At 68.7% G+C, this 55452-nt stretch carries 49 protein-coding genes and 9 pseudogenes; 24 read left to right on the top strand and 34 right to left on the bottom strand.

Annotated elements, in window-relative coordinates; genetic code table 11:
• The 7 genes from AB0D04_RS24580 to AB0D04_RS24550 form a co-directional block, all read right to left on the bottom strand.
• On the bottom strand, positions 1-661 hold a 661-nt coding region (locus tag AB0D04_RS24580), incomplete at its 3' end, for a zinc-binding alcohol dehydrogenase (protein WP_362707054.1).
• Between the two features lie 17 nt (positions 662-678).
• Entirely contained in the window at positions 679-2613 is a 1935-nt protein-coding gene (asnB, locus tag AB0D04_RS24575) for an asparagine synthase (glutamine-hydrolyzing) (protein WP_362707052.1), read from the bottom strand.
• 3 nt (positions 2614-2616) lie between these two features.
• Positions 2617-4143, bottom strand: coding sequence for a Wzz/FepE/Etk N-terminal domain-containing protein (locus AB0D04_RS24570; RefSeq protein ID WP_362707050.1), 1527 nt, complete (start codon positions 4141-4143; stop codon positions 2617-2619).
• A complete protein-coding gene (locus AB0D04_RS24565; protein ID WP_362707047.1) occupies positions 4140-5537 on the bottom strand; it encodes a Wzz/FepE/Etk N-terminal domain-containing protein in 1398 nt (465 codons plus the stop codon). Before AB0D04_RS24565 ends, AB0D04_RS24570 begins: the two co-directional genes overlap by 4 nt.
• Positions 5534-6814 carry a glycosyltransferase family 4 protein gene (locus AB0D04_RS24560; RefSeq protein ID WP_362707044.1) on the bottom strand — a complete coding sequence of 427 codons (1281 nt, stop codon included), beginning with the start codon at positions 6812-6814 and terminating at the stop codon, positions 5534-5536. The genes AB0D04_RS24565 and AB0D04_RS24560 overlap by 4 nt, the downstream gene beginning before the upstream one ends.
• A complete protein-coding gene (locus AB0D04_RS24555) occupies positions 6804-8129 on the bottom strand; it encodes a nucleotide sugar dehydrogenase (protein ID WP_362707043.1) in 1326 nt (441 codons plus the stop codon). The genes AB0D04_RS24560 and AB0D04_RS24555 overlap by 11 nt, the downstream gene beginning before the upstream one ends.
• 73 nt (positions 8130-8202) lie before the next feature.
• Positions 8203-9681 carry a sugar transferase gene (locus tag AB0D04_RS24550; RefSeq protein ID WP_362707056.1) on the bottom strand — a complete coding sequence of 493 codons (1479 nt, stop codon included), beginning with the start codon at positions 9679-9681 and terminating at the stop codon, positions 8203-8205.
• Between the two features lie 815 nt (positions 9682-10496).
• On the opposite strand from AB0D04_RS24550, the pseudogene AB0D04_RS24545 reads away from it, so the two are divergent.
• Positions 10497-10697: pseudogene (locus AB0D04_RS24545) on the top strand (hypothetical protein); the annotation flags it as partial.
• A gap of 61 nt (positions 10698-10758) precedes the next feature.
• Here AB0D04_RS24545 and AB0D04_RS24540 read toward each other — a convergent pair.
• Positions 10759-10911 (bottom strand): hypothetical protein, encoded by a 153-nt coding sequence (locus AB0D04_RS24540; protein ID WP_362707040.1) that lies wholly within the window; start codon positions 10909-10911, stop codon positions 10759-10761.
• Between the two features lie 73 nt (positions 10912-10984).
• Between AB0D04_RS24540 and AB0D04_RS24535 the strand changes: the two are divergent.
• Positions 10985-11083: pseudogene (locus AB0D04_RS24535) on the top strand (IS5/IS1182 family transposase); the annotation flags it as partial.
• A 232-nt stretch (positions 11084-11315) separates the two neighbouring features.
• Here the strand turns inward: AB0D04_RS24535 and AB0D04_RS24530 are convergent.
• The 3 genes from AB0D04_RS24530 to AB0D04_RS24520 form a co-directional block, all read right to left on the bottom strand.
• A complete protein-coding gene (locus tag AB0D04_RS24530) occupies positions 11316-11837 on the bottom strand; it encodes a cupin domain-containing protein (protein WP_362707037.1) in 522 nt (173 codons plus the stop codon).
• A 533-nt stretch (positions 11838-12370) separates the two neighbouring features.
• Positions 12371-13567: a cytochrome P450 gene (locus AB0D04_RS24525; RefSeq protein WP_362707034.1), complete on the bottom strand. Its 1197-nt coding sequence runs from the start codon at positions 13565-13567 to the stop codon at positions 12371-12373.
• A complete protein-coding gene (locus tag AB0D04_RS24520; RefSeq protein WP_362707031.1) occupies positions 13564-14277 on the bottom strand; it encodes a tRNA-dependent cyclodipeptide synthase in 714 nt (237 codons plus the stop codon). The genes AB0D04_RS24525 and AB0D04_RS24520 overlap by 4 nt, the downstream gene beginning before the upstream one ends.
• A 552-nt stretch (positions 14278-14829) precedes the next feature.
• On the opposite strand from AB0D04_RS24520, the gene AB0D04_RS24515 reads away from it, so the two are divergent.
• Positions 14830-15618 (top strand): transposase, encoded by a 789-nt coding sequence (locus AB0D04_RS24515; protein WP_362707028.1) that lies wholly within the window; start codon positions 14830-14832, stop codon positions 15616-15618.
• Here AB0D04_RS24515 and AB0D04_RS24510 read toward each other — a convergent pair.
• Positions 15567-16229, bottom strand: a complete 663-nt coding sequence (locus AB0D04_RS24510) for a hypothetical protein (protein ID WP_362707025.1) — start codon at positions 16227-16229, stop codon at positions 15567-15569. The two genes, AB0D04_RS24515 and AB0D04_RS24510, sit on opposite strands and share 52 nt — an antisense overlap.
• A 176-nt stretch (positions 16230-16405) precedes the next feature.
• Here AB0D04_RS24510 and AB0D04_RS24505 point away from each other — a divergent pair, with 176 nt between their 5' ends.
• Both AB0D04_RS24505 and AB0D04_RS24500 read left to right on the top strand, forming a co-directional pair.
• Positions 16406-16906, top strand: a complete 501-nt coding sequence (locus tag AB0D04_RS24505; RefSeq protein WP_362707022.1) for a GTP-binding protein — start codon at positions 16406-16408, stop codon at positions 16904-16906.
• Between the two features lie 1525 nt (positions 16907-18431).
• Positions 18432-18563, top strand: coding sequence for a hypothetical protein (locus tag AB0D04_RS24500; protein ID WP_362707020.1), 132 nt, complete (start codon positions 18432-18434; stop codon positions 18561-18563).
• A gap of 776 nt (positions 18564-19339) precedes the next feature.
• On the opposite strand, the gene AB0D04_RS24495 is transcribed toward AB0D04_RS24500, so the two are convergent.
• On the bottom strand, positions 19340-19975 hold the full coding sequence (locus AB0D04_RS24495) for a transposase (protein WP_362707018.1): 636 nt from the start codon (positions 19973-19975) through the stop codon (positions 19340-19342).
• 17 nt (positions 19976-19992) lie between these two features.
• On the opposite strand from AB0D04_RS24495, the gene AB0D04_RS24490 reads away from it, so the two are divergent.
• Both AB0D04_RS24490 and AB0D04_RS24485 read left to right on the top strand, forming a co-directional pair.
• A complete protein-coding gene (locus tag AB0D04_RS24490) occupies positions 19993-20562 on the top strand; it encodes a group II intron maturase-specific domain-containing protein (RefSeq protein WP_362707015.1) in 570 nt (189 codons plus the stop codon).
• Between the two features lie 115 nt (positions 20563-20677).
• Positions 20678-20776: pseudogene (locus tag AB0D04_RS24485) on the top strand (AAA family ATPase); the annotation flags it as partial.
• 249 nt (positions 20777-21025) lie between these two features.
• Here AB0D04_RS24485 and AB0D04_RS24480 read toward each other — a convergent pair.
• Positions 21026-21760, bottom strand: coding sequence for a helix-turn-helix domain-containing protein (locus AB0D04_RS24480; RefSeq protein ID WP_362707012.1), 735 nt, complete (start codon positions 21758-21760; stop codon positions 21026-21028).
• A 6-nt stretch (positions 21761-21766) separates the two neighbouring features.
• Between AB0D04_RS24480 and AB0D04_RS24475 the strand changes: the two genes are divergently transcribed.
• Positions 21767-22138 (top strand): hypothetical protein, encoded by a 372-nt coding sequence (locus AB0D04_RS24475; RefSeq protein WP_362707009.1) that lies wholly within the window; start codon positions 21767-21769, stop codon positions 22136-22138.
• A gap of 70 nt (positions 22139-22208) precedes the next feature.
• The gene (locus AB0D04_RS24470) at positions 22209-23351 is read left to right on the top strand and encodes an FAD-dependent oxidoreductase (RefSeq protein WP_362707007.1); all 1143 of its coding nucleotides are present in this window, start codon (positions 22209-22211) and stop codon (positions 23349-23351) included.
• Between the two features lie 497 nt (positions 23352-23848).
• Here AB0D04_RS24470 and AB0D04_RS24465 read toward each other — a convergent pair whose 3' ends face one another.
• The 3 genes from AB0D04_RS24465 to AB0D04_RS24455 all read right to left on the bottom strand — a co-directional run bounded on the left by AB0D04_RS24465 (position 23849) and on the right by AB0D04_RS24455 (position 26874).
• Entirely contained in the window at positions 23849-25096 is a 1248-nt protein-coding gene (locus AB0D04_RS24465) for an integrase (protein ID WP_362707004.1), read from the bottom strand.
• Positions 25097-25498: 402 nt separating this feature from the next.
• Entirely contained in the window at positions 25499-25813 is a 315-nt protein-coding gene (locus tag AB0D04_RS24460; RefSeq protein WP_362707001.1) for a helix-turn-helix transcriptional regulator, read from the bottom strand.
• A complete protein-coding gene (locus tag AB0D04_RS24455; protein WP_362706998.1) occupies positions 25810-26874 on the bottom strand; it encodes a tyrosine-type recombinase/integrase in 1065 nt (354 codons plus the stop codon). Before AB0D04_RS24455 ends, AB0D04_RS24460 begins: the two co-directional genes overlap by 4 nt.
• 145 nt (positions 26875-27019) lie before the next feature.
• Here AB0D04_RS24455 and AB0D04_RS24450 point away from each other — a divergent pair.
• Positions 27020-27169, top strand: a pseudogene (locus tag AB0D04_RS24450) (ATP-binding protein); the annotation flags it as partial.
• 80 nt (positions 27170-27249) lie between these two features.
• On the opposite strand, the gene AB0D04_RS24445 reads toward AB0D04_RS24450, so the two are convergent.
• Positions 27250-27885: an HAD-IA family hydrolase gene (locus AB0D04_RS24445; RefSeq protein ID WP_362706995.1), complete on the bottom strand. Its 636-nt coding sequence runs from the start codon at positions 27883-27885 to the stop codon at positions 27250-27252.
• A gap of 322 nt (positions 27886-28207) precedes the next feature.
• Here AB0D04_RS24445 and AB0D04_RS24440 point away from each other — a divergent pair, with 322 nt between their 5' ends.
• Positions 28208-28657, top strand: coding sequence for a hypothetical protein (locus tag AB0D04_RS24440; protein ID WP_362706992.1), 450 nt, complete (start codon positions 28208-28210; stop codon positions 28655-28657).
• Positions 28658-28949: 292 nt separating this feature from the next.
• Here AB0D04_RS24440 and AB0D04_RS24435 read toward each other — a convergent pair whose 3' ends face one another.
• A complete protein-coding gene (locus tag AB0D04_RS24435; RefSeq protein ID WP_362706989.1) occupies positions 28950-29999 on the bottom strand; it encodes a bile acid:sodium symporter in 1050 nt (349 codons plus the stop codon).
• Positions 30000-30189: 190 nt separating this feature from the next.
• Between AB0D04_RS24435 and AB0D04_RS24430 the strand changes: the two genes are divergently transcribed.
• A complete protein-coding gene (locus AB0D04_RS24430) occupies positions 30190-31035 on the top strand; it encodes a hypothetical protein (protein WP_362706987.1) in 846 nt (281 codons plus the stop codon).
• Between the two features lie 62 nt (positions 31036-31097).
• Here AB0D04_RS24430 and AB0D04_RS24425 read toward each other — a convergent pair whose 3' ends face one another.
• The 5 genes from AB0D04_RS24425 to AB0D04_RS24405 are packed head-to-tail and all read right to left on the bottom strand — an operon-like array spanning position 31098 to position 35200.
• Positions 31098-32498, bottom strand: a complete 1401-nt coding sequence (locus AB0D04_RS24425) for a HAMP domain-containing sensor histidine kinase (protein ID WP_362706985.1) — start codon at positions 32496-32498, stop codon at positions 31098-31100.
• Positions 32495-33160, bottom strand: coding sequence for a response regulator transcription factor (locus AB0D04_RS24420; RefSeq protein WP_362706982.1), 666 nt, complete (start codon positions 33158-33160; stop codon positions 32495-32497). Before AB0D04_RS24420 ends, AB0D04_RS24425 begins: the two co-directional genes overlap by 4 nt.
• Positions 33161-33168: 8 nt before the next feature.
• Positions 33169-33906 (bottom strand): phosphatase PAP2 family protein, encoded by a 738-nt coding sequence (locus AB0D04_RS24415; protein ID WP_362706980.1) that lies wholly within the window; start codon positions 33904-33906, stop codon positions 33169-33171.
• Positions 33903-34508, bottom strand: coding sequence for a phosphatase PAP2 family protein (locus AB0D04_RS24410; RefSeq protein WP_362706978.1), 606 nt, complete (start codon positions 34506-34508; stop codon positions 33903-33905). Before AB0D04_RS24410 ends, AB0D04_RS24415 begins: the two co-directional genes overlap by 4 nt.
• Positions 34505-35200 carry a DedA family protein gene (locus tag AB0D04_RS24405; RefSeq protein WP_362706976.1) on the bottom strand — a complete coding sequence of 232 codons (696 nt, stop codon included), beginning with the start codon at positions 35198-35200 and terminating at the stop codon, positions 34505-34507. The genes AB0D04_RS24410 and AB0D04_RS24405 overlap by 4 nt, the downstream gene beginning before the upstream one ends.
• A gap of 98 nt (positions 35201-35298) precedes the next feature.
• On the opposite strand from AB0D04_RS24405, the gene AB0D04_RS24400 reads away from it, so the two are divergent.
• Both AB0D04_RS24400 and AB0D04_RS24395 read left to right on the top strand, forming a co-directional pair.
• On the top strand, positions 35299-35670 hold the full coding sequence (locus AB0D04_RS24400) for a BlaI/MecI/CopY family transcriptional regulator (RefSeq protein WP_362706974.1): 372 nt from the start codon (positions 35299-35301) through the stop codon (positions 35668-35670).
• Positions 35667-36599, top strand: a complete 933-nt coding sequence (locus tag AB0D04_RS24395; RefSeq protein WP_362706972.1) for a M48 family metalloprotease — start codon at positions 35667-35669, stop codon at positions 36597-36599. Before AB0D04_RS24400 ends, AB0D04_RS24395 begins: the two co-directional genes overlap by 4 nt.
• An 895-nt stretch (positions 36600-37494) precedes the next feature.
• On the opposite strand, the pseudogene AB0D04_RS24390 reads toward AB0D04_RS24395, so the two are convergent.
• Both AB0D04_RS24390 and AB0D04_RS24385 read right to left on the bottom strand, forming a co-directional pair.
• A pseudogene (locus AB0D04_RS24390) lies at positions 37495-37755 on the bottom strand (integrase core domain-containing protein); the annotation flags it as partial.
• Between the two features lie 119 nt (positions 37756-37874).
• Positions 37875-38561, bottom strand: coding sequence for a TetR/AcrR family transcriptional regulator (locus tag AB0D04_RS24385; protein ID WP_362706969.1), 687 nt, complete (start codon positions 38559-38561; stop codon positions 37875-37877).
• A 63-nt stretch (positions 38562-38624) separates the two neighbouring features.
• Here AB0D04_RS24385 and AB0D04_RS24380 point away from each other — a divergent pair.
• Positions 38625-40153 (top strand): annotated as a pseudogene (locus AB0D04_RS24380) (monooxygenase).
• 220 nt (positions 40154-40373) lie between these two features.
• Here the strand turns inward: AB0D04_RS24380 and AB0D04_RS24375 are convergent.
• The 3 genes and pseudogenes from AB0D04_RS24375 to AB0D04_RS24365 all read right to left on the bottom strand — a co-directional run.
• Positions 40374-40481: pseudogene (locus tag AB0D04_RS24375) on the bottom strand (transcriptional regulator); the annotation flags it as partial.
• Entirely contained in the window at positions 40481-40672 is a 192-nt protein-coding gene (locus AB0D04_RS24370; RefSeq protein ID WP_362706966.1) for a hypothetical protein, read from the bottom strand. The pseudogene AB0D04_RS24375 and the gene AB0D04_RS24370, both read right to left, overlap by 1 nt.
• A 390-nt stretch (positions 40673-41062) precedes the next feature.
• Positions 41063-41917, bottom strand: a complete 855-nt coding sequence (locus tag AB0D04_RS24365; protein ID WP_362706963.1) for a patatin-like phospholipase family protein — start codon at positions 41915-41917, stop codon at positions 41063-41065.
• Between the two features lie 83 nt (positions 41918-42000).
• On the opposite strand from AB0D04_RS24365, the gene AB0D04_RS24360 reads away from it, so the two are divergent.
• Together AB0D04_RS24360 and AB0D04_RS24355 are read left to right on the top strand one after the other, a co-directional pair.
• Positions 42001-42561 (top strand): TetR/AcrR family transcriptional regulator, encoded by a 561-nt coding sequence (locus AB0D04_RS24360; RefSeq protein WP_362706960.1) that lies wholly within the window; start codon positions 42001-42003, stop codon positions 42559-42561.
• Positions 42562-42639: 78 nt separating this feature from the next.
• Positions 42640-43876 (top strand): annotated as a pseudogene (locus AB0D04_RS24355) (IS701 family transposase).
• Positions 43877-44332: 456 nt separating this feature from the next.
• Here the strand turns inward: AB0D04_RS24355 and AB0D04_RS24350 are convergent.
• Positions 44333-45112 (bottom strand): alpha/beta hydrolase, encoded by a 780-nt coding sequence (locus AB0D04_RS24350; protein ID WP_362706957.1) that lies wholly within the window; start codon positions 45110-45112, stop codon positions 44333-44335.
• Positions 45113-46084: 972 nt separating this feature from the next.
• Here AB0D04_RS24350 and AB0D04_RS24345 point away from each other — a divergent pair.
• Positions 46085-47587: a UDP-N-acetylmuramoyl-L-alanyl-D-glutamate--2,6-diaminopimelate ligase gene (locus AB0D04_RS24345; RefSeq protein WP_362706955.1), complete on the top strand. Its 1503-nt coding sequence runs from the start codon at positions 46085-46087 to the stop codon at positions 47585-47587.
• On the opposite strand, the gene AB0D04_RS24340 is transcribed toward AB0D04_RS24345, so the two are convergent.
• From AB0D04_RS24340 to AB0D04_RS24330, 3 genes are all read right to left on the bottom strand, one after another.
• Entirely contained in the window at positions 47569-47736 is a 168-nt protein-coding gene (locus AB0D04_RS24340; RefSeq protein ID WP_362706952.1) for a hypothetical protein, read from the bottom strand. The genes AB0D04_RS24345 and AB0D04_RS24340 overlap by 19 nt on opposite strands.
• A gap of 357 nt (positions 47737-48093) precedes the next feature.
• Positions 48094-48924, bottom strand: a complete 831-nt coding sequence (locus AB0D04_RS24335; RefSeq protein WP_362706949.1) for an SDR family NAD(P)-dependent oxidoreductase — start codon at positions 48922-48924, stop codon at positions 48094-48096.
• A complete protein-coding gene (locus AB0D04_RS24330; RefSeq protein WP_362706947.1) occupies positions 48921-49559 on the bottom strand; it encodes a TetR/AcrR family transcriptional regulator in 639 nt (212 codons plus the stop codon). Before AB0D04_RS24330 ends, AB0D04_RS24335 begins: the two co-directional genes overlap by 4 nt.
• Before the next feature lie 50 nt (positions 49560-49609).
• On the opposite strand from AB0D04_RS24330, the gene AB0D04_RS24325 reads away from it, so the two are divergent.
• Positions 49610-50329, top strand: coding sequence for an SDR family oxidoreductase (locus AB0D04_RS24325; RefSeq protein ID WP_362706944.1), 720 nt, complete (start codon positions 49610-49612; stop codon positions 50327-50329).
• A 188-nt stretch (positions 50330-50517) separates the two neighbouring features.
• Positions 50518-51576, top strand: coding sequence for an IS630 family transposase (locus tag AB0D04_RS24320; protein ID WP_362706941.1), 1059 nt, complete (start codon positions 50518-50520; stop codon positions 51574-51576).
• A gap of 280 nt (positions 51577-51856) precedes the next feature.
• Here AB0D04_RS24320 and AB0D04_RS24315 read toward each other — a convergent pair whose 3' ends face one another.
• Complete coding sequence (locus AB0D04_RS24315) at positions 51857-53098, bottom strand: PP2C family protein-serine/threonine phosphatase (protein WP_362706938.1); 1242 nt, start codon at positions 53096-53098, stop codon at positions 51857-51859.
• 302 nt (positions 53099-53400) lie between these two features.
• On the opposite strand from AB0D04_RS24315, the gene AB0D04_RS24310 reads away from it, so the two are divergent.
• From AB0D04_RS24310 to AB0D04_RS24295, 4 genes and pseudogenes are all read left to right on the top strand, one after another.
• Positions 53401-53616, top strand: coding sequence for a hypothetical protein (locus AB0D04_RS24310; RefSeq protein ID WP_362706934.1), 216 nt, complete (start codon positions 53401-53403; stop codon positions 53614-53616).
• A gap of 69 nt (positions 53617-53685) precedes the next feature.
• Positions 53686-54045 (top strand): annotated as a pseudogene (locus AB0D04_RS24305) (transposase); the annotation flags it as partial.
• Positions 54046-54208: 163 nt separating this feature from the next.
• Entirely contained in the window at positions 54209-54742 is a 534-nt protein-coding gene (locus AB0D04_RS24300) for a hypothetical protein (RefSeq protein ID WP_362706931.1), read from the top strand.
• Positions 54743-54803: 61 nt separating this feature from the next.
• The gene (locus tag AB0D04_RS24295; protein WP_362706929.1) at positions 54804-55019 is read left to right on the top strand and encodes a DUF4158 domain-containing protein; all 216 of its coding nucleotides are present in this window, start codon (positions 54804-54806) and stop codon (positions 55017-55019) included.
• Positions 55020-55452: the final 433 nt, after the last annotated feature.

Raw genomic sequence — 55452 nt, 5'->3', positions numbered from 1 at the left:
GATCGCCGCAGGCCGCGGCACCCAGGCGCGCGGCGAGCTCGCAGCGCACCGGGTCGGGGTCGGCCCCGACGACACGGACCCCGGAGGCGGCGAGGAGCTGCACCACCAGCTGCCCGATCAGGCCGAGGCCGATGACAAGGGCCACATCGCCGAGTTGTGGTTCGCCGCGGCGGACGCCCTGCATCGCGATCGACCCGACGGTGCCGAAGGCCGCGTGCCGCGGCGCGAGGCCGTCCGGCACCGGAGCGTAGAGGTTCTTCGGCACCCAGTTCAGTTCGGCGTGCAGCGCGTGCTCGTTGCCGGCGCAGGCCACGAGGTCGCCGACCTTCACCTCGTCGATCCCGGGGCCGACCTGCTCGACCACCCCGCACAGCGAGTAGCCCAGCGGCGTGTAGGAGTCCAGCTTGCCCATCACCTTGCGGTAGGTGGCGGGCACACCGTTGGTGGCCACGCTCTGCATGACCTTGGCCACCTGGTCCGGGCGGGAGCGGGCCTTGCCCAGCATCGACATGCCGGCCTCGGACACCTTCATGAGCTCGGTCCCGGTGGATATCAGCGAGTAGGCGGTGCGGACCAGCACACCGCCCGGCTTGCACCCCGGCACCGGCACGTCGAGCACCGCCAGCTCGCCGCTCTTGTAGTTCTGCACAACCTGTTTCACCCGAAGTCCCCTTGTTTCTACGCCGTCACGTGAGCGTTCTGTTCGGACCCGGAGGTCGCGCCGCGATACCAGTACTCGAGGGTCAGCACATGCCACAGATGCTTGGAGAAGTCCCGCTGCCCGGCGGCGTCCTCGGCGACCATCCGCGCCAGCGCGTCGCGGCGCAGAAGCCCGGAGTTGACGAGCACGCCGTCGTGCACCACCTCGCGCACCAGCGGTGCCAGATCCCGGCTCATCCAGGCGCGCAGCGGGGCGCTGAACAGGCCCTTCGGCCGGTAGACGATCTCCCGGGGCAGGATCGAGGTGGCCGCTTCCTTGAGGACGGCCTTGCCCTGCCGTCCGACGATCTTGCGGTCGCCGGGTACGGCGAACGCCGCCTTGACCACCTCGACGTCCACGTACGGCACCCGCACCTCGGTCGACGCGGCCATGCTGGAGCGGTCCGTGTACGCGAGGTTCAGGCCCGGCAGGAACATCCGGGCGTCACCCAGGCACATGCGGTTGACGAAGTCGTCGAGGTCGTTGTCCTGATAGATGTCCGCGTGCTCGGTCAGCACGTCCTCGACCGCCGGGGCCAGGTCCGGATCGACCAGGGCGAGCAGCTCGTCCTGGTCGTACATGGTGTAACTGCGCCGGAACGCGGTCTCCTCCGGCAGTTCGGCGAAGGAGAGGAACCGCTTCGCGAAGCGCACCGACCGGTACCCGCGGCGGGCCGTGGCGACCGGCAGCCGGTCCACCGCCCTGGACACCCCGCGCCGCAGAGGCCGCGGGACGCGCTGGTAGCGCAGCGCGAGCAGGTTGGCCAGGTGCTTGCGGTATCCGGCGAACAGCTCGTCGGCACCCATCCCCGAGAGCATCACCTTGACCCCGGCCTCTCGGGCGGCCGAGCAGATCAGGAACGTGTTGATCGCGGCGGGGTCGCCGATCGGCTCGTCCAGGTGGTACGTCATCTGCGGCAGCAGATCGAGCACATTCGGAGCGATCTCGATCTCGTGCAGGTCGACGCCGAACCGCTCGGCCACCTGCCGGGCGTAGCGCAGGTCGTCCGGCATCGCCTCGAACCTGGCGTCCTCGGGGCGGAACCCGATCGTGTACGCGGAGATCCCGGGCTGGTGGCGGGCCGCCAGCGCGGTCAGGTAGCTGGAGTCGAGACCGCCCGAGAGGAAGGCCGCCACGGGTACGTCGGAGAGCAGGTGCTGCCGGGTCGACTCCTCGACGATGGCGGCCAAGTCCGGCTGTTCGCCGTCCCGGGCCCGCTCCCGGCCCTCGGCGGCGACGTCCTTCAGGTTCCAGTACCGGCCGCGCTCCACCCGGCCGTCGGGCCGGCACCGCAGCCAGCTCCCCGGCGGCAGCTTCTCCGCCTCGCGGAACGCACAGCGCGAGTCCGGGACCCAGTAGTACAGCAGCGAGGCCACCAGCGCCGCATGGTCCACCTGTAGCGACCCACCGGTCACGGCGGCAAGCGCCTTGAGCTCGGAGGCGAACACCAGGCCCTCGCCGCGCCGGAGCAGGAACAGCGGCTTGATGCCCAACTGGTCACGGGCGAGGACCAGTTCACCGGTGCGCTCGTCGAAGATGCCGAACGCGAACATGCCGCGCAGCCGAGGCAGACAGTCGGTGCCCCAGCGCCGCCAGGCCTCAAGGAGCACCTCGGTGTCGGAGGTACCGCGGAAACGCACCCCGGCGGCTGCCAGTTCGGCACGCAACTCGGGCGCGTTGTACAGCTCGCCGTTGTACGTCAGGACGAGGCCGCCCGAGACCATCGGCTGGGCGCCGGTCTCGGACAGGTCGATGATGCTCAGCCGGCGGTGCCCGAGGTGCACTTCGCCGTCACCGGCGGGGTGGCTGTACCGGCCCGCCCCGTCCGGACCGCGGTGGGCGAGGGTATCGGTGAGCCGGTCGGTCACGACCTTCCCGTCCGGCCATCGGTAAGTGCCTGCGATGCCACACATGTCCTACCGCGCCTCCTGGTCGATGTCCGGGACCCGTACCGCCCATGACGGCCGCTCCGTCGACAGCCGGCCCGTCACGTTCTCCCGGGCCAGCCGCTCGTTGTGGCCGCGCAGCGCAGTGTCGAGCCCGTCCCACAGGGTGCCGTCGGTCCGGTCCCGCGGATCGGGGTCGATCAGCACCACACCGATCACCGGAATGAGCAGGTCCGCGAGCTGTCGCGCCACGGTGTGCAGCCATGCGGCGCTGCCGTGCCCGGCACGCACGACGAGCACGGTCTGAGTACCGAGGCCCGGGAGGCCGGTCCACGCCGTGCCGGGCGCGACCGAGCCGACGCCGAGTCGGCGCACTTGATGCGGCACGGCCGCGGCACGCTCGACGCCGACCACGTCCGGGCCTCCTGGCTTCTGGCCGCGGTGGGCGCGCTGCAGGCCCGGCAGATCATCGATGATGACCACCGGCCCCTCCGCCGCCAGCACCCTGGCGAGGTCCAGGGCGATCACGCTCGTGCTGCGCGCACAGCCCAGTTCCAGCAGCGACACCGGTTCCGCGGAGCCACGCACGGTGCGGGCCAGGGTCGCGGTGAGCCGTTCGCGTGCCGCGCGGTTCCGTCGGCGCTGCCACAGCCTGGCCGGCCGGCGGGGCGCGCGGCGCAGCTCCGCGATGACCGAGGCGCCCAGGTTCGCCGCGATCTCCCGGCGCAGCACGGGGCGGTCCGCCACCACCGCGCCGACCGCGGCCACCGCGAGCCCGAGGACGAGCCCGAGGGCGAGCCCGATCGCGGCATTGGTGGCAGCGGCCTTGGGCAGGGAGTGCCGCACCGCGCGCGGGGCGTCCACGATCTGAGTGCCGGCGATGAGCTGGGGTGTGCCGATGCGCGCCTCCTCGGCGCGCTGGTCGAAATCGGCGATCCGCGCGGTGAGCTCGGCCCGGCGGGCGAAGAGCGACTCGATGCTCGCCGACGCCTTCGGGTCGCTCTCCGGCGATCGGTCTCCGATCGCCTTGTTGACCTTGGCGAGTTCGTTCCGCATGCGGTCACGCTGGTCGAGCAGGGCCCGGGCCTCGGCTTTCGCGGCTTCCCGCATCCGCTTCACATGGTCCGCGACGAACGCATCGGCCAGCGCCTTGGCCCGGGCCACCGCTTCCGCGTCGCTGTCACCTGTCACATCGATCTGCAGCAGGTTGTTGGTCAGGCCGGTACCCCGGTAGTCCCGCATGAAGTCCTCTGGTTTTTCCGGGGACTTGAGGAATTTCCGGGCCTTGCCGGCGATCCGGGTGGTCCCCAGCAGCTCGACGTCGGTGCGGATCAGCGTTCCGGTGTCGTTCGGCTGGTCCTCTTGATGCACGACCAGCACCTTGGTCACCGCGGTCGGCGGCGGCGGCAGCACGACCGCCACCGCCGCGCCGACCAGAAGCCCAAGGAGCGCCATGGAGCACCAGAGGCGGCGGCGCCTGCGCACCGCCACCACCAGCGCCTGCAGGTCCAGCAGCGGAGCGGCGGCCGACGACTCCGAAGTCTTGCTCGTCGTCACACTGAACCTCCCGTCGCGTGGCCGCGAACCGCGAGCGCCGGAGTGGCGTCGTCCGGAGGGTGGCCGGCAGTCCGCGTCGGACGGGCCCGGACCATGCCGGCGACGACGATGCCGACGACCTCATGCCTGCCGTCCGCACACGCCTCGGCGATGCCGGCGAGCTCCCCTGCGGTCCAGCTGCCCGCGCTGAGCACGACCAGGGCACCGGACTCGGTGTCGCGGTCCGGCACCAGTGGCCGGTCCACCGAGACTTCCACCACCCGCAGCATGGGGTATCCCCTGCTCGAAGAGCTTGGGGAAGGATCGCTCTTGGCCTCGGCCACGAGCTGCCCGGCGGCTCGGAGGGCGATCTCGTCGCCGTCCGGTACGACGACCAACAGCCCTCCAGGGCCCGGCAGTTGGTCACGGAGGCGAGCGCACACCCGCCGGTAGCGGATCCGCCTGCCGGCCTCGTCGCCGGACATCCGCGGGGTCGGTATGTCCCACCGGGTGTCAACGCCAAGGAGCCGGCGGATCCAGGCCCGCGGGCCACGGCCTTCTGGCCGGTGCGCGGGCCGTTCTCCAGGCACGTCGACGGTACCCAGCAGCGCCGAGCCCAGCGCCGCGGCGATCTCCGGTTCGGTGCGCAGTCGGCGGCTCGCCCGTGCGGCGGTGAGATGGCCGATGACCGCGAGCAGGAAGAACAGCAGCGCCCCGGCGACGATGAGTTGCCTCCTCGTCGGCGGTGCCTCGCCGGTGGGCCGGGCCGCCGGCCCCATGACGACCATGGTGGCCTTGTTGGTCGCCGGGTCGGCCTCGTCCAGCTTCTTCATGGCCTCCTGCAACGCGGTGCGCAGCTTCTCGAGCTCGGTGCGGGTCCGCACGCTCTCCACGGTCTGCCCCGGATCGGCTGCATTGGCCAGGTCGGTGATGCGGCGGTTGGCCTGCACCACCTTCTGCCGCAGTGCCTCGGGCCCCGCCGCCGCGTCGGGGTCGGTGTTGTCGCCTGCGATCCGCGCGGCGAAGGTGACGAATTGCTGGGCCACCTGGTCGGAGAGCCGCTGCGCGCGCTCCGGGGTGTCGGCCGTACCCGAGATCTTGATGATGTTCCCGTCGGCGGCCTTGGCGCTCACCCGATCCCGCAGCTCGCTGCCGCTGACGCCGGTCCGGCCGAGCGTGGCAGCCGCGCGGTCGACGACCGCCGAACTGGCCGCGATCTCCGCCTGGGTCAGCAGCTCGCGCTCCTCCCACGGCCCCGCCAGCAGTACCGATGTCGAGGTTGTGTAACTCGGCGGGAACAGCAGAGAGGCGCCGTAGCCGACGAGCGCGCCCACCACGGCGACGACGGCGAGAAGCCGCCGGCGCCGACGGAAAATCCGCCCGATCGTGACCAGGCGTATCGTGTCCTCGCTCAACGGCGCGGCCTCTTCCCTGTCCGGACCGGGGCGCCCGCCGACACCGGAGTGTGGTCACGGCAGGCAGCGGCGTAGGCGGCGAGCAGCGACGCTTGCGAGTTCCGCCAGGAAAGCTGCCCGCTGATCCGCTCCTGGCCGACCTTGCCCATCCGGGCCCGCTCCTCCGGATCGTCCAGTAACAGCGCGATGAGCCTGGCGAATGCAGCCTCGTCATTGGCGGGCGCGTAGACGGCGGCGTCACCGGCGGAGACTCTCGCCTCCCGCAGGTCGAACGAGACGATCGGCCGGCCCATCACCATGTACTCCAGGACCTTGTTCATGGTCGACACGTCGTTGAGCGGATTGCGCGGGTCGGGGGAGAGACACACGTCCGCGGTGGACAGGTAGCGCACCAGGTCGGCGTCCGGAATGCGCCCGGTGAACTGCACCTGCTCTGTAAGCCCGAGCCGCCGGGACAGCTCCACCATCGAGTCGAAGGCGTCGCCGGCGCCGACGAACACCGCATGCCAGTCGGTCCGCCCGAGCTCGTCGCGCAGCGTCGCGAGGGCCCGCAAGGCGTAGTCGACGCCGTCCTGCGGGCCCATGACGCCGAGGTAACACAGCAGATGAGGCTTGCCGCGCTTCAACTCCGGCTCGGGCGGCACCGGATGGAACCGGTCGGTGTCGGGCGCGCTGCGCACCACGAAGACGTCCGCAGGGCGTCGGCCGCCACGGCGCACCGCGACGTCCCGATAGCTCTCGTTCGTGGCGAGCACGACGTCCGCGGCCCGGTAGGTCCGCCGTTCCAGCGCGCACACGGCGCGGTAGAGCAGGTCCTTGCCGCGGTCGAACCGGGAGAGGTACAGCTCCGGTACGAGGTCGTGTTGGTCGAAGACGAACCGCGCCCCGCGCCGCTTCAGCCACAGTGCAGGCAGGAACAGCAGGTCCGGCGGGTTGCAGGCGTGCACCACGTCGACCGGGCCGACCTTCCGGGCCAGCCGGACCGTATGCCACAACGCCGTTCCGTACTCCCGCAGGTAGCCGGCGGGACCTCCGGTGGCCGCGCGCAACGGGTAGCGGTGGATCCGCACCCCGTCGATCTCCGCCTCCGGCTCTGTGTCCCGCTTCTCCCCCCGGGGACAGATGACGTGCACCTTCCAGCCCGCGTCGCGCAGCGTCGTGCACTCCTGCCACACCCGCCGGTCGAACGGCACCGACAGGTTCTCCACCAGGATCAGCGCGCGCCGCTCCGGCCGGTCGCCGCTGGCTGTGTCATCAAACGATGTGTCACCAAGCAAGGCCCACGTACCCCGGTTCGGCCCGGCGCGCCTCGGCGTCGGGAAGGTGGATGAGGTCGATCAGCACCGGTCCTTCGCCATGGGGCAGCGCCGACAGCACGGCCGGCTCCCTGGTCCCGACCAGGCACACCTCGGCGTGCTCGAGCACCTCGCCGACGGAGTCCGCAAGCAGCTGCCCGAGGTGCGGCAGCCGGGTCTCGATGTACTCGCGGTTCGCGCCGAGCAGCCGGGAGAGGTTCACGTTGGGGTCATAGATCCGCAGGTCGTAACCCTTGCCGAAGAGCCGCTCCGCCAGCTCGACGAGCGGGCTCTCGCGGAGGTCGTCGGTGCCGGGTTTGAAGGACAGCCCGAACAGGCCCACCCGACGCTTGCCGGTGCGCTCGACCAGCTCCACCGCGCGTTGCAGATGTGCGGAGTTGGAGGGCAGCACGTGGGAGAGGATGGGCACCGAGACGTCGGCCCGTCGCGCCGCGTGGACCAGGCTGCGCAAGTCCTTGGGCAGGCAGGAGCCACCGAAGGCGAAGCCGGGCCGCAGATAGGCGGGGCTGATGTTCAGCTTGCGGTCGGCCAGGAACACGTCGATCACCTGGTGCGAGTCCACCCCGAGCGCCTGGCACACCGCGCCCAGCTCGTTCGCGAAGCCGATCTTGAGGCCGTGGAACGCGTTGTCCGCATACTTGATCGCCTCGGCCGTCGGGACCGGCACCCGGAACACCTCGCCGGGCAAGCCGTCGTACAGCCCCGCCACCACGTCGCCGCTTGCCGGGTCGAGCTCGCCGATGACGGTCTTGGGCGGGTCGAAGAAGTCCCGCACGCTCGTGCCCTCGCGCAGGAACTCCGGGTTGACCGCGACCCCGAAGTCCACGCCGGCCGTGCCGCCGGCGTACTTCTCCAGGATCGGTACCAGCAGGTTCAGGCAGGTGCCCGGGAGCATGGTGCTGCGGAAGACGACGGTCTGGCGCCCACTGCGCCCACGACGATCCGCCACCGCGGCACCGATCTGCTCGGTGACCCGCTCCAAGTACGTGGTGCACAGGCTGCCGTTGGGCTCCGACGGCGTGCCCACGCAGACCAGCGACACCTCACTGCCCATGATCGCCTCGCGGACGTCGCCGGTGGCGCGTAACGCTCCGGCCCGCACGACCTCGGCGATGAGCTCGCCGATCCGCTCCTCGACCACCGGGGCCTTGCCGTCGTTGACCAGGTCGACCTTCACCTGGTTCACGTCCACCCCGATGACCTCGTGACCCAGACTGGCCAGGCACGCGGCCGACACGCAGCCCACGTAGCCGAGCCCTAAGACACTGACCCTCATGACCCGTTCCTCCCCCCAGGCAGGCCCTTTTGGCCTGCCATCCGCGTGCCGACCGGACGACGCCCCCCGCGCATCAGTAGGCCCCCTGGCCCTGAAGCACCGCACGCAGCGTCTTCCACAAAATCACTGTGTCCAGGGCGAGCGACCAGTCCTCCACGTACCGCAGGTCCAGCCGGACCGCCTCCTCCCACGGCAGGTCGCTGCGTCCGCTGATCTGCCACAGGCCGGTGAGCCCGGGCTTGACCAGCAGCCGCCGCCGGATGTCCGGGCCGTACGCAGCGGACTCCTCCGGTAACGGAGGCCGCGGACCGACGAGCGACATCGAGCCGGTGAGCACGTTGAAAAGCTGCGGGAGCTCGTCGATCGAGTACCGGCGCAGCACCGCTCCCAACCGGGTCACCCGCGGATCCCGGCGGAGCTTGAACAGCAGGCCGGCGCCCTCGTTGAGGTCGGCCAGCTCGGCACGTGCCCCGTCAGCCCCGGCGACCATGGTGCGGAACTTGAGAAGGGTGAACTCGCGGCCGGCCTTGCCGACCCTGCGCTGGCGGTAGAACGCCCCACCCCGGCTGTCCACCAGCACGAGCAGCCCGACGAGCACCATCAGCGGCGCGAACAGCACCAGCAGGACCGCCGCGCCCATCCGGTCGACGACCCCCTTGATCGCCCGGCGGCCCCCGGTGAAGGTCGGCATGCTGACCCGAAGCAGCGGGATCCCGAGCACCGCGTCGACGTGCAGCCGCGGGCCGGCCACCTCCATCAGCACGGGGGCCACGACCATCTCGGCATCGCTGCCTTCGAGGTTCCACGCCAGCCGCTGCAGCCGGTCCGGTGACCAGTGCGGGTCCGGTGTGACCGCGACGACACGGTAGCCGTCGCGGCGGACGTGGCCCGCGACGTCCGTCAGTGGGCCGACGACCGGCACGCCGTCCAGTTGGTCACCGTCGAGCCCGAGACCGTCCGGTGTGCACACCGCCTCCACCCGCCAGCCGAGGTGCGGGAACTTACGGACTCGGGCGATCAGGTCGCGCACGGTGGCCGGGCTCCCGGCAGCGAGCACCGGTCTCAGGCACCGTCCTTCCTTCCGCTGTTTATGCAGCCAGAGGCGCAGCAGATACCGCGCGGTCATGGTGAAGAGCGCGATCGCCGGGATCGCGACGAAGATCCAGAGCTTGATGTTGCGCGAGGTGAGGGCGATCCCGCCGAGCGCCAGTACGACGACCGCCGTGAACAGTGAGCGTCCGAGCCGGCGGAATTCCTCGGCGCCCTGGCCGAGCACGGCCGGAGCCCACGACCGGCTCACCGCAAGCGCTCCCAGCACCAGCAGCTCGGTGCCGAATGCGAGGAATCCCCAATTCTCGTGCCAGTTGGCCGAGTCCCGGACCCCGAAGAAGCCGCCGATCGCCGCCACCACGAAGGCGGTGGCCACGGTATCGCTGGTGATCACGGCACGGCGGTACCGCTGCTCCCAGTCGATCGCGGGCCGGCCGATTGCCCTGCTCACCGGACGCCCGCGCGCCGATAGCAACGGGCTGACCAATTCCCCCTGCTGCACAGACCCGCCCAGGTCGCCAGTGGGCTCGAGGTGTTCGCTCCACACGGTTCCTCCCCCCGGGAGGCCCCGCCCCCCGCACTGTTCCGCCCCTCGGAAGGCCCCCGCCCCCCGCGCCGCGCTGTTCCTTCCCCGGGAGGCCCCGCCCCCCCCGCGAATGACATGCCGGCTATTGCAGCGCTACTTGAACACCCCCACTCAGGCGGCAGCGGACTCGCATGTTCTGCCGGAGTCTCGAGGTGCGCGGGAACCCGTCGAATCCTCGGGTGCTCCCCACACCCAAGGCCCCCCTCGCGGGCTTCCAAGAATTGATCACGCCCAGGTCTGGCGCCGGGGACGCGACTGCTGGCTGTCCGTAGCGCCGGACCTATAGATCATCATTTGTCGCCTCGTGTCCAAGCATGTGAAGCGAAGCAGGGTCAATCTAGACCATCGGGGCCCGCATGAAGAGGGGGTGTGTGCAACTTGTGCTCAAACCATGAAGGTGGATCCATCGACCGGTGACCGCCTGCGGGTGCCGTGACGACGAATACGTGCCTTGCGACCTGTGATGACGGGAGTTCTCCGGGCTGCCGACCGAGAAGGACGACGAATCCCGCGCTCGCACCGCGTACAGATGTACGAGAGGAATGACTTCGCGTATCCGGCGCAGTCCGTGTGGAGGGGCAGGCCGGTGCCATGCCGGTGGGCGCAGGGGAGTTGGGCGAGTGCGTCGTCGAGGAACGCGATGTGGTCGCTCGCGGTGTTCGCGTCGGCGTTGCCCGGTCGAGCGGTCCTCGGGCAGCCGGCGCTACCGTCGCCTCCACCACGGCGGTGACCGGCAGGCAAACGCCGCGCTTCACCGCATCGTGATCACCCGTCTGCGGTGCGACCCGCGCACCCAGGACTCCTGCGAGCGCCGCATCAAGGAGCGTGAGGGGGTGAGTGAGACGATGACTGAGACCCTGCGGTACCGCCTTGGCTGCGCCCGCCCCCGAGCTACTTCCGGGGCGGGGACACGGACCGGCGTCGACTGCTGACGGGTGGGGTCTACTCCGCGGCAGCCTGATCCTGCCGGACGAGACGTGGTGGGACGCCATGTCACGGACGCCGGCCGAGGAGCCCTCGGCGGGCAAACGCGTCGGCCGCGGAGACGTCGAGACCGTACGGGAACTGACCCTGGCGTTCTGGTGCATGGACCAGCGGCGCGAAGGCGGACGCGGCCGGCGGGCGGGCGACGAGTACCTGACGCATGAAGCTCACGACTTCCTCCGAGGCCGGTTCGCCGACGACGAGACGCGGCGCGCCATGTTCTCGGCCTCCGCCCGAGAGCTTTCGCGCCGTGGCCACCCGGTTCGGCAAGAGTGCGTACGTCGTCCACGGCACCGTGACCGTCGCCGCCATGCGTCTCTGGTTTCGGCTGTAGCCCGCCGGACCGTGTCTACTCCCGGGTGCGCGAGCACAACACGAGGCGGTAGCCGTCCGGCTCGGCAACCGTTACTCCGTGCTCGTCCCCGTACGGGTTGTGCGCGGGAACCCGGGTTCCGCCAGCGGCTACCACGCGGTCGACCAGGACCTCGTCTACGGGTTTGAGAAGCATTCCGCGGCACCGAGGTCCCGAGAGGGCCGGGCCACTCGGATGTGCGTCTTGGCGCCGGTCACGCCGAGCGCTCGAGAGCGGCACGCCATGCAGGGCTGTCGACGTAGTGGTTGTCGAAGCGTTCCGCGGACTCGGCGATCTCCTTCGGGTCGGCCTCACCGCGCAGCACCCGGCCCAGCAGACGCAGGTAGTCGAACCGGTCCATGCCCGGGGTGAACACGAACAGGACGTCCGCCTCGGCACCGGGCGCCGCGGCGAAGGCGTGCGGGGTGTGCGGCGGCACCGCCAGGAAGTCGCCCTCGTTCAGGAGGGTGACCTCCTCGCCCACCAGCACCTGCAGGGATCCGCTGATCACGAAGAACAACTCCGTCGCCTTGGTGTGAAAATGGGCTGGTGCGCCCACCGCTCCCTTGGCGAAGGTTGACCGGTAGCTTGTGAAGCCGCTTCCGGTGCCGTGCGACTCGCCCAGCAGGGTCATCACGCTGCTCGGGTCAGCGCAGGTCTCGGCGTCGTCACGGCGGGTCAGCACGGCCTGGACAGGCGCCGCAGTCGTGGATTCGGTGGGTATGTTCTCCGTCATGATCACGATTCTATGGCCTTGAGTGACCCACTTCCTGGGTCAATTCAGTCCCGAATCTCTGGGTCAATCCCCCAACCGAACCGGTCCAAGACAGAGCCAAAGCATCAGGGCCAACTCGACGCAGTGACGCGGTGTCAGAGCCTGCGCACCAGACAAGACCCGTCGGACACGGCCTGCGCGGCGCACGGGGGTGCCGACGAGCCCGCGCTTCTTCCCAGCATTGCCCCTGTCTGGTGTGGCCGGGAAACTGAGCGACGTTCGTGACACCGTCTCGACAAGGGGGAAACCGCATCAGGCGGACCCAGCGCAGAGTCTTGGCTCGGCAGTCGCCTCGGTCTTCTTGCTGTCAGCGCCGCCGGAAGCCGAACCGGTGCAGGCGGCCGGTACTTGCAGGGTGGGGAGGGGGGACCCGGTCCGGTCGATCCGCAACTGCTGAGCCGCCCCGCGATTCCCACAGGAGTGATGGCCCCGACCTCTCTCAGGTCGGGGCCATCGCGTTTGCTGGGCGCCGGCTCACGCCGGCACTTCTGCTCCTACCAGGCGACCGGCAGGCGCTCGGGGATGCGCTTCATAAAGCGGGTGCGCCACACGAGTTGGTCGACGGGGACGGCCAGGTGCAGGCTGGGCATACGGGTGGTGAGGGCCTCGATCGCTATCTCGATGTGCTTCTTCCCGAGCGGGACGGCGGGGCAGTAGTGCCCGCCGTAGCCGAACGAGAGGTGAGCGGCCGCGTTGGGCCGGTCGATGTCGATGGTGTGCGGATCGGGGAACACGCTCTCGTCGGTGTTGGCGGCCTCGACCAGGACGAGCACGAGTTCGCCCTTCTTGATCTGTGTGTCGCCAAGCTGGATGTCTTCCATGGCCAGGCGGGGCAGCCCGTCGGCGATGGAGAGGTTCACACGCAGCAGCTCATCCACGGCGGCCGCAATCTTGCCGGGCTCTGCACACAACTGCTCCCACAGATCAGGGTTCTGAAGGAGTGTGAACACGGCCATGGTCAAAGCACCCATGGTGGAGATGACTCCGGCACCGAACATGGTGACGCCGACGGTGGCGAGCATCTCGTCAGTGAGGTGCGCATAGTCGGGGTCATCTCGGAGGGCGGCGAGTTCGGCCATGAGCCCGTCAGCGGCAGGGTCGTTGAGCCGCCCGGTCATATACGCGATGTCGCGGTCCCAGTTCAGGCGCGCCCCGGTGATGGGGCATGCCGAGTTCATGAACGCGATGTCGAGACTGGACGCCAGCAGCGGGGCGTCATCGCGGGGGATGCCGAGGATGTGGCAATGGAGGTGCTCGGCGTAGGGGCTGGCGAACTGTCCGCGCAGGTCGGCCGGCGGGCCGTAGCTGAGGATGCCGTCGACCAGTTGGGCGGCGTGGTCGGTCATCCACTCCGTCAGGCCACCGGCCTTGGGATTGATCGCCTTGAGTACGGCCTTACGCAGACCGGCGCCGGTGATGTTGCCCATGTTGTTGACCACCTCGGGCGGGATGGTCAGCGCGTACTGCCGGGGAACGCCGGGGGCGGACGTGTCCTTGAGGCTGAAACGGGGGTCTTCGAGCACCTGTCTGCACAGCTCGTAGGAGGAGACGAGCCACGCCTCATCCCCGGCGATGGTGCGCACCCGCGTGACCGGGGTGGCGCGAAGCTGCTCGATCTCCGGGGGGAGGCGGTCGCCGCGCGGGGAGAACGGGAAGTCGATCAGGGTCGGGGCGGTCGGGGCGGTCGTCACTGGTCGTTTCCTTCGGTGATGGTGCCGGCGGGGGTTATCACGGCGTGGCCCTGGTTGCGTGTGGCGCGCAGACCATGCCCGCGTGAGTACAGGAGATCGGCCATCGGCAATGCCTGGTGGTAGCAGTTGAGCGATGAGGGGACGTGCATGATTGCGGGGGTGTCGATGAACAGCGGCGCTTCGGCACAGATGTAGGCGAGGCAGACCTGACGCTGACGGTCCGTGGGCTGCTGCCCGTCGAGAACCTTGCTGGTGAGGAACTGGCCCACGAGCTGATCACAGACGTCGCGGAACGCCGGGTCGCTGGACAGCAGATTGTCGAGTCTCTTGCGGATGACCCGATAGGCGGGGATGTCCAGCAGCGCGGACATGGGGCGGCCGCGGAGCCTGGTGCCGTCCGGGTCGAGGGTGGCAACAGCAGCGGTCACCTTGGCCCGTACACCGCGCAGGTTCTTCACTGCCTTGCGCTGGGCCTCGATAGCCGGATAGCCGAGCGCCTCATACATGTCGGCGACATGCAGATCCGTATAGATGAGATCGACCTGACGGAAGTTCTCCAGTCCCCAGGCGGCGAGGCTGAGGACTCGCTGATGGGTGAAATAGGAGTTCCCCGGAGAGATGCCGATGACGGCGTGATCGCCTTCGCCGGTGATGACTTGGCAGTGCGGGGTGTACGGACGGACGTGAAAAATCTCGGTCGCTGTCGTCAAGAGACGATGTCCCTACGTGCCGCTAGTCCCTGGGAACCCCGTGTTCCCGGTGTGGCGGCGACACCGGAAACCTACCCGACTGTCGGTTCGGAAGGATCGCGAACCAGGCAGTAACTCGCAGGTCAGAGCGCCTAATTGATTCATCTGGTGTTCACAAGTGCGGCCTGGCACTCGCGAACGAGCCCGTCGCGAAGCTGTTCAGGCCGGACCCTGGGGTCGGGAAGGTGAACCGGGGGCGGCGCTGATCGGGGAGAGGTGATCGGGTCTACGGTCACGGCGCGTGAGTCTTCCACCCCGCGTGCCCAAGATTCCCCGCTTCTGCCGGCACCAGTGTCCTGAGTTAGAGGTTCGCTGGTAGTTCCACACGCGGCGATTCGCAACACAACTGCCGCTCGTAGAGGCTGATGCCAGCGGGCAGTGACATTGAATCTGCCCAAGAATCTCTGACTCGGGTCACTAGGCCGAGTCCCCTCGATCAGGTACTCGTTGAACTGGTCAGGCTCAGCAGGGGGATCTGGCTGACGACGATTGGGCCGTGCTGGACTCGTTGCTGTGAACTGCCCGAATACTGTGGCCCCTGGAAAACCGTCCACAAGCGACACTTGCTGTGGTCGGCCGACGGCGCCTGGGAGAGGCTTCTCCCACACGTTCAAGGTGCCGCCGACGTCGAGGGCGGCATCGACTGGAACGTCAACGTCGACTCCACCTCCGTGCGGGCCCACCAGCACGCCGCCGGAGCCCCCAAGAGCCCGCCACCCGTGTCACCTGGCTCTTCAAGGGGGGCATCGCGAAGATCGGTTCACCTGTGCGTGCACATCACCCTGCGGCTCCTGCTGGAGCAGGCGGTGCGTCAGGCGAGGCCCTCGGCCGCTCCCGCGGCGGACTGACCACCAAAATCCATCGTGCTTTGGAGGGCCGGTACCGCCCGCTGTCCCTGCTCGTCACGCCGGGACAGCGAGCGGACTGCACACAGTTCGACGGGGTCATGGACAGGATCGACGTTCCCCGCACCGGGCCGGGCCGACCCGCCGCACCCCGGAAAGCGTCGGCGCCGACAAGGCGTACAGCAACCGCGCTGTCCGCGCCTACCTCCGCAGGTGCGGCATCCGACACGTGAATCCCGGAGAAGAAGGACCACAAGTCGGCTTGCCTGTACCGGGGTTCACGCGGTGGGCGATCTCCGGGCTTCGACAAGGGCGCTACAAAGATCGCAACACGGTGGAAGGGGCCATGGGAAAGCTCAGGCAGTTCAGAGCCGTCGCCACCCGCTACGACAAGCGCGGGTACGTCTACCTCGGTACCGTCGCCGCTGCCGCACTCGTGATCTGGCTCCGCTCATGATGGGAGTCCGTGAGTGCAACCTTCACCATTACCAACCCGGCATGCCGCGCAAAGATTGCCAGTTTCACGGTGACGTTCCCCCGTGGCCAGCGGCGTTGCAGGGATGGGGCGGGGCCGACGGCCCGGATTTCCTTGGCGTCGTCGCGGCTGGTGAGGAGCCGTTCGAGACAGGCACGGGTGCGACGGATCTCCGACAGCTCCAGATGCAGACGGTAGCGGGCCTGGCGGGTATTGCGGGCGGCGTACAGCATGGGTAGCAGGACCAGCGCCAGGAAGGGCAGCAGCCATCGGGCCACCGTCAAGAACGCGGCGGCGACCGCGAGGGTGGACACTGTGGCTCTCACCAGGGTGGTCAAGGTCAGGACCAGCAGTACCGGCCGGCCACGGGAGGCGTGAACGGCACACTGGAGCCGGTCGTGGAAGCAGGGGTCCTCGAAGGCGATCAGGTCCGCGGCAGCAGCCGCCTCCAGGGCCCGGTTGGTCGCCAACTGGTCCACCCGCAGACCCAGGATGCGCTGCTGGGCCTGGGAGTGGATGGCCAGCACGCCGGTCAGCAGTGCGAGGGCTGCAAGTGCGCCCGCGCTTGCAACGACGGTTCCAAGCTGTGCCATGCGGTCTCAGGTCGTGACGCCTCACCGCTGTCTCCAGTGGCGCGGTCCGGCCCCGCTGGCCGACCCGTGTGGGGTGGGCCGGTAGCCTGCCCTGGCAGTTGGCGGCAGACGAAAGGGCGGGCATGTGGGGTAGGCGGCGGAACGGCGGCACGGGGCCGTTGGTGCAGGTGGCGGTCATGGGCGCCCGGGGGCACGGCAAGAGCACCCTGGTCCGGGCGTTGACCGAGGTGCTGCCCCAGGAGTTCCGGCAACCGTCGCAGCCGTTCGGACAGTTCGACACGGCACGCGGCCCGTACCAGCTGTACGACAGCCCCGGCCTGGACGCCTTCCGGTCCCGACTCGTCGATGGCGCTGGGCAGCTGGGGGGCGCGCTGCTGGTCGTCTCCGCTGAGGACGGGCCCCTGCCGGAGACTCGGGAGTATCTGGCGACTGCGCGGGCGGCGGGCGTGGCACAGATCGCGGTGTTCCTCGGTAAGCGCGATCTGGTCGACAACCCGGAGATCCCAGAGGTGATCGAGCTCGAAGTCCGCGAGCTGCTCAACGAGGTGGAGTACCCCGGGGACCACTGCCCGGTGGTGCACGGCTCCGCGTTGCGGGCGGTGCATCACGGCAGGTCCCGGAGGGGTCGCCGCGATGTGGTACGTCTGGCGGAGGTCCTGGACGGTCACTTCGGCTGACGCCAGATCGGCCGCACCCCAAGCGAAGTGCTGCCGTGTGCCGGCCCCGTACGCGGAGGGGCGGCCGAGCAGCACGACGGGCGCCCAGTGAATCTCCGACTCAGGTCACTAGGGGCGAACGATCAGACGGAAGTGTCCTGTCGCAGTTCATCTGGCGGGCAAAAGGCTGCTGACCTGCTGAGGTACCGCATCCTTTGAGAACATTGCCCCCGGCGTTCTCAACCGACATGGCTTTCACGGAAGTCTGCTGACGGTTCAACGACGGCGGTGCGGGCCCGCAGCTCGGTCCGGCCTTCCGTTGCCGGAGCCGCGCACCCCACGCGAACGAACTCGGCCGCGGGGCCTTGCGTATCGGCAGGCCCAGTTCGAATGGGAGGCCGGTCTCCAGCAGAACGGCTACGACCGATGATGAGGTCCGACCCGAGGACTGTGACGCGGAAGCGTTCGCGAGGCTCCACCTGCAGCAGTACGCCGCGCGGTGCGCGCGCATCGCGCCTGGACTCTCTGCCATGCCGGCCAGTGAGGCATGACAGCATTCGAGGGGCTTCGGGCTCCTCAACGCGGATGAGACATACGGCTGGTGATGTCGCGCGCCACTACACCGAGCCGTATCGCTTTCAGCGTCCTTCGAGCTCGGTGCACGGGCTCCACCGCAGTGGAGAAACATCACGGCATCGGAACTCCGCGCGTACACGGTGAAGTTGGAGACCGCCGTCGCCTCGGTCGATTGCCGACGCGGCATCCTGTCCGAGTTGTCCGGCATCCTGGAGGCGGCCGTTGATGACAAGCGGCTTGCCGGAATCCCTCTGCGTGCGAAGTCCGTGAGGTGGCCCAAGACACCGCGGGATCACCGAGAGGCGTGGTCGTTGGAGACGGCGCTCCGTGTCCGCGACGTGATCAGCCCACGAAACCGGATAGCCGTCGTACTCGGTCTGGGCTGCGGGCTGCGGGCTGCGGGCTGCGGGCTGCGGGCTGCGGGCTGCGTCAGGGTGAAGTGTTCGGCTTGACCCCGGACGACATCGACCATGCCAGGGGTGTGCTTCATATCCGTCGCCAAGTCCAAGCGGTTTCCGGCAAGCTGCACTGTGCCCTGCCAAAGGGGGCGAAGCCGCGTACCGTCGACATGCCCTCATCGGTGGCCGAAGAGTTGAAGCGCCATGTGGAGAGTTTCGCGCCGGTAGAGGTGGAGCTTCCGTGGGGGAAGCTCGACCTCTACCGGCGCTGGCCAAGGCCGGCATCATTCCGCCACGTCCCAAGGGGGCGAAGCAGTGGCAGTGGGAGGCGGTACCGAAGGACGGCTTCTACTCCTCGCCGACCGTCACGCTCGGTTACTATGCTCACTTCATGCCGGAGGCCGGAGGTAAAGGGCGCGCCGTCATTGACGGGCTGCTCGGAAGGGGAGGGGGATCGGCATGCCAGTCGAAACTCCCCAGATTCTCCGCAGATTGCCCCCAGGGCTGAATGCGGACGATCCTCTGAGGTGCACCTCTTGATGCCTGGCCGTCGAATCAAAGGAAGAGAACCCGTGGGACCTGAGAAAACGCTGAGGGAGGTCGTCGCGACCCGCTACGTCATGCCCTTGCGTGAGGGCGGCTCGCTCCCGGGGATCGTCGAGGCCGACGACCTCGGAACATACATCATGAAGTTGTCTACCTAGCTGCCCTGACCTGGGGTGATGTAGTCATGCGGGCCTCTGACTTGCGGAGATGGATCTTTCAGCGTCTTTCAGGCTCGTGCCGCGTTACGCAGTCGATTCTCCCCACGCGCTCCCCGGCGCTGCCCAAACTCCCCAGATTCTCCCCAGAGATGGCCCATGCAGCGGGACGGAGCGCCGTCGGAAGCCAGACCATCTGAGGCGCTGCTAGCTACGCTGCGTGACTGCCGCAGGTCAGGCAGAGGTCCACCAGCAGGTTCTTCGTCTGCTGGTGGTGCAGCGCTCATAGTGGTGCTGACCTGCTGAGACGGCGGTTGTGGCTTCCGTCGGCAGAATGTTGGTCCGCGCATGGTCCGGATCTTGGTGTCAGCCATCCGAATGCTGGAGTAGGGCTGTCGGTACCCCTCGAGAGGGCCCCCGGCGCTGAGGGATGCGGCCGCGTTCCTCGGTTGACTCGATGACGACCGCACCACTGCCCTTCGCGGTATCCGTCGCCTCGGTAGCCGAAGCGGGGAAGGTCGCCGTGCCGGACGTGAGGGTCCTTGGATAGCTCTCCGCATGGCTCTCGATCGCGAAGTGCGACTTGAAGGCGAGCCACCAGCCGGTCTCCACCCATGCCAGGTTCAGCCCGGCGTCTGCGTCCGCGCCGTAGGGCCTTGCCATGCCGGCTGAGCAGCGCACGTTGCTGCCAGCAGCCTCTGCACGGCGAGGCGATTGCGGAACCACATGGCACAGGTTGTCGATGGCGTCTTGTGCGGTCTAGCCCCAATGCTGGTGATTTAGGCCGTGTTCCGCCGTGTGATGGTGACCGTGGTTGTGGCGGGTGGTGGCCAGTTGTGGTGTTCGGTTCGTTTGAGGGGCCAGTTGGACATCTTGCGTTTGATCACGCGGGGGCAGGTGCGGTGACGTCGTCGGGGCAGCAGGCGTTGGCCGATCTCAGCCAGGGTGCGGGTCAGCGCGCGGTGAGTCTGGTGGGGGGAAAACGCCGCCTGGGCGGGGACCTGGCGGCGCACGATCCGCAGGGATCGGGTGAAGGAGATGCGGTCGGGATCGACGTCGTGGTCCAGGGCGGCCTGGTGCATCAGCTGCCGGATGGCGTGGTGGACGAGCAGGAAGCCGTAGACCTCCTGCTCCACGCCCCACGGGTACTGCGAGCGCAGGATGAGTTTCGGGCCGCGCTGGTGGGTCTTGATCTCGTCGAAGGTCGTCTCGATCTCCCACCGCTGGGCATACAGCGCGGCCAGGTCGGCGGCCGGGGCGGCGTCGGGGGCGAGGATCGTGGTGATCAGCCGGTGGACCTCCCCGCCGCTGCGGGGGCCGAGCGTGTACTCGATCACGCGGACGGGCACTGGGTGGGCGCGGCGCTTGCGATCGGCGTCGGCGACGACCGCGCTGAGGTAGGAGCCGTCCGACAAGTGCCCGCAGGTTGAAGATGACCCTCTCGGTCGAGAAGACCCACATCACCCACATCGACGACGGCTTCGTCTTCCTGGGCTTCCACATCCAGCGAAGGCCCTTCGGCGACGGCCGTCGCGTCGTGCTCACCATTCCGTCCAAGCCCGCCTTGGCGTCGGTGATGCACAAGATCAAGAAACTGACGGGGCGAAGCACGACGTCGCTCTCGTTGGAGGAGGTGCTGTGGTCGGTCAACCCGGTCCTTCGGGGCTGGGCTGCCTATTTCCGCTACGGCGCATCGAAGAGAACGTTCTCCTACCTCGGCTGGTACGCGTGGTGGAGGCTGATCCTCTGGATTCGCTACAAGCACCCCCACCTGACCTGGAAACAGTTACGCCGCCGCTACTACGGGGCGGACCGCATCACCGAGGGCGGGATCGTCCTCTACAACCCGGCGAAGATGCGGGTCCAGCGTTACACGTTTCGTGGAGCGCAGATCAGCACGCCTTACAACATCGACGAGGTCGATCCCGACGGAGCACGGTTCCGCCGGACGAATCATGACGATGTGGCCTTCGTCGGGCAGGTCAGCGAATACCTCGCCTGATCCAACGGATCACGTGGAGAGCCGGATGCTCGGCCAACGGGCACGTCCGGTTCGGCGGGCGGGGACGGGAAAACCGGCACTGGAAACAGTGCACGGCGTCTCGTCCCCGACCCAACACATGGAACTCGACCGCCGCGGCGCTGAGCTTCTCTTCCAGGTCCTGACCGAACGGGAGGAGAAGAACAGCGTCGCCATCGCCTCGAACGAGTCCTTCGGCAAAGCGCACATGTTCCGGCGAACCCGTGCCAGGTGGTGCCGAAACTTCACGGGTTCAAGCGGAGGGAGAGATGGTCGTGGTCACAGCGTCGGGTGTCGGCGTACATCTGAACGCGGCCGGTCAGATACAGCCATACGTCCCCTGCCCCGAAGGTGGTCAAGTGCAGACTGACGAGCCGCGGCCGCCGGATCTCTCAGGGAGCGGGGCGTGACGGGCCGTCAAGAGAGCACCCTACGCTTCAGCGCGTCACAGAGAGGCTGGCGTACGCCCGATGAAGTCCCGTGCGGTACGGGTGAGGTGGGCCTGGTCGGCGAAGCCTGCGGTGGCTGCGGCCAGGGCGGCAGTCGAGCCCGGCAGGTCGGCGATCGCGGTGCGGAGCCGGCCCCATCGGCGCAAGCGCGCAAGCGTAATGCCCACGTCCTGCCGGACCAGGGCGCGCAGCCGCGGGGCTGACAGACCGACCTCGACGGCGATGGAGGGGATGGGCATGTCCGGATCGCGCAACGTACACAGGTGGACAGCGTGAGCGACTCTCGGATCGAGTAGGGATGGGCGCCCAGCGAGTGTCCGCAGCTCGGCGTATGCGGCGGCCAAGTCCACGCAAGTGCCGGGGCCGTCGGAATCGGTGGTGCCGAGCGCAGCGAGCACGCGGCGCACCTCGCCTGCACCGAGCCGTATCGGCCCCGGGCAGGAGGGCAGCAACCAGGAGTCGACGAACAGGGCGATGTAGGGAGAGGTCGCCGCACAGCTGTGGGCCAGCTGGGGCGGAACGATCAGCCCGGGCGCCGCCACCATGGGCCGTCCCGGCTGGAGGAGTTCGGCGTGGCCGCCGATCGGCAGCACGGCTTTCCACGCGGGCAGCCGGTGTTGGGCGACGTGGAACGGGCGGGACTCGGCGAACATCGTCGTCTCGGGGCCGGGGGCGAAGACGATGCGGCGATCGTTTTGTTCAAGTGCCCAGGCACGAGGTGAGCGGATCATCGTGCCATGCACGCTATCGCTTCCGTTGCCTTGGCGGTGTTCCTGGTCGTCACGGGGGTCGCACATTTTCTGGCCCCCGGCTACTTCCGCATGCTGGTACCCGCATGGCTCCGCCGGGAGCGGCTCCTGGTTGCCGTCAGTGGGGTGGCGGAGGTCATGGTGGGTGCGCTGGTGCTGGCTCCGTGCGACAGGTGGGCCGGGGGCTGGGCCGCCGCCCTGCTGATCACCTGTTACTTGGTGTCCCACGTGGACGCGCTGCGCCGCGCGCGCCCGGACCGGCCCCGGCTGCTGGAGCGGCCGGTCGGTGCGGTGGCTCGGCTGGTGGTGAACGTCCTGTACATCGTCTGGGCGGTTGCCGTGGCCAGATCCGCGGCCTGACGCCGATGCGCGGCGGCCGATTGTCCGAGGTGGCGCCGAAGCCGCCCGTAGTCACAGAGGAAGTCATGCCATGAGTCATCGCCTCGTCGTCGTGGGCGCCGGTTACGCCGGCCTGTTGGCGGCCAAGCGCCTCGCCCGCAAGCTGCGCCATAGTGATGTCACCATCACGCTGGTCAACGCCTCGGACCGGTTCATCGAACGGGTCCGGCTCCATCAGCTGGCCGCCGGGCAGCGATTGGCGGCGCTGTCGTTGCGTCAACAGCTCAGCGGTACATCGGTCCAGCTGGTCGTCGGACGCGTGACCGCGATCGATACCACTGGCCGGGCCGTGTGTATAGACACCGTGCCCCGAGTGATCGGCTACGACACCCTGGTGTATGCGGTGGGCAGCCGGGCGCGGCTCGACGATGTCCCGGGAGCAGTAGAGCACGCGTACACTGTCGCCGATCCTGAGCAGGCGACACGGTTGCGGTACAGGGTTGCCGAGATTGCGTCAGGCGGCACTGTTGCGGTGGTTGGCGCAGGGCTGACCGGGCTGGAAACGGCCTCGGAACTGGCCGAGAGTTACCCCGAACTGCGAGTCCAGCTGTTCACCGGTGCCGATGACGTGGGGTCCGGGCTCGCGCCGCGTGCCCGGACCCACCTGCGGCGCGTTCTCGACCGGCTGGGCGTTTCGGTTCATCCGAAGACCCTTGTCGCGGCGGTGCGGGAGGACGGCTTGGACACCCGCGGCGGCGCGTCGTTCGCCGCTGACGCCGTCGTGTGGACCACCGGGTTCCAGGTGCCGGAGCTGGCCCGCGCGGCAGGATTCGCGACGGATGAGAGCGGCCGGATGCTCGTCGACGCCACCCTTCGCTCGATCTCGCACCCTGCGGTGTACGCCGTCGGCGACGCGGCTGCCGGGGTGTCGGTGGGCGGAGCTCCGAGTCGAATGTCCTGCCAGGCAGCCCTGCCCATGGGCAGGGGTGTTGCCGACGTCGTTGCAGCTCGGCTGACGGGCCGGGAACCCGGGCCCGTTCGGATCGGCTACACCTTCACCAACATCAGCCTCGGCCGGCGTGACGGTGTCGTCCAGTTCACCCACGCCGACGACCGCCCGCGCAGGCTCGTCCTGACAGGACGAGCCGGGGCGGCCTTCAAGGAGGCTGTCGTGCGAAGCACAGTGCGGTCCGGGCCGCGTGGTGAGCCGAGGAGTGACGAGTCGGATTCCTGAACCAATCCGCCTACCGCAGTGACGATGTTGTGACCTCACGAGGACCGCTGAGGAACGCGTACCAGCACCTGGGGACGTTCACCTGTACGCAGCTGGGGAGCCCAGGCCGTACGCCGACATCGGGTATCAGCGCGATCAGCTGTTGAGACCAGCAGTCCGATTGCTGGGTGGCGATCTCGGCTCTGCAGGCATCGCAGACGAGGTTGGGGCCGTCCAGGCCGTCGAGTCCGCAGCATCCATTGAGGCGCCCACGCTCAGGGTGTCTGGCTACTCCCGAGAGATCGTCGGGGTTGAGGACGAGCACGCCGTTGTGAGGGCTGACCGCATACGACCCGCGCGGCATCAGCGATGGCAGGAACCTGTGTCCCGAGGCTTCCTCTGTGACCGGCGGGGGCATCGGTGCTTCCCGGAGGTCGGGGCTGATTTGCTGCTGACATTTCATGCAGGAGAAGACGGTCATGCCCGTAATTCTGTCCGGCCTCCGGGACAGTCTCTCGTCATTTCCTGTTGGTCTCCGAAGCCGGAAGGCGTCCTTCGTCGACGTGGTCGGCGAGATAGATCATTGTGGCCTGCGGGTCCATGCCGAACGCGGCGGCGACGAGCTTGGGATCCATGGTGTTCACAAGGTCGACGAGACGGGTGCTGCGGATCATGCGGGGCGGGAACCCGCAGTCGTCAAGGACGTGGGAGAGATAGGCAGTTGAGGCCGGGCTCCGCCCGGCCTTCGTTCCTTTGGTGACCATCACGTGCAGGTTGTCGGTCCGCCAACCATCGCGATGGGCCAGGCAGCGCTGCAGTGTCATCCAGGAGGCTGGATCCAGCGGAGTGGGATGGGGCCGCTTGCCGAGGCGGACCGCCTGGGCCTGGTGATCCACGTCGGTAATCTGCAGCAGCCGGACCTCCGAGCTGGAGGCTCCGTGCAGCAGGGCAAGCGCGCCCACCAGGGCCTCGTGCGGGTGCACGCGCTCGTCGGTGGTCCAGCGGCGGAAGAGCTCGCGCTGTTCGTCGAGGGTGAGCGTCCTGCCGCGGAAGTTGTTCGGCTCCTTCGCGGTCAGGGTCCGGGTCGGATCGACCAGCACGATGTGCTGGGTGCGAGCGAAGCGGAAGAACTGCCGCAGCACGATCAGCCGGCGCTTGCGGGCCTTGGGCAAGGTGGCCAGGAAGGCTTCGATGTCGTGCACGTCCACCAGGGCCCAGTCGTCCTTCCCCCGGTGCGTCACGAGGAAGAGCGCGAGGTCACGCATGGTGGCCAGGGCGGTTTCCAGGGTGTGATCGCTGCGAGGCCGGGTGCCAGCCCGGCGGGCCCGGTCCTGGGCCCGCATCCGAGAGGCGTCGAAGGCAACGACGGACTGCTGCAGCGGCTCGGGAACCGCATCGAGACGGCGCTTTCGTCGACTGGCGGCGAGCCGTTCGGCCTGGTCGGTGGGCAGGGCCAGGCCGCGGAGGGTGAAGAAGTCCTCGAGCGAGCGGGCGAAGGAGCCCATCGACCGTCCGGGCCTGCGGGACCGCTCCAGCAGGGCCCGGGGTGAGTTGGAGTGCTCGTCCTCCAGGAGACGGCCCAGGTCGGTGACGAAGCCGCAGGCCCTGGAGACGCAGTGGCGGGCCGCGACGTGGGCGACGAAAGCGGCCAGCCACTCCGGCGGATCGGTCAGCCGGTCGTGGAGGTGTTCGCCTCGGAGGAATGGACGGCTGGGGTGTTTTTGCCAGCAAGCCGAGCACAGGCCCAGTCCTGCATGGCGCCGCAACTGCCCGCATCCACGGCAGGTCCGCGGCGCCTGCTTCGACGATCCTGGATGAGAACAGGGACCGCACCAGCCGGTTTCCTCGCGCAGATAGCCCGGCTTGCCGCAGCGGGGACACAGCTGCTGGGCCGCCAGCCGCCGAGCCTTGTTCCGGCAGTCGCGGCACAGACGGTTCTGCGCGGACCGGACCCGGTGGCCACATTGTTCGCAGACCCGTGAACAGAGCAAACATCGGCCGGTGTCCTCCTGGAGTACGCGGTCACGGCCGCAGGAAGGACAGCTCGCTTTCGCGGCCTGTTCCTTGATCTGGCGCCAGCACCGGCAGCAGTGTGGTCGGTCGAGATAGCCGACTGGGGCACCGCAGGAGATGCAGTCGCGTTGCTTCTTGCCCATCGCGGCCGCCCGTCACAGGGGCGGCATCGACCGGCCCCGGGAGGAGGCGGCCTTCGGGAGGTCGGCCACGGGCCGGGGCGGGGCGATCGGCCGCTCGACTGGGGTGGTGTCAACCTCGATGAGGTCGTTGGGGGTGCACTCCAGCGCGGTGCACAAGGCTGCCAGAGTGGTCATCTTCACCTGCGAGGGCTCCTTGGTGAACAGCGCGGAGACCGATGCGGAGGACAGCTCCAGGCCAGCCTTCTCGTCCAGCAGCCGCCGCAGCTCGGTGCCGGTCCACACCTCGCGCTGGGCGGCAGCCATCCGCAGCCGCCATTGGATCTTCATGCGATGGTGTCCTTCCCGGTCAGCTCGGCCAGGGTGCTGGCCACTGCCCGCTGATAGGCGTCCTCGATGAACGTCGTGGAGGGCCGGACGTATCGCATGGTCGAGCTGACTGTCCAGTGCCCCAACATCTGCTGGATCGCCACGAGGTCGACGCCGCGTTCGTAGTTGTGGGTCGCGCACGCCCGCCGCAGGGCATGAGGGCTGAACCGGTCAGCCGATGGTCGTCCTTCGAGTTCCATGAGATACCGCAGCCGGTTGCGGATGGTCCCGCGGTGGAGGTTGCCGCCGGACTCGTCTGCGAACAGCACGGGCGAGTCGGGGAACTTGGGCCGTACGTCTTCCAGGAACCACCGCAGCACCAGGTCGAGGCCGTCGAGCATAGGTACCCAGCGTGGTCGCGGTCCGGAGGTGTGGGCACCCTTGCCGAAGCGGACGTGGAGCTTGCCGAACGGGCCGCGGGAGAAGTGGAGGTCTGGCCGCTCCAGCAGCGATGCCTCCTCCGAGCGGAGTCCGGCGTGATACAGCGTCCGGAACATCGCATAGTCCCGGGCTGCGGGTCCGTACTTCCGAGCGGTCGCGATCCGCTGCTTCATGAAGTCGAAGAACTCACCCACTCGTTCCGGTGTCGGCGGCGGCAGCAGGGCCGGGGAGTCGTCGCCGACATGCCGGGAGGCGTTGAACTCGTCGACCGGGCAGACCAGCCGGACACCGAACGCGGCCTCGATCTCGACCGCCTTGCGGGCCTGCAGGAACCGGTGAAAGCCCTTGAAGATCTGCACATACTCGCGCCGGGTCGAGGTCTTGCGGCCCTGGAGTGCCAGATCACCGACCACACGGTCGATGTCCTCCGGCGTCACCTCCCACGCGGGCCGTCCCAGTGCCTTGAGCGTCCGCTCCAGCAGTCCGACGTCGTTGTCGATGGTCACCGGGCTGAACCCGCGGGCCCGCCAAGAGGCCACGAACGCGTCGACGCATGCGATCTGGAACTGCCATGGGTCGGTGACCAGTGGTTCCTGCGGGACAGCCCCGCCTGTGATGACCTGCAGTCTCGCCTCGGCCACCGGCACACCTTCCTCGCACCTGAACGGTCAAGGCAGCACCTCGAAAACAGGGGTACTGCCACGAGAACCAACGAGGACAGCAAAAGGCGGATACGGCCAGGTGGCAGCGGCAACTCTTGTGAGGGAACAAGTGCCAGCCCCAGATGGCTGGACGAAGACGTTCACGGATCCCCGGCTTTGCGCGGCCATCGTCGACCGCCTCACTTTCAACGGCACCATCATCGAGACCGGCACCGACTCCTACCGTCTCGCCACCACCCGCGCACGAGCCGAACAACCGGCTCAGGTCAGCTGACCGCCGCAGGAGCATCTGACGGAACCCACCCCCGTTTTGGGGCGGGCTGTTCCTGGGAAACCGTGAACGGCACGGGTGGTTCAGGCACCGAACAAGAGCCCTTCTGCGATGAGCAGCCTCCGCACCTCTGCCAGGGACGCGGCACGTATGTGTGCATGCCGAAGGGCTTCTTCCGGGTGGGTCGTTGTGAGGCCGACCACGATGCAGCCAGCCGCCACCGCCGCGGATATCCCCGCAGGTGCATCTTCAACGACAAGACAGGCTGACGGTTCGATCCCAAGCCGGGACGCAGCCAGAGAGAAGCAGTCCGGCGCGGGTTTCGCGTGTTCTACGTCGCTGCCATAGATCTGCACATCGGGGAGAGGCAGATCTGCTGCGGCAAAGCGCTCGTGGACAGAGGCTCGGTCACCGGACGTCACGATTGCCCAAGGGCTGCCGGACAGCGCCTCCAGCAGGCCAGCGGCCCCTTCAACCGGCGGAAACCCGTTCTTCTCTCGCACCAAGAGCTGGTCCAGAACCAGCCGTTCGACAACTGGGTCGAGGTGGGCAGCCGCGTCCTTGACTGTGTCCTCGGGGCGCCGCCCAAAGGTCAGGTTCCAGACCACCTCAGGGTCCAGCCCTCGTGCCAGTGACCAAGTAGTCCAGACGCTCCGGTGAGCGGCCGTGGAGTCCAACAGGACCCCGTCAACGTCGAAGAGCACAGCAGCGATCGTCATGCCGGAATGATCCCAAGCAATCACTGGGGTGACTTCATTTCCCGTGAACATGCCTGAGCTCAGTGATCATCTACTGCCGCCCGAACTCATCGACAAACGCTGTCGCTGGAAGTGAACGAAGCCAATCGCCTACGGTCACTGACCGAATCAGAACTATTCGCCTGGGTCAGGTGACGGGGAGTCAGATAGCGTGACGGGGCAGGCACGACTGCTGATGTGAAGTAAGTGAACGTCGTCATCATCCACCGCTCCAGCGCGAGACGGAGGAGTCATGGCCGCCATAGGCGATCGAGACCCCGCCCCTGGCCAGTCAATGGTCCCCATGCACTGCCTGAGCTTCACCGAGCCCGGCCCGCCCCGGCTCAGCACACTGCCCAACGGCACGCCGGTCTGGATGGTGAGCCGGCACCGCGACGTGTGGCAGGTGCTGACCGACCCCCGATTCACCCGCTCACTGCTGTACGCGCCGGACGCCCCGCCTCTGGCTCCCACAGCCAACCGGGGGGACCCCGCTCTGCTGTTCAACCAGGACAGCCCGGAGCACCACCGGCTGCGCCGCACCGTGCAGCGGGCATTCACCCACGGGCCATCGAACGCTGGCGCCCACCCCACGAAGTCGACGGCTGGGGCTACTCCGCGCAGTGGTGGCACCCCCCCCGGCGGCAACGGCAAGGACTACAGGACCGTCGTGGTGAAGCTCAGCGATTACGGGGACCAGCAAGACGAACAGGAGACCTTCGACGTCCTGCACGCCATCGCCCAGTCCGGCTGACCTGCGCCTGCCTTCCTGCCAGGGGTACCCCCACACCTATCTGCGCGAGTTCATAGTCGGCCGGAAACCGGGTCCCCCAGATCTCCTCGACTGCACTCCAGTCGATCCGCTCATCAACGCCATGCGTGGTTGGGACGACCTGCTCAAGCGTCGCTATCCGGGGGGCCCGCCCACGTCCACTCCTTCACGTTCATCTTCGAGAAGCCACAACTTACGCGATCGCGCTCCTCGCAGAAGGGGAAGGGCCGACGCCGCACGAACCTCAACCCGGCGAACCCACCGGGTTACAGCACTACCCGGGTGACCGAGGGCGTACGACCCGGCCGGCTGCGACTTTCTGCAGCAGGCCGTAGGCCAGGACGGGAAGCAGGAGATGAGGCCGGTCGGGAAGTGCGGTGGTGATGAGGACGGCGCCGGCGCTGCTGTTGTTCATGCCGCAGGCAAGGGTGACGGACGATCCTTCGGACGCCCCCAGACCGAGGAGACGCGAGGTGGCCCAGCCCAGCGTGAAGGACAGCACACAGACCGTGGAGGCGACCGCCACGGCCGCTGCCAGCAGCAAGGGGCGGGGATGGGCGATGAAGGTGCCCAGGGCGCCGCTGGCATTGAGGTAGGTCAACACCAGGGAGCCCCACAGGGCCGAGTGCCGAGCGAGGGGCAGTAGCGGGTGCAGCCCGCGGCGTGGCAGGAGCAATCGGCACAACAGTCCCGCGCCGCACGGCAGCAGGACGGAAGTGAACGCGAAGCCGTAGCCGGTGCCGTGCACGGCCAGGGCCAGTGTCCCCGGGTAGTCGCCGCTGAGCAGGGGAGACAGGACGCTGACACTCAGGGGGATGGTGAAGGGGCTGATGAGCGTGGAGGCGAGCACGAGCCCCACCATGACCGGTTGGTCGCCGTGGCCGTTGCCGGTCCAGACCGTGGCGCCGGCCGCCACGGGCATCGCGACGATCAGGATCATCGCTGCGGTCAGGCCGCTGCCGCCGTCGGCGTCGGGAGAGCGGTGCAGCGCGAACACGATCACCGGAATGACCAGCAGCGGGGTGACCACGTGCAGGGCGAGCCCCGTCAGCAGGGTGACGGGCCTCCGCAGGAGTCGGCCCAGGTCCTGGGCCGGTACCTGCAGACCGGCTGTGAACAGCACCAGCCACAGGAGTAAGGACGGCACGTGTACGCGCAGTTCACCAGTGGGCAGAGGGACGGTGTGCGGGTGCCGGAGGTACAGGCCGGGAGCGGGCACACCGGCGGCCGCGAGATAGGCAACGGCGACGGCTCGCCCCAGGTGTCGGCGCAGCCACGTGGTCCTGCGCGGCGGCATCGGTTGTGCGGGCGGCGGAGTGCTCATGCGGACGGCGCTCTTTCGTCGGAGGTACGAGGCTGAGGTCGAGCGCCGGTATCGCGAGCGGGAGCGCAGAGCACAGGTCAGGGAAGGGGAGGCACATGGGATGCATGATCCGGCGTGCGCGGCCGCCCCGTGGGTGCCACGACGCCGCGCTCAGGATGTGTTCAGGTAGTGCCTGGCAGGGTCGGGCGCCATGACACCAGAGATCTCCGAAACCACCGGGACCCCGGAAACGTACGCCCCCTCCGGCCCGGCTTCCCACCGTAGGCGCCGATGGAACAAGGTCCCCGAAGTCACCGCGTACTTCTGGGTGATCAAGGTGCTGTGCACCACGGTCGGCGAGACCGCGGCCGACCTGTTGAACGAGAAGCTGGGCCTGGGCCTGACCGGTGTGTCGCTGCTGATGAGCGTGCTGCTGGCGGCGGTACTTGCGGCGCAGTTCCGCACCCGGGCCTACCGGCCCGGCGTGTACTGGCTCGCGGTGGCGCTGATCAGCGTGGTCGGCACGCTGATCAGCGACAACCTCACCGACAACCTGGGCGTGCCCCTGGAGACCAGCACCACCGTGTTCGCCGTCGCCCTCGCGGTGGTCTTCGTCGCCTGGTACCGCAGCGAGCGGACCCTGTCCATCCACCACGTCGACACCGTGCGCCGGGAGACCTTCTACTGGCTGGCCGTGCTGTTCACCTTCGCCCTGGGCACCGCCGCCGGTGACCTGGTCGCCGAGCGCATGGACCTCGGCTACTGGATCTCGGCCGGCCTGTTCGCCCTGGCGATCGCCGCGGTCGCGGTGGCGCACTTCCCCCTCGGTCTGAACGCGGTGTGGAGCTTCTGGATCGCGTACGTGCTGACCAGGCCGCTGGGCGCGTCGGTCGGTGACTACCTGTCCCAGCCGACCGCCGACGGCGGGCTCGGTCTGGGCACCGTCGTGACCAGCGTGCTGTTCCTGGCGGTCATCCTCGGACTGGTCGTCTTCCTGATGGTGACACGGCGGGACGTCACCGAGGGGGACCGGGTCGCCCCACAGGTGGCGGGCTGACGTGTGAAGGCGCCGAACGCGGCACCTGCACCTTCGAGGCCACCACCGGGGCATCCACCGGGTCATCCCGGGGGCAGGCTCACCACGAACGTGGCTCCGGGCGCGTGCCTGGTGCGGTAGGTCACCTCACCGCCGGCGGAGCGGGCCAGGCGTCGCGCGAGCGGCAGCCCCAAGCCCGCTCCGCCGTGTCCGTCCTCCGGGTCGGCGCGCCTGCCCGGTTGGAACAGGTCCGCGAGGAAGGAGTCCGGGACGCCGGAGCCGTCGTCGACGACCTCCACGCGTACGTGGCCAGCCTGCTGGGAGGCCCGGAGACCGATGTGCGTGCGGGCGTGGCGGAGGGCGTTGTCGGTAAGGGGGCTGACGATGCGTTCCAACAGGGCGGCGGGCACTCCGGCCACCAGAGTGTCCGGGCCGGTGACCGTGACGGCGACCTTCCCGGGGGCGCGGAGCCGGTCCGTGAGTTGGCGCAGTACGGGCATGACGTCCGTCGTGCCGGGAGCGGTGTCCGAGGTGGCGCGCGCGTCGTCCAGGAGGGTGTCGCAGATCGTGCGCATGGACTGGGCGGCGTCGCCGAGGGCCGCATGTGTGGCCAGGGTGTCGGCGGCCGATCGGGGGCGCGCCTGCCACCAGTCGAGTTCGGCGATGATCCGCGCCAGAGGTGTGCGCAGCTCGTGGGACAGCTCCCGGGTGAGCTGCTGTTCGTGGCGCAGCATGGCACGGATGCGGTCCAGCAGCTCGTCCAGGGAGGCGCCGAGCCGCGCGAGTTCGGTGGGGCGGGCCGTGCCGCCGAAGCGTTCGTCCGAGCCGACGGCGCTCCACTGCGCGGCCTGGTCCGTCATGGCCCGTACGGGACGCAGCGCGCGCCCCACCGCGAGCCTGGTCAAAGCGTAGGTGCACAGGAGGACGGCCCCGTCCAGGGCCAGCGAGGCGCCCAACAGCGTGTCGGCCGAGGAGCGGTAGGGGGAGAGGTCCAGTGCGGCGACCACGGCAGCGCGGGGTGCCGAACCGGCCGGGTGGTCATCCGCCGGTTCGGAGCACAGGCGTATGGGGTGGCTGCCCTCCTGAGTGGTGCACCGCCGGCCGCTCTGTGCGGCGATCCGAGTGGCGGTGCGTGTGAGACGGTCGCCGACCGGGGAGGACGCCGGATGTTCGAGCAGCCGGGGTCCCGCGTAGACCCATACGTTGCTGTCCAGAAGGGCGTCGTCCGGCGTCTCCAGCACCCGTACGGGAACGTGGTGGGTGTCGACGGTCGCGGCGACGGCAGCGGCCCGGGTGCGCAGCTCGTCGTCCGCCTGCCGCTGAAGATGGTGGCGGACGACGGTGTGGAACACGACGGTGAGGATCACCATCAGCAGCGCTGCCGTGGCGAGCGCCACCAGGGACAGCCGGCCGCGCAGCGTGCCGGGCCGGGCCGGGAGCCTGCGGAGCGATGCACGGAGGGTGCGGAGCGGCAGCGTGGTCATGACAGTCGGTGTCCGATCCCGCGTGCGGTGCTGATCGTCAGCTCGCTGCCTGCCTCCCGCAGCTTGCGCCGCAGTCGGCTCACGTACTGGTCGAGCGTGTTGTCACTGACCTGGGCGCCCTCGGGCCAGCCCGCTCTGACCAGGTCGCGCCTGCTGACGATGTCTCCGGTGGCGGCCATGAACCTGGCCAGCAGCCGGAACTCCGTCGGTGTCAGGGCGACTTGGCCGCCCCGTACGGTGCAGCTGTACCCCACCGGGTCCAGGACCACGTCTCCGGTCGCCGCCGGTGCGGCGGGCCCGGACCGCTTGAGTGCCGCCCGCAGCCGGGCGACGAGCTCCGCCAGATGGAACGGCTTGGGCACATAGTCATCGCCTCCGGCGGAGAACCCGCTGAGGCGGTTCGTGAGCCCGCGCTGAGCGGTCAGGAAGAGGACGGGAGAGACGAACCCGTTGGCCCGCATGGCCTGGCAGACGTCGCGTCCGTCGGCGTCCGGCAGGCCCACATCCAGCACCACCCCGTCGACGGCGTCACGGACCAGGCGCAGGGCCGTCGCACCGTCCTGTGCGGGCACCGGCTCGAAGCCCTCGTCGCGCAGGCCACGAAGCAGCACGTCCCGCAGGGCGTGATCGTCCTCGACGACCAGGATCCTCTGACCCGACATCCGGCCCCTCACTCGCTCTCGCGTCCGGTCTGGTGATCCTCAAGATCCGTTGTGTCCGTCACTTCGGGTGCTCTTCCAGGGAGCCTGCGGGCGGCGACACAGGCACACATCCCGAACCAGGCCATGGCGAAGAGCCAGCCGCCCACGACGTCGCTGAACCAGTGGACCCCGAGGTAGACGCGCGTCAGTCCGACGGCCATGCCCCAGCAGCCGACCGCGAGGGCGAGGAGCGTGCGGCCGGGAGGCGAGCGAAGCAGCACCGCGGTGACGAGCAGTGCGGCCGTGATGGCTGCCGTGGTGGCGTGACCGGAGGGGTAGGACCAGCCGGACGCGTGCGTCGCCCAGTCCTGGACCGGCGGACGCGCGCGGGCCAGCAGATGCATCACGGCGTACCGCAGCGCCTGGCCCGCCCCCAGGCAGAACAGACTTGCGGCGGCGGCGACCAGGCGCTGTCGTGCGGTGCGCCCGGCGACGGCCCCGGCCAGCACGGCCAGGGCGTAGGGAACCACGCCCGTCCCGGTCGCGGTGGCTCCGCGCGCGACGGCCACCGCGACGTCCGGGCGGTGCGCGACGGACCAGGAGAGCAGGCGTACGTCCACGGAGAGCGGGGCGTCATGACGGCCGGCCGTGATCAGTGTCAGGAGCACGAACCCGGCCAGCGCACCGAGGCTGACGGAAGCGGTCGGCCCGCGGACCCCGCTGAGCCCCGAACGGCAGCGCGCGATGAGGGCCACAGGGCGGTTCATGACGTGGTGAGCAGCGGACGCAGCCGTGTGGCCGCGAGCCGGCGTGCCGCGGCCTCCCGCCGTCTGCGCAACGACTCGCTCAGGACCAGCGCGACCAGGGCACCGACGAGAACCCCGGCCACGACGTCGTGCGGATAGTGGACGCCTACCCATACGCGCGAGGCCGCCATCGCGCCGGCGGCCACTGCCGCGGCGGCCCCCAGCCGGCGCGAGACGTACAGCAGCACCACCGCCGACGCGGCGGCCACGGCGGCGTGGTTGCTGGGAAAGGACCAGTCGCCCGGCGCCGGGCACGCCTCCAGCGTCACCAGCCGCAGACTCCGGCAGGGCCGGTCCTCGCGCACCACCAGCTTCAGCGCGTCATTCACCGCGTAGGCCACGACAACGGTCAACGGTCCGGCCAGCGCGACCAGCGCCGCCGGGGCGCTCTCCCGCCGTGTCTGCCACCAGGCCACGACCATGAGCACGGCAAACACCGCGAGCCCGTATGTCGACCAGGCCGCCACGAGGCCGTCCAGCCAGGCGGGCGAGCCATGGGCGAGGGTCACGATGCCCCGGTAGGCGGAGCCGTCGATCAGGGATCCGTCGAAGGCGGGCGTCACCGGCCCGTTCCGTTCTGCGGTGCCACCGCACTCCTGCGAGAGCGCCGGAACTCGACGGCGAGCGGGATCAGCGACAGGACGACGATCACGGCTACGACGGGCAGCACGTAGTGGTCGACGTTCGGAATGGACGACCCCAGTGCGTAGCCTCCCAGCGTCAGACCCACGGTCCACAGCAGACCACCGATCACCTGCCACACCGTGAAGGTTCGAGCGGGTACGTGCAAGGCACCCGCCATGGGGTTCAGCACCGTGCGCACCACTGGGACGAACCGGGCCAGCACGATCGCCTTCGCGTAGCCGTACCGCTTCAGAAGCGTCTCGGCTCGCTGCGCCCCTTCGTGCAGGCGGGTCGAGCGGCTGCGGGCGAGCAGTGCGCCGCCGGCCTTGCGGCCGATCAGGTATCCGCACTGCGAGCCGGCGAGTGCGCCCACCGCGGCGGCGGCCAGGAGCCACGGCAGGGACAGCTTCAGGCCGGTTTCCGAGGTGCCGGCGCAGAGGAGTCCCGCGGTGAACAGCAAGGAGTCACCGGGCAGGAAGAAGCCGACCAGCAGGCCCGTTTCGGCGAACATCACGACGCCGACCCCCAGCACACCGAAGGCGGTCACCAGGGACTGGGCGTCAAGGACGTTGACGGCGAGCAGCGGCGCCGCGGCGAACAAGGGTGCGGACAATGTCGCGAGCCCTTTCATAATGGGCGGGCGGGCGCGCCGGACACGGCACCCCGAGTGACTACAATCCAGTAGACGGTCTACTGCACTGTAGACGATGGCGGGGTGAGGAACGATCCATGAGCAATGCGAAGGACGAGCGCCGGCCGGCGGGCGAACTCGAAGCAGCTGTCCTGGCCGCACTGTGGGCCGCACCCGGTGCCCTGACGCCGGCCGAGGTGCAGGCCGGTCTCGCCCTCGACCTGGCCCGGACAACGGTGACGACGACTCTGAGCCGGATGCACGAGAAGGGCATCGTCGGCCGTCGACGGCAGGGGCGCGGCTACGCGTACTTTCCCGTTCAGGACGCCCCTGGCCTGACCGCCATGCGGATGCACGGTGAGCTCGACCGGGATGCCGATCGCGAGACGGTCCTGGCCCGATTCGTCGCCCGTCTCGGCCCTGACGACGAGCGGCTTCTGCGGGATCTGCTGGAGTCGGGGAACGAATGATCGCCGAGCTGCTGGTCCCCTTGCTGGTTCCCTTCGTGGTGCCCGCCTTGGCGGAGCGTTGCGTGCAGCGCCTTGCCCCCGTCACCGCGCTATGGCTGCTGACCCTCACGGCGATCCTGCTGGCCGGCAGCTCGTTGGTGGCGCTGGGCTCGCTGGTCTTGACCGGTCTGCTGAAACTGCCCGTCCTCGCGATGCTCGGCGAGCTGATTCACCCCTTGCACACCGCGTCGGACTTCCTTGTCCTGCCCGCCGCTACTGCGGCCGTCGGCGCGCTCAGCATCAGTGCCTGGACGCTGACGCGTTCGGCCCTGCGCCAGATCCGTGCGCTGCGTACCGCGCACAGGCAAGCCGACAGCCGCCGTACCGCGGGCGACCTGTGCGTCATCGACTCGCCGTATCCGGACGCTTACGCCCTGCCCGGCCGGCCGAGCCGCATCGTCGTCACCACCGCAATGATCCGCAGCCTCGATCCGGCCGAACGTGAGGCACTCTTCGCTCACGAGCGCGCCCACAACGCGGGCCGCCACCACTACTTCCTTGCCACTGCCGAACTCGCCGCGCAGTGCCACCCCGGCCTGCGCCCGGCCCGCGCCGCCATCCGCCTCGCCGCGGAACGCGCCGCCGACGAAGCCGCCGCCGCTGCTGTCGGCGACCGGCGCCTGGCAGCACGTGCCATCGCCCGCGCCGCGCTGGCCACCGATGCCCGCCGCTCCGAACGGCCGATCGTCACCCCGGCGGCGACGACCGGCCCCGTCCCCCAACGGGTCACGGCCCTGCTCGCCGGTCCCAGAACCCGGACTCGTCGAACGGCCCCCTGGATCGCCCTGCTCCTCGCCGCCTGCGCGGCCACCTCTGCCTGCACCTCCGCAACCGGAGCGATCGCCTTCCACCACGAGATCGAGGTCGCCCAGGGCGAAGCACCACGCTGACTCGCCCTGCACGCGGTGAACAACTCCGCCATGTGTGACGTCGCCGCCAGTGGGACCGGTTCAGGGCATGTGCGGCTGGGTCGTTGTGGGGCTTGGGTCGGGGAAGCAGAACATCCAGGAGTCGCCGGGCCTTTGCCACGGTGACAGGGACGGAGCTGGTGGTGTCGTTTCTGCTACCCCCTTTTCGGTTGTGCGGGTTGCGAGGGCGGGCCGGAAGGCGTGGGCGAGCATGGCCAGAGTGATGTGCCGGTACCAGCCGGGATAGCGGCGGACCTCGTGCTGCTCCAGGCCGCACTCGTTCTTGGCCGCCTGGAAGGCTCCTCGATTTCGGCACGGCCAGGACGTAGCCGACACCGGCCTCCGCCAGGGTGCGGCGCATACGCCATCCCTGGCTGTAGGCACAGTCGCCGGTCACCCAGGCGATGGGCAGGGGCGAGGCCAGGGCCCGCAGGATCATCGCCCGGGCCGGCTCACCTTGGTCGCAAACCCGCGGCTCTCGGGAATACCTGCCGCGCGGCACCGGTCCGCTTCACCCGTCCAGGACTTCGGCAGGTACAACTCCCGGTCCACCAGCGCCCGCCCCTTGGCCGTGAACCCCGAGCGCGTCGCCCTGATCCAGCGGGTCACATGGGCCTACCTTCGCCATGCACTCGGCATCGAGGATGCCAGCTGGACGGCAGTGCAGAGGGCTCTTTCGGAGAGTGCCGCCCCCATGGGTCGGATCGAATCCAAGTGAAGCTCTGGGAAGCGGACTACCTCCGAGGCGGTCGGAGCCCTTGGAGAGGCGTTAGCCGTCCAGCGACGGCGTCTCGGACACGGGTGCGCGAGCTTGGCCGTCTTCGTGGGCAGCGGTCCGGCCTCGCCGCGCAGAGAGAATGAGGCGGTCCGATCGGAGTCATAGGAGGTGACTCCAACCGGACCGCCTTCGACCGCACGTGTATTGCCCTGGAGCGTTGTTCACTCGGCTGATGGGTGGGTGGCCTGCGAGTGCGGTGTGGCAGCGGTGGTGGTTGTAGGTGTGGAGGAAGTCCGGCAGGGCTGCTGTGCGTTCGTCGTTGCTGGTGTAGGGCCGGATGTAGGCCCACTCGTCGGCCAGGGTGCGGTGGAAGCGTTCGACTTTGCCATTGGTCTGTGGCCGGTAGGCACGGGTGAGCTTGCCTCTCGCGCCGAGACGGGCCAGGGCGTCGCTGTCGAAAAAGGGCTCGTGGTGCGCACGCTGTCGACCGACCGGGCGCCTCGCGGTTCGCCGGGCAGGACACGCCCTTCGCGTAGCGGTCAGGCACCTCCTGGGTCCCGCTGCGTGCCGGATTCGTTGAGCGCCCGCAGGCCGTGGATGAGCAGGTGCAGGCCGAATTCGAAGTGGGCTGTGAAGTCGGTGCTGGTGAGGGTGGGCAGCGCGGCGACGAGGTGGGGGAACGGCCCGGCCTCCACAGCCTGACGCAGGTGTTCTGGGTCTGCGGCCCCTTCGTCGCCGGGCTGGAGGGCGGCCTGTTCCTCCAGGGTGTGGCCGACCGTGAAGTTGGCCACCGCCATCAGGGTGCGAGCCGCGTCCTCGTCGGTGAAGCCCGCCTCGCGCAGCACGCCGATCACGGCGTCGGCGAAGTGCAGGGTGTTCGCACCCGTCGAGTGCGTACCGGCGAATACGCGGGCGCCGTCGCGGTGGGTGAGCAGGGCCGTGCGCATCGCTCGGGCCAGGCCGGCCAGCCGCTCGCTCCAGTCGCCGTCCTCGCGGGGTGTGGAGATGTCGGTCAGCATCCGTTCGGCCATCGCGGTCAGCAGGTCCTGCTTGGTGGCGAAGTGGCGGTAGAGCGCCCCGGCCTGCACGCCCAAAGCGTCGGCCAGGCGGCGCATGGTCAGGTCGTCGAGGCCGTGGGAGTCCAGCAGTTCCAGGGCTGTGTCGACGGTGCGTGACCGGTTGAGCCGGGCAGGTCTGCCTCGGTTGGGGGTTGACGCGGGGTTCATGGGCCTCACTATAGTGAACAGCGTTCACGTGAACGATGTTCACTAAACCGAAGGGTCATGCCTGTGCATGCCGATGTGATCGTCGTGGGTGCCGGACCGACCGGCCTGATGCTCGCCTGCGAGCTGGCGCTGGCCGGCGTACGGACCCGGATCCTCGAGCGGCGCACCGAGCCGCAGCAACACTCCCGTGCATCGACCCTGCACCCGCGCAGCGTGGAGCTGATGGACCTGCGCGGCCTCGCGCCCCGTTTCCTCGCGCTCGGCAGGACGGTGCCCGGCTGGCACTTCGCGGGCCTGGACACCCGGCTCGACTTCTCGGCGCTCGACAGCCGGCACGGCTACACCCTGTTCCTGCCCCAGGCGCGCACCGAACTGCTGCTTCAGGGGCGGGCGTTGGAGCTCGGTGTGGAGATCAGTCGCGGCTACGAGAGCACCGGTCTCTGCCAGGACGCGGACGGCGTCGAGGTGCAGGTCCGCGGACCGGGCGGCGGCGCCGAGGCTTTGCGCGCGCGGTATGTCGTCGGGTGCGACGGCGGTCGCAGCGGGGTGCGCGAGGCCGCCGGTATCGCCTGCCCGGGTGCGGGGGAGACCTTGACCGGGGTGCTCGGGGACTTCGCGGTGGTCGATGCCGATCCGGCCGCGCTCGACCGGGCGCGGGCGCGCGGCGTGCTGGTCGCGCCCTTGGACGGCGGGCTGACACGCTTGGTGTATCTGGATCCGGAACGGATGCGTACACCGAGCAAAGTGCCGGTGCCCTTGGAGGAGTTCCGTACGTCGCTGACCCGGATCTGCGGCTCCGACTGCGGGGTCACCGAGCCGCGGTGGCTGTCGCGCTTCGGCAACGCGACGCGCCTGGCGGAGAGTTACCGTCGTGGCCGCGTCCTGTTGGCGGGCGATGCCGCCCACATCCACTTCCCGGCGGCCGGGCAGGGGCTGAACACCGGTCTCCAGGACGCCATGAACCTGGGGTGGAAGCTGGCCGCCGAGATCAACGGCTGGGCGCCGCCCGGCCTGCTGGACAGCTACGACGCCGAGCGGCGCCCGGTCGGGCGGGCCGTCACCGAGAACACCGAAGTCCAGACCCTACTCGCGGAGTTGACGCTCGTCCCGCAGTACCACCGCCCCGCCGCCGCCCTGCGCGGCCTGCTGAACGAACTGCTGGGCATCGCGGAGGTCAATCGCCGGCTCGCCGGCCAGATTTCCGCGCTCGCCACCGGCTACCCGGCCACTGATGCCCACGCCGACCCGTTGGTGGGCCGGCGGATGCCCGACATCGGACTCACCGACGCCGCATCGGCGGCGACACGGGTCTACGAGCTGTTCTCCCCGGACACTTCGTCCTGCTCGACCTCGCCGGAGACGCCGGCTTGGGGCAGACCGCCAATGCCGAGTGGGGCTCGCGGGTCACCGCCGTCACCCTCGCCAAGCACGACGAGCATCCCGCACTCGACGGGGTCACCGAGGTGCTTGTCCGCCCCGACGGGCACATCGCCTGGGCCACTCGCAGCACCGAGGCGGGCGCCCGGTGCGCCGAGCGGGTCACCGCCCTCGCCGCCTGGGCTGGCGCACCGCAGGGAACGGTCACCCGGTGACCGTGACCCGTCTCAACCCCCCGGGCGTGCACAACCCGTCCGGCGACCTCACCCAGGTGGTCACCGTCGAAGGCGTACGGCTGGTACAGCTGTCCGGCCAGGTCGCCTGGGGCCTTGACCCTGGCTTTTGGACACCAGAGACACTTGGATCTTGATGGTCCGGGTGGACAGGAGTCCTGCACAGATGGCTATGAAGCACTACCCCTCCGAGTTCAAGGCCGAGTCGGTCGCGGACGAACCCGAACTCCACCCAGTCGGCCGGAGCCAGCAGCGCCACCACCGAGAGCCGCGCCGGAACATGCAGGAACTCATCGAAGTCGGGATCCATCAGCCGTGGCCGTTCCTGCAGATGATCCCCTTGACGACCGGGCGCAGCGCGTACGAGCCGACCACGTACGCCAGGGTAGTGACGGCTGCGGCGAGCGTGTGCCGCGCCGGCAGGCCGAGGTAGTAGGCGACGATCGCTATCGTCCAAAAGAGCGTGACAACAGGGACCCCCATTGCCACATAGAACAGCATCTCCCGACGTTCACACCTCCTGCGGACGGGGCCCGGCGCAGCTGCACGAACAGCCCTCCCAGGACCAGTCCGTTCCCCACCAGGAGGGCGACGGTGCTCCAACGGCTCGGCAGATCGAAGGACACGCACACGGCGAATACCCCCAGCGCCGAAATGAGCACGTAGGGACGGGAGTAGGCGTGGCGCATGTATTCGTCACGCGTCTGCTCCTGGCGGTGGTGTATGGCGTTGAGGGCGGTCTGGGCGTCGTAATACTCCAGTGGTAGATCGTGATCTTGACGACCGGACGGCTTGCTGGCGGTGTAGCTCGTCGCGAATCAGCTGCAGGTAGGGCCGGGGCCGAGGGCGGGGCCAACGAGACGCAGCACCACTCTGGAGATCGGGCGGCGCTCAGTCCGTGTCGGATCCGGTCTTCCACGCGAGGCGGAGCTGCTCTGCGGCATCGGTGGCTTGGCGAAGACCCGCCTGGTAGGCCGGCTCCCAGGTGGTCCGGTCGTTCAGGTCTGAGCCGAATGCGCGTATTGATGCCGGATCGGGCTCGATGGTCACCACTGTGTGTGCCCCGGCGACCGCCAGCTCCTGGTGGAGCAACTCGCGGGGAAACAGGTGCGCTTGTGGGTCGATCACGACGAGCGTGCGGGCTCCGGCCGCGAGTCCGGCGTTGGTTGCCGACCGCAGGGAGCCGTCCATGTATCGGCGGCCGTTGATGGTGATCGGTGGGTAGATACCTGGGAAGGCCGTGCTTGCCGCCACGGCGGAGGGCAGCGGTGCGCCACTGGCACGGTCGAAGACCTCCTGCTCGCCGGTCTCAGCGTCCAGCACAGTAATGAGCAGCTTCCGGTCCGGCCATTGGTCTGCGCCGGCCATGGCGCGCATCCGGGCGATATGTGCCTGCTCGGGGCCGGTCTCGGCAGCGAGCGCGATCTGGCCCACTCGGCGCCGCGCCTCGGCTGGGTTCGAGGCGGCATTGCCGAGCACGGCGAACGCCTCGCCCAGCCGGCGCCCGTCCACCTGGGGCGGGGTGCCGTCGGAGTCGGCGGGGCGCACGGGGGTGGCGAGCCGGCCGGGTTCCTGACCGGTGGCCAGCACTGCGCCGATGATCGCGCCAGTCGACGTGCCGACGATCAGATCGGCCTTGCTGAGATCCACTCTGCCGCGGCGCAGTCCGCAGGCCAGTCCGGCCATCCAGGCCGCACCAACGGGGCCTCCGGCGCCCAGCGCGAGTGCCCGCTCGAGTGTGTACATGACTGTCTCCTTCCCATTGTTGAAACAGTCGTACCATATACTGATGCAGGCTCAGATCCGCAGCACGGAGAGGATGATCCACCGTGGGGCGACCCCCAGATCCCGCCCGGCGGGAGCGCACGCTGACGCGAGCGACCGACTACGTACTGGGTCATGGCTTGGCCGGGTTGAGCCTGCGGCCGTTGGCCGCGGCTCTCGATACCAGCCCGCGGATGCTGCTCTACGACTTCGGCAGCAAGCAGGAGTTGGTATCCGCCGTCCTCGCCGAGGCCCGCCGCCGCGGTGCGACACGATTGGCCGAGAACCTCCCGCCGGAGGCAGCCTCTCCGGAGGAACACCTGCGCGGCATCTGGGCCTGGATCAGCGCACCGGAGCGCGCCCCGTTCGTCCGACTGTTCTTCGAGGTGCACGCCGACGGCCTCGCTCACCCCGAGAACTACCCGGACCAGGCCGAGGCGATCACGGACTGGTTCAACACCCTCGGCGCCACGTTCCGCGACATCACCACCGGCCCTGACGACACCGTCACTCCCACGCTGGTCATGGCCGTCATCCGGGGCCTCCTGTTCGATCTCACGACCACCGGCGACCGCCACCGCACCGACCGCGCCCTGGACCGTTTCTGCGAACTCCTCCAGCATTGAATGAAGTCAAACGATCACGCGGTGACCGCAGGTCACAGCGCAGACCCTGCCCGCTGGCAGGATGCATTCGAGGCCCTGATGGACCGGATCGCCGGCCGGTTCACGCGGGTCGAACCCCGCCGTCGGATAAGGCGGTTGGTGCTCGGCCTGCTCTCGGAGCTGCCCCGCAAGAACTGCTGGACCATCGCCGAGTGGGCGGGGGAGGCCATCGCCGACGGCATGCAGCACCTGCTGAACCGGGCCAAGTGGGATGCCGACGCCGTCCGCGACGACCTGCGCGACTACGTGGTCGAGCACCTGCACGACGACCAGGCGGTGCTCGTGGTCGACGAGACCGGCGATGTGAAGAAGGGCAGTCATACGGCAGGCGTCCAGCGCCAGTACACCGGCACAGCAGGGAGAATCGAAAACTCCCAAGTCGCCGTCTACCTGGTCTACGCAGGCCGACGCGGACACGCCACAGTGGACCGGGAGCTCTGCATCCCGCGCTCGTGGACCGACCAGCCCGACCGCTGCCAGGCGGCCGGGCTCTCACCGGACACCGCGTTCGCGACCAAACCCGAACTGGCCGCCCGCATGATCACCTGGTTCCTGGATGCCGGCCACCACGCCTCCTGGGTCGCCGGCGACGAGGTCTACGGCGGCAACCCGAAACTGCGCACCGCCCTGGAGGCACGCGGTACCGGCTACGTGCTCGCGGTAGCCCGCAACCACGAAATCACCACCCAGGCCGGGAAGTCCCGCGCGGATGCCCTGGCCAAGAAGATCCCCAAGCGGGCCTGGCAGAAGCTGTCTGCCGGAGCCGGGGCCAAGGGGCAACGCTTCTACGACTGGGCCCACATCGACCTACCCAGCACCGCCCCCGGCCACCGCCACCTGCTGATCCGCCAAAACCGCACCACCGGCGAACTCGCCTACTACCGCTGCTACACGCCCCAACCGGTGCCACTGGCGACCCTGGTCCGGGTCGCTAGATCAAGGTGGCGAGTGGAGGAGACGTTCCAGTCCGGAAGGGCCTTGCCGGACTGGACGAGCACCAGGTCCGCCGCTACACATCCTGGTCCCGCTGGGTCACCCTCGCCATGCTCGCGCATGCTTTCCTGGCCGTCATCCGCGCCGACGAACACACCCGCCAACCCACCCAGGACAGCCTGATCCCACTCACCTGCAACGAGATCGCCCGCTTGTTCATCACCCTCATTGCCCAGCGCGTCCACGACACGGCCCACCGGCTCCGCTGGTCCACTGGAGACGCCGCCACCAGGCCCGATCCCAAGCGAGCCACTACCACCGCCAAGCCGCAGCCCCAGCATGATCACGATCTACCGCTGGAGTAGTAAGAGGTCATGAGTGGTGTCCCTGGTCATCAGTCTTCCGGGTACTTTCTTGTAAGGAAAGCACCATCTTCTTTCCTGGAGGGAAAGAAGATGTCGGGAGAGGCATGCCACCAGCGCGGCTCCGCTACCGGAGCCGCTACCCAGTGCACCACCGCACGCATCCCGGCCCCCACTACGGGAGTTCGTCCCTGTCGGTGCCGACTGGCTCATGTTGAATTCCCGCTGTCCGCCTACGCACCGGACCTGAATCCACAGGAGGGCGCCTGGTCACTGGTCGAGCGCGATAGCAGCAACCTGGCCGCAGTCGACCTCGGTCAGATCACCAAGGCCGTAAAGCACAGGCGCAAGCAGATCCAGTGCCCCGGCGTAGTCGACTGCCGCCTCGCTGGCACTGGCCTGATCATGGATGGCTGACCGACATCGCGAATTCAAGTTCAGTAGCGGCCGAGGAACCTCTCGATCACCCTCGCCAGGGCCTCCGGGCTCTCGTCCGGTGCGAAGTGGCCAGCGTCGTCGAAGACTTCGAGCTCGGCGTTCGGATACCACTGCAGCCAGGTGGACCGCATGGTGTCGGGGCCCATCGCCGGGTCGTTCGCACCGGCCACGACAAGCACCGGGGTCGCGTTTCCCTCAATCCGATCGTGGATGTCGGAGCCGCGCGTCCAGGATTCGAGGTACGAGCGCAGGGCCGCCGGCGAGGAGCGTTCCGAGCCGCTCACTCTGGCGTCCAGCCACCCATCGTCGTGCCGACTGCCGGTGGTGACGTCGAAGATCGTCCTGCGGTTGCCGGAATCCTCCACAGCCCCGACAAACAGCTCCCACATCTCCCCGTCGAGCGGGAACCCGGACGCGGGGACCGGCGAGATGCCGACGATCGAGCGGACCCGCGAGGGGGCGTCCAGCAACATCAGCTGGGCCGCCTTGCCGCCCATGGAGTGACCGATGACGGAAAAGGTGTCCCAGCCGCGGTCGTCGGCCACGGCGAGGGCGTCCGCCGCGACTTCCTCCATGGTGTACGTGCCGGGGGTGTCCATTGCCTCGCCGTACCCACGGCAGTCCATGAACGCGTAACTGAACGCGCCCCCGTTCAGGTGTCGCCGCAGTTGGCCGAAACTCGACCTGTCACCGAGCCAGTGGTGAAGTGCGAGGACCCCTTCGGGCCCGCTGCCCTGTACCTCATACGGAACTACATGTCTTGCTACATGACCTGTCACAACGTTGGCTCTCCCCCTCCCGGCCGAGCCCGGAATCCCGTCGACTGAGGCTTCGCCCCAACGGCGTAGCAGCGCGAGCGGACGACCGACAGGGTTGCAGGCCAGACGAATGCTGCCAGTCGGCCCACCACCCCGGCCCGGAACATCCACACGATCCCGTTCGGTCGCCCGGTCGCGTGTGGGCAGGCAATGAATCAGACAGCAGCGGACGGACGAAATTCATTCGGCATCGGACAGTTCATGACGACGTACCACCTGACCATGATCCACCACTCGAGATCATTTGACGACAGACCCTAGGACGGACGGCGAGCGATCCTGGTAGAGCCATGCGGATCACCTGGTCGTCGCGGTCCTCGCCGTCACCAACACGGGGCGTCATCCTCTGCGAACTCCGCCGCCGCTCCGGCAGCCTGATCCCACCGGTGGCACTCCACTTCGCCCTCAACGGCGCAGGCTACACCCTGGCCTGGTCAACTGATCACACACGACCTCGACACCGCCGTACCGGCGACGCGCGTGGCCGTGCTGGACGGTCGAGGAGGGACCGCGGGAACAGATCCTCACCGCTCCCGCCCCCCGTTCACGGTCTCGCTGCCTGGTGCGTCGAGGAGGTGGGGAGCGGCCGTACGACCCTGAAGCGGAATTCGGACCACCCTTCCGGACGTACACTCGGCCACATGAGTCGCACCGGCGTCAGTGGGAAGTGCCTGCACCAGGCAGCCCCCGGTGTGGTGGCGAGCTGCCGCACCGCCCTGCACGGGCACGGCTAGCGACCTTCCGCGGTTACCGCCCGGGGCGATCCCGTACCGCTTCCCCGCCGTGCTTCTGCGCCCCCTCGTGAGCACGGCGCGCACCGCTTCGACTTCGCACATCGCACGCGCTTCACTTCCCACCGCAGCTTCGGCGCATCGCCGTTGCCGCGCTCCGGCGATGGCCGCACACGGCCGAGCCACCCTCGAAGGGACCATCTTGAAGCTGAGCGAGCTGCTGGCCGGACAGAACCACCACATTCTTCAGGGTGACCCCGAGGAAACGCACATCACCGCCGGCACGGCCTTCGACGCGGACCGGGTGGCGCCGGGATCGCTGTTCATCGCGGTGCCTGGACATCTGGAGGGCGGGCCCGGCGCGGTCGCCCCTGCCCTCGCCCGTGGCGCGGCGGCGGTCATCGTGGGGGACGACTGTGTGCTGCCGACGACAGCGGGAGGTGCCTGTGCCGTACAGGTGCCGGACGTCCGCATCACAGCCGCCGTCGTCGCCTCCCGCTACTTCGGCGAACCTGGGCGGAGCATGGACATGGTGGCCGTCACAGGCACCAATGGGAAGACCTCGGTCTCGTACATGGTCGAGTCCGTGCTGCGGATCTCCGAGGGGGTGAGGGCCGGGGTCATCGGCACGGCCGGAAGCCGAATCGGCGACGAGCTGATCCCGATGCCGCGGTCGGTGCTGACGACCCCGGAGTCCCCCGACCTCCAATACCTCCTGGGGTGCATGCGTGATCGCCGGGTGGGCACCGTGGTGCTGGAGGCCACGTCCATGGGCCTGCTGACGCACCGGGTCGACCGCACCTTCGTCGACGTGGGGGTCTTCACCAACCTGAGCCAGGACCACCTGGACGACCACGGCACGATGGACAACTACCGCGACGCCAAACTCAGGCTCTTCCAAGGGCTGTGTCGGCACGCCGTGGTCAACGCCGATGATCCGGTGGGCGCCCGTATCGGCACGATGATGCCGGGCGCGGTGACCACCTACGCCCTCGACGCCGAGGCCGACTACCGGGCCACCGATCTGGTCGTGGACGCCTCGGGAACCCGCTTCACTCTCCACCACGACGGTCGCAAATACCCGGCCGCGATCCCCGCCCCCGGCAGGTTCTCGGTGGCCAACGCGCTGGCCACGGTGGCGGCCTGCCACACCCTGGGGCACGACCTCGCCGGGCTGGTCTCCGCGCTCGAACGGATGCCGCAGATCCCGGGCCGGTTCGAGCGTGTCACGACTTCCGGTGGTACCTCGGTGATCGTGGACTACGCCCACTCCCCGGACTCTTTGAACAAGGTGCTCGGCACCATCCGCGGCTTCGCCCGGTCCAAGGTCATCACCGTCTTCGGCTGCGGCGGTGACAGGGACACCACCAAGCGGGCCGAGATGGGGACGATCGCCGGGACACACTCCGACCTGTGTGTCCTCACCTCGGACAACCCGCGCAACGAGGACCCCGAGGCGATCCTGGACCAGGTCGCCCCGGGCATCGAGGAGACGGGCACCCCGTACGAACGCTTCGCCGACCGCCGCCGGGCCATCGGCTTCGCACTTTCGGCAGCCGGCCCGGACGACATCATCCTGATCGCGGGAAAGGGCAGCGAGCCCTACCAGATCGTCGGTGACGCGCTGCTGCCCTTCAGCGACATGGCCACCGTGCGGGAGCTCGCCGGAGTCCGAGCGGCTCGGAGTCACCCCACTCTGCGATAGGTGAGCGTGAAGTCGTGCTCCCACTCGCCCTCGTCGAAGCGGACCTCCCAGGCCCCGGTGATGGTGTTCGCGCCCTCGCTGAACGTGCCGGTGAAGCGCTGCCGGAAGTCCAGCGGGGTGAAGTGGGGCGACTCCCGCGTGCGGTCCACACCCCGTCGGCGAAGGCCATCGCGTACAGGCGCGCCACACCGCGGGAGTCGAAGTAGTGCTGGGTGTACGTACCGGTCCCGGGATCGGTACGTACGACCATGAGGCCGTCGGGCGCCTCGGGAACCGAGATCTCCGTGCGCTGCACCAGAACCTGTCCGTCCAGCGCCCATTCGAACCAGCTGCGGGCCTTCGGGCAGCCCTTCTCCGGGGCGGGCGGCGACGGGCTGGTCGCCGGGGAGAAGGGCGTCCAGTGTAGGAGAGCCTCCGGCGCATCGCGGGCAAGGGGAAGCGAGCCACCGCCCACGGCGGCAGGCCGACCGAGGCAAGGACGGCGTCACGGCCTCGGGAGACCCCCGTCAAACGGGACTCGCGGCTTTGGTGAGTTTCAGGCTTGCTTGCCACAGGCGTAGACGGGCTTCGCTGTCGTACGCCTGGGAGTGGGCGTGCGTGTCGCGGGTGCGGTTGTAGAACCGTCCGGTGGTATCGGCGAGTGTGGGGTCGGTGATGAGTCGGCGAGTGGCGGCCACTCCCTGCTCCAGCGTGTCGATGTTGTGCCCGATCTCGGCGAGGACGATCTTGGTGGGCATGTACGTGGCGGGATGCAGGCTGTTGACCGTGACCTCGTCGGCGGGAAGGCGCGCGGCGAGCTCGAAGCCGGACATGATCTGGGCGAGCTTGCTCTGACCGTACGCCCGGACGCCGTGGTAGCCGTGCTCCAGCATCAGGTCGTCGAAGTCGATCGGGTGCTGGCCGATGGAGGCGACGTTGACGATGCGGGCCGGTGCTGACGCACGCAACAGTGGCAGGAGTTCGAGGGTGAGCAGGAAGCTGGCGAGGTGATTGACGGCGAAGCGCAGTTCATGGCCGTCGGCGCTGGTGCGACGGGTGCGCCCGTCCGGTTCACCGCTGCCGATGCCCGCGTTGTTCACCAGTACGTCGAGTCGGCTCGTCGCCGCGCGGATGTCGGCCGCCATGTGGTGGACCTGGTCGAGGTCGGCGAAATTCGCGGTCACGGTCCGGGGCCTGGAGGCGCCGCGGGCCGCGAACTCGCCCGCGATCCGGTCGAGTTTGTCCTGGTTGCGGCCGTGCAGGATCAGATCGGCTCCGTCAGCTGCCAGGCGCTCGGCCAGCGCCCGGCCGAGGCCGTCCGTGGCGCCGGTGATGAGAATGGTGCGGAAATGGGTCATCGCTGGTCTCCCGAGTCGCTGAAGGTGCCGGGTGGGGGCTGCGGAGCCTGGGCGAGAGTGGCCGTGAGGTCGTCGACGAGGTCGTCGCCGAAGGGCTCACGCGTGGCCAAGAGGCGATACCACAAGGTGCCGAACACGATGTCCAGGACGGTGGGCGGAGCGGGACGAGGCGGCAGGTCGCCGCGAGCTCGGGCCCTGTCGACGACCACCTGAAGCGCGTCGCGCCGGCGCTGCAGAAAGTCCGTGCGGAAGAGCTGTCCGAACTCCGCGTTGATCTGGGCTTCCGCCATCAGGGCGCACAGGATGTCGACAACGCGCTGCCGGCGGCCGAGCCGGAAGGTGTCCTGCAGGAAGGCCCGCATGTCGTCCGCGTAGGAGCCGTGGTCGGCATTCGTGACGTGCAGCTCGGCTTTCACCGCCAGCGCTTCGAGGAGGACATGGGCCTTCGAGGGCCACCAGCGGTAGATCGTCTGCTTGCCGCATCCGGCACGGTTCGCGATCCCTTCGATGGTTAGCCCTGGATAACCGACCTCGCCGACCAGCTCGAATGCCGCGACCAGGATTGCCAGCCTGCTCTCCTCGCTGCGCTTGCGTCCCCGGCGCGACACCGAAGGGGGTTGCTCATTCATGACCATGGAGGCTAGCTTAATACGAGACGTCGCGGTTCGAAATAAGGAGATGTGTCATGCCTCAGCGCACTGCCCTCGTAGTCGGGGGAACGTCCGGGGTCGGACTTGCCGCCGCTCGCCTGCTCCAGTCACGGGGCGTGACGGTGCACATCGCCGGTCGCGGAAAGGAGCGTCTCGACGACCTCGCCGCCACCGACGCCAGCCTGGTCGGCCACCAGGCCGACGCGGGGAACGCCGACGAGATCCGTGCAGTCGCCGAGGCCATAGGCAGCGTCGACTGGCTGGTCCTGGCGGCCGGCGGAAGTGAAGGGCCGGGGCCGATCGCCGATCTGGACCTGGCGATGCTACGACGTGCGTTCGAGGCCAAGTTCTGGCCCCACATCACCACGATCCAGTCGGTCCTGCCGCACCTCGCGCCGGACGGGTCGATCACTCTGCTCGGTGCCATCACAGCACGGGCCGGCATGCCGGGAACCGCAGGCATCGCCGCCATCAACGGCGCCGTCGAGGCCCTGGTCAGGCCACTGGCCGCGGAGCTCGCTCCGATACGGGTGAACGCCGTCTCTCCCGGGTTCGTCGACACGCCCTGGTGGAGCGGACTGCCCGACGACGCCAAGCGCGACTACTTCGCTCAGGCAGCCGCCACTTTGCCGGTCCGTCACATCGCGTCGGCTGAGGAGGTCGCCGAGGTGGTTGCCCTTGCTGCGACCAATGCCAACCTCACCGGCTCGGTCATGGAGGCCGACGGCGGCGCGCGTCTCGTCTCGCTTGTCTGACTCACTTGCCGCACCTTCGGTGTCCGGCCCCCACCACGTCACTCGGGCAGGGACGGGACACCGAAACGGAAACCCGACGTCGCGGCTTTACGCCAGCCGCATCCGAGGCGTCAGGCTGTCTTCGTCGTGATCCACCTCTCTCAATCGGCCGGCCTGCCATGCCCGTTGTCGCTGCCCGCTCTATAGCGTTGACCACCACCGAGCGGCGCCGGTTGAAGAAAGCGGCCTGGGGTCACAAGACACCCCACCAGCTGCGTCAACGCGCCCATATCGTGCTGCTGGCGGCGCGCGGCCGCTCGAATGCGGCCATCGCCGCCGAGATAGGCGTACACCTGGACACCGTCCGACGCTGGCGCGGCCGGTTCGCCGACCAGCGCCTGCCGGGCCTGGCCGACCGCGAGCGATCCGGCCGCCCCCGCTCCTTCACCGCCTTGCACCGGGCCCAGGTCAAGGCGCTGGCCTGCCAGCTCCCAGCCGAGACCGGAGTACCGCTGTCCCACTGGTCGTGCCCCGAGTTGGCTGCCGAACTGGAAGGCCGGGGCATCACCGGCCCCATCTCGTCCTCCACCGTGCGCCGCTGGCTGCGCGAGGAGGCGATCAAGCCCCGGCAGCACCGCTCCTGGATCTTCATCACCGACCCCGACTTGCGCTCCAAGGCCGAGCGCGTGCTGGACCTGTACGCCCGCACCTGGGGCGGCGAGCCGCTCGGCAGGGACGAATACGTCATCAGCGCGGACGAGAAGACCTCCATCCAGGCTCGCTGCCGCTGCCATCCCACCCTCGCCCCCGGTCAGGCGAGAGCGATGCGCGTCAACCACACCTACGGCCGCGGTGGCGCGCTGGCCTACCTGGCCGCCTACGACGTCGACCAGGCGAGGACCTTCGGCCGCACCGAGCCGCGCACCGGCATCGCCCCTGTCATGGCCCTGGTCTCTCAGGTCATGAGCCAGGAGCCGTACGCCAGCGCGAAGCGGGTGTTCTGGATCGTCGACAACGGCTCCTCCCACCGTGGCCAAACAGCCGCCGACCGACTGGCCGCAGCATTCCCGAACGCCGTGCTCGTGCACACCCCGGTGCACGCCTCCTGGTTGAACCAAGTTGAGGTCTACTTCTCCGTCGTCCAACGCAAGGTCGTCTCGCCCAACGACTTCCCCGACCTCACCCAGGTCGGGGACCGGCTCCGAGCCTTCGAAGACCGCTACAACGCCGCCACGGCACAGCCATTCCAGTGGAAGTTCACCACCTGAGACCTGGACGATCTGCTGGCCAGGCTCGACCGGCACACCACCGATCACCAGGCAGAATCCTCCGCCGCGCTGGCAGCGTGATCAACCCCCGAAGGACTTCCGGAGCCGACCACTTAGCGCCCGATAGCTTGGTGGTCCCAGGTCCCTCGGGCCGCGTCCCTGACAGGCACGGCTCGTGAGGACCCGACTCCGTGTGTGATCTTGGTCAGGGGTGCACCGACGCGCCGGGCAGCGGGGGCCTGCCGGCGTCGCCGCTCCGTCCATGGTGGTGCGACTGGGTTTACTCCAGGGTGGCGAGGTGGTCGGAGGCGCCCCCGCGCCACTCGATCAGGAAGAGGGTCGCGTCGTCGCTGGTTTTCCCGCCCCGTTCCTGCTTCAGGGCGTGTGAGAGGGAGCGCACCACCGCGCGCACTCCTTCCTCGGTGTGCTCGATGCGGTTGACCCAGTCGATGAGTTGTTCCACGCCGAACTGCTCCCCGCCGGCTTCGTGCTCTTCGATCAGGCCGTCGGTGAAGCACAGCACACGGTCGCCGCGTTGGAGCTGCCGCTCGCTGAGCTGGGGCTCGTCGCCGCCAAAGCCGACCGGCAAGGTGGTGGGGCTGTGCAGTTGCTGGACGACCTTGTGGTTGCGGATCAGCAGCGGTGCGGGGTGGCCGGCGTTGACCCATTGCAGGTGGCCGGTTGTGATGTTCAGGCGCATCATCTGTGCGGTGACGAAGTGCTCGGGTCCGAACTGCTCGGCGATGGCCCGGTCCATGAACGCGTAGATCTCGGACAGGCCGATCCCGGAGCGTCGGGCGTGCCGGTAGGCGCCGATGGCGACGGTTGCCATGGTGGCGGCGTCCAGGCCGTGGCCCATCGCGTCGATCACGACCATGTGCAGGATGTCGTCGTTGAGGGCGTAGTCGAAGCTGTCGCCGGCGACGTCGTAGGCGGGCTCGAGGATGCCGGCCAGCGCGGCCTGGGGGACGGACATCGCCAGCGGCGGCAGCAGGGACCACTGGATCTCCGCGGCCACGCTCATCGGTTCACGGCGTCGGGCCTCGAAGAACTGGTCGGTGTAGGCGTGCTTGGTGACGATCATGTCGGCGACCAGGCCCGCGAGCCTGCGCAGCAGCCGCCGGTCGTCGTCATCGACGTTATCCAGGGTGACGACCATGACCCCCACTTGGTCGCTGCCGTCCAGCAACGGCAGATACATCCGCACGCCATCGGCCTGCGGCACCTCGACGGGGGTCGCACGCAGGAAGGCCGTGCCGGCGGCGGAGTCACCGATCGGCTCGGGCTCGCCGACCAACAGCCGCCTGCCGGGTAGCGGCACCAGAAGCAGTTGCTCGTAGTCCTGCAGCAGGATCGAGACGTGGCGGCCACCGACCCTTGCCACCTCTTCCGCGATCAGCGGGGCGATCAGCTGCGCCGGCATCTCGTGCGCCCGGTCCAGCAGCACCCCCAACAACCGCTCACCGAACCCTTCCGACCGGTCCACCATGCCCTTGTCCGGCCGCCGCTCACCTTCCGCCATAGCCGTGCCCTTCCATCCCGCTGGCCTCATTTCGCATGAACAACGTGAACAAGGGGTGATTCACCGGGCGGTGTGGTGTTCGGCTTCTGTGACTGGAGCCGGTGGGACTCGGCGCCGGTCTGGATGAGGGTGCATTTGAAGGTGAGCCGGTCCGCGATGGCCGAGCACAGACGTGAGTCGACGGATCCGCTCGAAGACCCACTCGCGCGATCTGTACACACGGGTCCTGACACGACCGTGATCTAACCCGCACAGCGTGACGCGACTAACCGGCCTAAAGAGCCTATTACGCCAAAAGCGGCATGTTACATCTCATCGCCCTCGCACGCGCCATCGCCCATTCCCTCGGCGCCACACCCGACGACCTGCGTAGCGCCGCCCTGGCCCGCTTCGCCCTGGAGACCTCCGCCCTCGCCCACCGCGCCGACGACCCCGAACGAGCCGTGGACGTCGCCTTCGACCTCCTCGAACACGGATGGAGCACCCCGGCCCCGCGGTTCGGTGACAGTCGCGACTGACCGCGGTCCCAGCCGTCAGGAGGCGCGGAACCGGAAGAGCGCCCCGTTCTCACAAACGGTCCTTTGCCCCAGGTCGCGGTCTACCTCGTCTACGCAGGCGCCCGGGGACACGCGGCGGTGGACCGGGAGCTGTACATCCCGCGCTCCTGGACATGCGACCAGGACTGCTGCCGGGCGGCCGGACTCGGCGAGGACATTGCCTTCGCGTCCAAGCCGGAACTGGCCCGCACGATGATCGAACGGTTCTGGGACACCGGACACCGCGTCGGCTGGGTCACCGGTGACGAGGTCTACGGCGGCAACCCGAAACCGCGCACGGCTCTGGAGGAACACGGCATTGGCTATGTCCTCGCAGTGGCCTGCTCGGCTGAAATGACCACCGGTGCAGGTACGTTCCGTGCCGAAGCCGTGGCGGCGAAGGTAGCGAAGTGCTGTCCGCAGGACAGCGGCCCTGCGCCGGCGGAACAGTCGTCGAGGAAACTGCGTCCGCATCCGCGGTGACGACCTTGAGCTCCTGAATGCGGCCACAAGCAAGTCCCACACCTGGCAAAGTGACCTCATGACGAACATTTAATCGATTACGTATGGGCGGGTGGCCGAAGTCCTTCAGCGGCTCGGCATGGTTTCGCAGGACAAAGCGCACACGGTCGTCGAGGAAATGGGCACCTACGGGTACAACCTGACGCCGTATGACGTCGCGTGCTCCCTGGTGGGGTTCGGTGTCGCGGTCGAGATTCACGCCGACGACATCGACTTCCTGGAGGAGTCCTACGCCTGGCTCCTGAACAAGGCAGTCGCAGTCACCGGCGGTGCGGTCACTGTCACGAACGTGCGCCTGCACGAAGGGCACACCACAGAAGGGTTCGGCCGGCCTGACTTCGATTCACGCGATGACGTCCTGGAGTTCGAACGCAACGGTCAACTGATCTCCATACCGAGCACTTCTCGGAGGACTACTACGACATCGGAGCCGCGGTCGATGCTGTCGCGGCCCTCGACCCCGACAACGATCCCCGCGCGTTTCACATCGTCGACTTCAAGCGTGAGCAGTACCGCACCTATGACACCGTCATGGCGCTTGTCTCATCCGAGCAAGCGCGAGCCCTGGAGGAGCATCTCGGCCTGAAATTCCCAGGAGTACGCTGATTCATGGACTTGCGCCAAGCCGGGGCACTCCAGTTGACCGTGTGCTGGGTCGGGGACAGCGCGCCGCTGAGCGGTATTTCTTCCTGGGCGTTGCGGATCTGGAGAAGGTGGAGGCCAAGCGGCGTGCGCACAACCGGCTCGGGTTCGCGGTCCAGTTGACGAGCGTGCACTATCTGGGGCGGTTCATGCCGGACCCGCGGCAGGTATGGCTTCACGATCGAAGCGGTGTTTTCTCCTGGCCTCACCGTGGCTGTTGACGTGCCCAAGGGACCCCAGCCTGGAGGCAATGTCACTCAACTCTTTTTGAATCCACGGGTGTTTGGACTCCCAGAGACAGCTGTACTCTTGGTGCCACAACTAGCATCGGGTCTCAAGCCTGGACGCTGCGGAGGTCTGGACCACGGAGTGCCCGCATGGCCCCGGGTAGCCGGCCCGTTTCCCGGCGTGACGCCGCCGATGCTGACTTTGTGCTGACTTGCTGACCTCGAAATGCCTCTGACCTGCAACGATGCCTTGCTATGCCTCTTCGGCTTCCATTGGCACCGGGTTTGGGGCAACGTTGCTGGTGTAGCGGGTTGGCCAGCATCTATGCAGTTCAGAGGTGGTGCAGGGCGGATTGGCGCATGTGCATGTGTCGCCACCTGTCACCACCTCTGGCAGGGTGCATGCTGACTCAACGCTGACTTTGCT

The organism is Streptomyces sp. NPDC048483, from assembly GCF_040651455.1.
Taxonomy (GTDB): Bacteria; Actinomycetota; Actinomycetes; order Streptomycetales; family Streptomycetaceae; genus Streptomyces.
This window is presented reverse-complemented; position numbering and strand designations above follow the sequence as displayed.

Bases quoted from the DNA above. Each gene is read 5' to 3' on its own strand.
- asnB (WP_362707052.1), bottom strand. From the start codon at position 2,613: ATGTGTGGCATCGCAGGCACTTACCGATGGCCGGACGGGAAGGTCGTG.
- AB0D04_RS24555 (WP_362707043.1), bottom strand. From the start codon at position 8,129: ATGAGGGTCAGTGTCTTAGGGCTCGGCTACGTGGGCTGCGTGTCGGCC.
- AB0D04_RS24540 (WP_362707040.1), bottom strand. From the start codon at position 10,911: ATGCGTCAGGTACTCGTCGCCCGCCCGCCGGCCGCGTCCGCCTTCGCG.
- AB0D04_RS24530 (WP_362707037.1), bottom strand. From the start codon at position 11,837: ATGACGGAGAACATACCCACCGAATCCACGACTGCGGCGCCTGTCCAG.
- AB0D04_RS24510 (WP_362707025.1), bottom strand. From the start codon at position 16,229: ATGGCACAGCTTGGAACCGTCGTTGCAAGCGCGGGCGCACTTGCAGCC.
- AB0D04_RS24505 (WP_362707022.1), top strand. From the start codon at position 16,406: ATGGGCGCCCGGGGGCACGGCAAGAGCACCCTGGTCCGGGCGTTGACC.
- AB0D04_RS24490 (WP_362707015.1), top strand. From the start codon at position 19,993: ATGACCCTCTCGGTCGAGAAGACCCACATCACCCACATCGACGACGGC.
- AB0D04_RS24480 (WP_362707012.1), bottom strand. From the start codon at position 21,760: ATGATCCGCTCACCTCGTGCCTGGGCACTTGAACAAAACGATCGCCGC.
- AB0D04_RS24475 (WP_362707009.1), top strand. From the start codon at position 21,767: ATGCACGCTATCGCTTCCGTTGCCTTGGCGGTGTTCCTGGTCGTCACG.
- AB0D04_RS24470 (WP_362707007.1), top strand. From the start codon at position 22,209: ATGAGTCATCGCCTCGTCGTCGTGGGCGCCGGTTACGCCGGCCTGTTG.
- AB0D04_RS24460 (WP_362707001.1), bottom strand. From the start codon at position 25,813: ATGAAGATCCAATGGCGGCTGCGGATGGCTGCCGCCCAGCGCGAGGTG.
- AB0D04_RS24445 (WP_362706995.1), bottom strand. From the start codon at position 27,885: ATGACGATCGCTGCTGTGCTCTTCGACGTTGACGGGGTCCTGTTGGAC.
- AB0D04_RS24440 (WP_362706992.1), top strand. From the start codon at position 28,208: ATGCACTGCCTGAGCTTCACCGAGCCCGGCCCGCCCCGGCTCAGCACA.
- AB0D04_RS24435 (WP_362706989.1), bottom strand. From the start codon at position 29,999: ATGAGCACTCCGCCGCCCGCACAACCGATGCCGCCGCGCAGGACCACG.
- AB0D04_RS24430 (WP_362706987.1), top strand. From the start codon at position 30,190: ATGACACCAGAGATCTCCGAAACCACCGGGACCCCGGAAACGTACGCC.
- AB0D04_RS24425 (WP_362706985.1), bottom strand. From the start codon at position 32,498: ATGACCACGCTGCCGCTCCGCACCCTCCGTGCATCGCTCCGCAGGCTC.
- AB0D04_RS24420 (WP_362706982.1), bottom strand. From the start codon at position 33,160: ATGTCGGGTCAGAGGATCCTGGTCGTCGAGGACGATCACGCCCTGCGG.
- AB0D04_RS24415 (WP_362706980.1), bottom strand. From the start codon at position 33,906: ATGAACCGCCCTGTGGCCCTCATCGCGCGCTGCCGTTCGGGGCTCAGC.
- AB0D04_RS24405 (WP_362706976.1), bottom strand. From the start codon at position 35,200: ATGAAAGGGCTCGCGACATTGTCCGCACCCTTGTTCGCCGCGGCGCCG.
- AB0D04_RS24400 (WP_362706974.1), top strand. From the start codon at position 35,299: ATGAGCAATGCGAAGGACGAGCGCCGGCCGGCGGGCGAACTCGAAGCA.
- AB0D04_RS24395 (WP_362706972.1), top strand. From the start codon at position 35,667: ATGATCGCCGAGCTGCTGGTCCCCTTGCTGGTTCCCTTCGTGGTGCCC.
- AB0D04_RS24385 (WP_362706969.1), bottom strand. From the start codon at position 38,561: ATGAACCCCGCGTCAACCCCCAACCGAGGCAGACCTGCCCGGCTCAAC.
- AB0D04_RS24370 (WP_362706966.1), bottom strand. From the start codon at position 40,672: ATGCTGTTCTATGTGGCAATGGGGGTCCCTGTTGTCACGCTCTTTTGG.
- AB0D04_RS24365 (WP_362706963.1), bottom strand. From the start codon at position 41,917: ATGTACACACTCGAGCGGGCACTCGCGCTGGGCGCCGGAGGCCCCGTT.
- AB0D04_RS24335 (WP_362706949.1), bottom strand. From the start codon at position 48,924: ATGACCCATTTCCGCACCATTCTCATCACCGGCGCCACGGACGGCCTC.
- AB0D04_RS24330 (WP_362706947.1), bottom strand. From the start codon at position 49,559: ATGGTCATGAATGAGCAACCCCCTTCGGTGTCGCGCCGGGGACGCAAG.
- AB0D04_RS24325 (WP_362706944.1), top strand. From the start codon at position 49,610: ATGCCTCAGCGCACTGCCCTCGTAGTCGGGGGAACGTCCGGGGTCGGA.
- AB0D04_RS24315 (WP_362706938.1), bottom strand. From the start codon at position 53,098: ATGGCGGAAGGTGAGCGGCGGCCGGACAAGGGCATGGTGGACCGGTCG.
- AB0D04_RS24310 (WP_362706934.1), top strand. From the start codon at position 53,401: ATGTTACATCTCATCGCCCTCGCACGCGCCATCGCCCATTCCCTCGGC.